The organism is Sphingomonas albertensis (assembly GCF_014358075.1).
GTDB classification, from domain to species: Bacteria; Pseudomonadota; Alphaproteobacteria; order Sphingomonadales; family Sphingomonadaceae; genus Sphingomonas; species Sphingomonas albertensis.
In genome coordinates, this window is the sequence record NZ_JACONT010000008.1 from 1 (window position 1) to 57,671 (window position 57,671).

Genomic DNA, 57,671 nt, shown 5'->3' on the forward strand with positions numbered 1-57,671 from the left:
GCCCTCCAGCGACTTTGCAGCGTCTTCAGTGCATCTCGACGTCGGCGGCCGTGAGCAGGATCGGTGGCTCGCCTCCAAGACGCTTCACGAACTCGAGACGAGCAATCCGGTGTATGTCGGCCTCGAATTCGACGAAGATCTCCATCGCGGTCTCGGCGTCCACGACTTCGTAGTCGTTGTTCAACATCTGGGCGAGAGCCGCGCTCGTCATCAGGAACTCGACCTTGCCAAGGTCCGTCGTACCGACGAAGCCGACGCTTTCCCTATCGGTCACCCAGTAGCTGTTGCCAGGTTCGAAACGGATGACCGGACGTGACATGACGGGTCCCTCAAAGTCGTAGCGGGCGGCACCTCCGAAGCTAGACGCTAAGACCGCCTCGGCAAGGACCGATGCGAACGACCGTGAGTCCTCGCATCGCATCACCTCATTTTAAGCGGCGCGCACATCCGAACGGTCGATGCCTTGGTCGTTCGCTGCGTTGCCGCCTGACAGAGGTACTGCAGGGGCGAGTTGCGATACCTGGCGGCGATAGGCGAGGATCATCGAAATCAAGGTGAACATGGCAGTTCCAACGTGAATGCTGCGATGCAGCGAAGCGCGTTCATCACGCGCTCCGCGTCCGATCGCAAACGCACGTATGGAATATGCGATTGCACCAAACGAAATCGCCGTTGAAGTCAGGACGAGCATCAGAACCGGAGACGTTCGTTCGGGGTCATACCGATCGTTCGCCTCGTCGTGAAGGTCGCCCAGAGGCACACATCGCTGCGAAGGCTTGACCGGTGTTCCTACTGTCCTGTCGCGTGAGCCCTTGCCGAAGATGCCCTGTCTCGCACTGAGGTACGGTTCGCTCGACGAGGGTCGGAGCGGTGGAACCGCTCCCCGCTCTCTCCGCTGGTCAATTGTGCTTGACGCTCAGGCCTTCGAAACCGACCGAACTCCCACCGCCTGTGTCCTGCGTGTAGTTGCCGGCCTTGAAGTAAAGCTTGCTGCTGTCGAAGCTCGCGTCGAGGTACGTGGTCTGGGAACTGCCGTTGACCGTGACCTTGAGGAGGCCACCCTTTTCCAGGGTGATGGAATAGCTGAACCACTGCTTCAGCGGGATGCCCGACACGATCGTCAGACGCGTTCTGGGACTGCCGGATGCCGTCGTGTTCTGCTTCATCACGTCGGCGTGGATCGTGCCGTTCGTATAGTGCAGTTCGACGGGCGGCCGCGGCGTCGTAGCTTCCTGATGGATCTGCCCGATGACGATGTCTCCGCTCGCCGGCAGGTCGTAGATGTTGACCCTCGCAGCCTGGGCGGCACAGCCGTCGTCGACGTTCCAGGTGCGGTTCTCCTTCAGTTCGGATCGCGGATATCTAGAGTTCGGCGTAGTCGCCAGTCCGCTGGTCGGCACCCTCATCACGATCCTGGCTGCCGTCTGGCGTTCGAAGAACTGGCTCGAATAGCTCGACAACTGGCTGCCGGAGATCGTGTCCGGCTTGCCGTCGCCGTTGGCGTCCACCGGAAGCTGGAGCGTGCCATAGGAGGAGGTGCTGGTGGACGTCGGTATCGCTATCGAACATTCCGCGTAGGCTGCGGGTCCGAAAATCGCGGCTCCCGCAAGAACGGCGACGCTCAGCATTCGATGTGTCGATCTTGTCATGTCTTACCCTCCTGTTTGCCGCGGTCCGTCCTCGGCCGGCACATACGCCGTCCACACGCCCGCCGCGTCAGCATCCTCACGAAGGACGGGTCGGACGTTTCGCCCGTTGTGCTCGTCACCTCCGACTCGAAGACGTTCGTTGACGTCGGCGGCATTCAATCACGGGTCGGACGAGAGGTCAATTAGTTGTATGACAACATTGAAGTAGATGTTGCGCCGTCGCCTCTCGCGGCGAATTTGCATCATGAAGACTCGTCCGGCGGACCGCGCCGTAGGCTGTATCTTCTGCCGATCCACCATGGACGGTCTTAGTGGTCAGATCCTCCCGAACACGTCCAGGCGCATGGTCCCGGTACGCCTCCCCCCACGATCGTCCGTGTCAGACGCGGACGTGAGCCAGTCGTGGCGAAAGAAGGTGGATGAGGAGCAGACCGAGAACGTACACGCTGCCGGCGACTGCGAAGATCGCCGCGTAGCTTCCGGTCGTCTGCAGCATGTACCCGACGAACTTCGCCATCATCATTCCTCCGATCGCGCCGGCGGTTCCGCCTATGCCGACCACGGAGCCCACCGCGCCCTTCGGAAACATGTCGGACGGGAGGGTGTAGAGGTTGGCCGACCAGGCCTGATGCGCAGCCGTGGCCAGACCGAGGATCGCGACGGCGCCCCAGAGGCTTGCGACGTACTGGACGAAGAAGATCGGCATGACCGCGATGGCGCAGGCGAGCATCGTGAGCTTGCGCGCCCGGTTCGCGGTCATGCCGCGGCTCATCAGCTTCGACGAGGTCCATCCCCCGGCGACGCTGCCGAAATCGGATATGAGGTAGATCACCACCAGCGGCGGACCGAAGCTGACGAGGTCCAGGCCGTATCGCTTCTGGAGGAAGTCGGGCGTCCAGAAGAGGAAGAGCCACCAGATGGGGTCGGTCAGGAACTTGCCCAGTGCGAACGCCCACGTCTCCCGATAGCGGAGAAGTCGTCCCCAGCCGATCCTCTCGACCGGATGGACCGGGTCGCTCTCGATGTGTGCCAGCTCCGCAGGCGATATGCTCTTCACTTCGCGAGGCCGCCGATAGAGCGCGATCCATGCGACCAGCCAGACGAGGCTGGCCGCGCCGGTGACGATGAACGCCATGCGCCAGCCATACGCGAGCGTGATGGCGGGGACCACGAGCGGCGTGATGACCGCGCCGATGTTCGCGCCGGCGTTGAACACGCCCGTGGCAAACGCCCGCTCTCGCGCGGGAAACCACTCCGAAACCGCTTTAATGCCTGACGGGAAGTTGCCGCTCTCGCCGACTCCGAGAATCGCGCGCGCGATCGAGAACTGCGTCGCCGTGTTCACGAAGCCGCACAGGGTGTGCCCCACGGTCCAGATCACGAAGGCGATGGAATAGCCGATGCGGGCGCCGGCGACGTCGACGATCCTCCCGAAGCTCAGATACCCGATCGCATAGGCGGCCTGGAACCAGAAGATGACGTCCGCATAGGTCGTCTCGGACCAGCCGAGATCGGTGGAGATCGTCGACTTCAGCACGCCGATCATCTGCCGGTCGACGTAGTTGATCGCCGTTGCGGCGAAGAGCAGGCTGCAGATCAGCCAGCGATAGCGGCCCATCCGCGATACGGCGTCCTCTGGTCTGACGAGCTCGCTCATGACCTCGGGCCCTGGACATGATCAGCGACCGCCGGTGTCGCCGCTACGATCCGGCATTCCAGCCGTTCGGAGCCGAACCAGGCCTCGACGGCGTCGCCGACCGCCACCCGATGGACGCCGGTGACCGCTCCCGTGGATATCCACTGCCCTTTCGAAAGCCCGACTCCTCGGGCCGCGGCAAGCTCCGCCAGGAAGCGGACTGCGCCCCACGGGCCATCCAGCATCGTGGCCGTGGTCGCGGAGCCGACCTCCGCACCATTGATCAGAAGCTTCACCGGAACCGCGTCCAGATCGAGGGACCGCCAGCCTTCGAACTCGGGACCGACGAGCAGACCGTGATTGTTGCCGAAGTCCGAAGCGGTGACCGCGGGTCCGAGTTCGTTGATGGAGGTCAGCGGCGAACTCGCGATCTCGATGCCGATCGCGACGGAGTCGACGAGGGATCGCGCCTCCTCCATCGTCCATTCGTGCTTGTCGGGATCGGGAGACGAACCCAGTCGAAGAAGGAACTCGGCTTCGACCGCTGCGAAGCCTTCTTCGATGACCGGCATCGCCGCTACGGAGCCGTGTTCGGCGTCCACGATGGACGACGTGAAGATCGGACCCGCAAGTCTGTTGGCGCCGAACCTGCTGTCGAAGGGGGCGTTTATGCGTCCGAGCTTCCAACCGCCGACCGGTTCGCCGTGCAGCGCGATCGCGCGATCCTGGACGACGTACGCTTCCTCGAGCGAGCCTGGGGCCTCACCCGGATACGCGTCGAAGCCGGAGGCCGACCGTCTCGCTTCCACGAAGCTCCGTGCGATGCGCTCGTGCCGAGCCGCGACCTCTTCCATTTCCACTGTCTTCTCCTTGAACATGGTGCCGCTAGCGCGCCGCAAGGCGCACGAAGGCCGGATCCGTAAGGTACGGCATGCGTGACGCCTGTCTCTCCCGGGGCGGCTCAACGTACATGGACGTCGCTGCCGTTCGTCCAGAGCACGGGTTGCCTGATCGGGAAGTTCCGGACGATCTCGGGGTCCGTCGGGTCGGCCGGCAGCGTGCGCCAGAGCGAGACCCAGTCAGGCCGATCGAGGGCGAGCCCGCCGAACAGCAGACTGGGCTGGCGCACCGGCAGGGCATCGAAATGCTCGACGTCCGCCGGATGAGGCCAGCGGCCCTTGTTCCGAATGAAGGGCGCCATGAAGCCGATCGCATCGGCGACCGAGCCCCCGCCTGGTCCGGCGGCGGTCCACAGCTTTCTCGAGCCCGGCGAGAGGATCTGGCAGGCGGTCGCGAGAACGTCGAGGTTGAAGAGCAAGTAGCTGTAGGGCTTGGTGCGGGACAGTTCGAGCGGCTGCCGCCCCCCGGCGGCTATCTGGTTCGGAACGATCACCGTCCGAAACCGGGTCCTGAATCCGACCAGCGCGTCTTCGTCGGCGAGTAGGTCCGCGAACGCGGCGCATTGGAGAAGCCAGCACGTGCCGTGGTTGTTCTTCTGACCCCGTTCCTCGATGCCGGCCGCCGAAGTCGTCAGCCATCCGAGATAGCTGCGGAACCAGGCGGCGACGTCTGTCCTGAACCTTGCGTCGAAGCCGGGCGCACGCAGGTCGCTGAGCAATTTCGCGCCTCGCGCGACTTCGACGATCTGCAGGGTATCGATGATGCCGATCGCCCGGCCAGTGTCGCGCCCGATGATGGCCTGGGCATGCGCGAGATCGGGAGACATCCGGGTTTCGGGCGCCACGAACCAGGCGTTCAGATGCTCTGCGGCGGCCCGCGCGTACCGGCTATCCCCCGTCAGACGCCACGCCGACGCGAGTGCCGGCATGCGGACGCCGAACGCTATCAGCGCGTCGCGGTGCCCGTCGAACTTCTCCGGGTTGGAGAAGCCGTCCCGCCTCACGTAGGGGCCGCCCGGATGCGCGGGATCCGGCCACCAATAGTCCGCTTCGGAATAGTAGTCGTGCACGCCGCCCGGGCTGCGAGGTGCCGGGATCGAGGTTATCGTGCGGGGAGCCTCTCGCAGATACGCGTCGGCGGCGCGTACCACGCGATCATGCTCGATGGTCTGCAGATCCAGTTGTTCGGCGTACGCCGGCGTAGGGACGATCGACGCCGCGGATGCCGCGATCATGAATGACCGGCGATCGATCACGGCGTGACGACGCCAAGGAATGTCCCCACAGCCTGCCGGAGCTGACCGGTCCAAGGCTCAACGAGCGACTGGGGCATAGGACCGGTATTCCAGTGCAGCCGGATAGCCGTCGACGGTGCGCGGATAGCTTCCCGGTCCCCAAGCCCAGGAGGCTCTCGTGAGAAGGCCGTCCAGTTCCTTGGGTTCGAGGCGCAGCTCCTTGTACGGCCACTTCTCCAGCTGGCCGCGGTAGGATGCGAGGAAGTCCGTCGCCTTCCGGAGACCGCGCCTCTTGGCGTCCTTGTATCCCCAGAGGTCCTTTCCGAGGCACCCGGCCATCTCCGCCACGTCGTATGCGGGCGTCAGGGCGTAGATCGAATAATGGAAGCTTCGAGTCCGGGCGGTCTCGGCCGGCAGGCGGCCATCGACGTCCATCTGTGCGGAGATGCGACGAGCGGGAAACTGGTCGACGACCCTGCGCGCCACGTCGGGGCGGCGGGCGAACAACGCGTACTGGGTTATCTGGCTGTCGAACCAGATCCCGTGGTTGTTCCTGGCCGCCTGCTCCGCCCGTCCGTTGGGACTGGTGAGCATCCAGTCGACGTAGCGACCGAACCATCCCTCGAGCGCCTTCTGCTCGTCCGTCGTGATCGCCTTGGACGGGGCGAGCAGGCCGACGGCATCGACGACGGACTGGAACGCGCTCGTATCGAGGACGCCTTCGGCTCTTCCGTCCTCCCGACCGCGCACCGCCTGGGCGAAGTTGGCGTTCGGGTTCATCGCGGTCGCCGGATCGAGAAACCAGGTCCGGATGAGCAACGCGGCCTTCTTCGCGTATCGGATGTCGTCGCTGTAGTAGTAGGCCAGGGCGAGCACGCGGACGTCACCGCTCAGTAGGCCGATCGCGGTCCTGTCGTAGCTGTTCGTTTCACGCGCCGGATTGATCACGCCGTCGCGACGGACATAGGGTCCATTCGGGTTCGCCGGATCCGGCCACCAATAGGGCGCGATGCTGAGATAGTCGTGCCGGTCTCCCGACGGCGGAAGCGTGGTCTTGTCGGTGACCGCTCCCGGACGCCGAAGCAGCGCTGCGTCGGCCTGCTTCAGGAGTTGCCGGTAGGCCGCGGATACCGTCGGATCGGTGTCGCGGACCGCCTTGATCGCGATCAGCTCGTCGGGCTTCAGGAAGAAGGTCCGACGACCGCTGAACGCGGGCGCGTATCCTTCCACGCCGCTGCAGGTCGGCCGGATTGGTTGGAGCGTCGGCGAAAAGGCCGCCGCCGCGCACGAAAGCGCAGCGGCGGTAAACGCCAGAACCGGGGAGAGGACGGTTCGGACAGATCGCATCACATGCGAACCCTGAAGCCGACGAAGTACTGCGTCCCGCTGTTGGAGACCTCGGCGATGCTGTCTTCGCCGCCCTTGTAGAAGACGTCCTTGGTACCGGTGAGGTTCAACGCTTGAGCCTTCAGCTGGACGTTGTCGGTCAGGTTGTACTGGGCCGACAGGTTCAGGAAATCGGATCCGCGAACCGAACGGTTCGTCCCGCCGTTCGGCTTGTAGTAGTCGGATCGATACCGGTACGAGGCACGGATCGAGAAGCCGTACTTCTCATAGTACACCGAGCCGCTCGCCGTCCATTTCGACAGGCCGATGAGATTGGCCGGATCAAGATACGGCGCGAGCGTGGACGTGTCGGGATATTCGAAGTTCGCAAACGCCCGGTTGGCGGACGCCTGGATGCCGAACCCGTCGAGCGGCGACGGCAGCCATGTGAAGGCGTGGCTGCCCTGCACCTCGACGCCGTACAGATTGCGCGTCTTCGGATCGTTCGCCGGCGCGGTCGGATTGATCGTCAGATCGACCGTCTGCCGGGGACCGCCGTTCGTGATCGTCGTGACCGTGATGGGCGTCGGGATCGACTGGTTCGCACCGATGACGGCTCCCTCGACCCATTTGTAGTACCCTGCCACCGACAGCAGCGTATCCTTGGAGGCGTAGAGTTCCAGCGAGACGTCGGCGTTCCACGCCCGCAGCGGCTTCAGGTTCGGATTGCCGGTGGTCGCATTGAAGATGATGTTGTTGACGCCGGTTCCGGTCGACGGATTAAGGTTGATGCCGGCACCGAAGCTCTCGATTCCGGATCGCGAGATCGCCCGGTATCCCGCCAGTCGCAGCTTCAACTGGTTGGAGAGTTCGAAGGCCAGGTTCGAACTGGGTAGGAAGTAGTTGTACTTCCCCTTGGCCGTGTTCGACGTGAGCGCGCCGGTCGGATCCACCGCGACGGTGTAGTTGTCGGACCCCGTGTCGACGGTGACAAGGTAGGCCTGACGGAACCCCTTCGAGACGATGTCGGTCTTGATCCACCGCAGTCCGACGTTGCCGCTGAACGGGATCGAACCGAGATCGGATTTGAAGCTGGCCATAGCGTACGCTGCGTAGATCCGCTCACGGACGTCGATGTCGCTCGGATCACGGCCATCGGCCGGGTACGGCAGCGCGTCATCGCTGCCGGTGAATGTCCGGAAGAGGCATTCGTTGTCGAAGGTCGCCCACTGGTTCAGGTTGGTCTCGCCGCTGAAATAGGACCGGGTGGTGAACGGGGCCCTGCAGTTCTGGTTCGCTGCGGTGATGAGTTGGGCCGGCGTCTGCCCGTTGACCGGGACCAGCGTCGCGAGATCGCTGTTGCGGGCGTTGTCGTTTGTGCGCTGGTGGTTGGAGATTCGCCCGCCGACCTTGATCTGGTTGAAGAACCCGTCGAAGTCCCGTGAGACGTCGGCGCGACCCGCCCAGATCTTGTCACGCCGGTCGGTGACGAACCGGTTCCGGGCATACACGGACGTCGCGGTCGCGGAGAGGAAGCTGGCGGGATCCGTCACGTCGAAACCGTTTCCGAAGGTCACGTCGGGCACGACGTTGTCGCCGACGTACGTCAGGGTGTAGGGCACCCGTGTCGTCGAGCGCATCCGGGTCTGCCGCTGCGTCTCCGTCCGCTGGGAGTCGGAATAGGATCCGTCGACGGAGAAGGTCCAGCGGTCGGGACGCCAGATCAGGTTGAGACCGCCACCGTAGTACTTCTCGCTCCGTTCCCGACGCTCGAGCTGGTCCTCGATGTTCGAGTTGCCGCTGTAGCTGATCAACGCGCCCTTCGAGTAGCCGTTCGTCCCATCTCCGATGATCAGCGGCTTCACGCCGCGCAGACCTTCGGCGATCGCGAGCACGTTGCGCTTCTCCAGGCTTGCGCGGTTTGAGAACTGTCCATCGATCGCGACCTCGAACGTCGAGGACGGCCGCCACTGCAAGGCACCGATGACGGCGTCGCGGACTTCGGCAGTCTGCTGGGTGCGGAAACTACGCGAGGAGTTGGCGAAGTAGACGGGACCGACCGTCTCGCCGACTGCGACCGGAACCTGCCCCGTCGCAGGCGCCACCGACCTGGGGCCCGTCGCCAACGTGCAGTTCACTCCCGCCCCGGCCGCCACGAGCGCGCCGGCGGTCCCGGTGATGAGGGAAGGGTTGTTCGCCGAGGTGTTGCACGCCTGGAAAGTGGCGTTCGCGTTGTAGTAGTCTTCGGGTGCCGTGGTATCCTGGCGCTGGTAGCCGATGCTGATGCCGATGTCGCCGATGCCGGTCTTGAACTGATCGGTGTACGAGATGTTCGCGCGATAGCCGAGACCGTCGTCCTGGTAGACGTCGTCGGACTTCGGCTGGAAGTCGGCGCGGATCTCGGCCTGGAGACGACGCTTGCCGTAGTCGAGCGGCTTCAAGGAGCGCAGTTCGATGATGCCGCCTACGCCGCCTTCAAGGAAGTCGGCCTGCTGGGTCTTGTAGACCAGGACGCCGTTGACGAGTTCGGACGGGAACTGCTGGAACGCCACCGAACGGTCGCCGCCCGCGGTCGAGACTTCGCGCCCGTTGAAGGTCGCGAAGCTGAGCGTGGGCCCGAGGCCGCGAACGGAGATCTCGTTGGCGTTGCCCTTGAAGCGGTCGGCCGACACGCCAGCCAGCCGTTCGAGCGTGTCGCCCACCGAATTGTCCGGCGTGGAGCCGATCTCGTCGCTGACGAGGCCGTCGACGACGACGCTCGAGTTGCGCTTGAGCTCGATCGAGGTCCTCTGCGTCGCCCGCGCGCCCGTCACGACGATGTCGCCGCCCGACGCGTCCACCTCGGCCGCCGCCCGCGCGATCGGGTCGGTCGTGGGAGCAGCGATGTCGGAGGTCTGCTCCCGCGTCGGGTCGAGCGCGCCGCCCTCGGGCTGAACGGGGTTGCTCTGCACGGAGGGGGACGCCGCGCTGCTACCGACCGGCGAAGACGGCGCCGCTGCCGGGTCCTGCGCAGGCGCGTTCTGGGGAGCTCCGATGGCGGCACTGGAGAGCACCGACCAGGCGGTCGTCATCAGCAGCGCGGAATAGGCGCACCGATGGATACGTGATTGCTTCATTCGAGCTTCCTCCCTGTTCCCGCCGCACCTCATCGAGGTTGCGTGGCCCGGTTGTCACCGGTGTCATGCGACTCACCTAACACACCGAAACTAACTGTCAATAGTTGTATGACAACCTCCAGTTCAGTTCTGCGGAGGCGCTCGGCACCGCCATGGCTACGCCGCACTCGACGAGCGACCGGAAGGCACCTGTCGTGGATCGGTAGGGCTGACTCGCCACGTCCTTGGCCGTGCATTTGCCGTAACCCTTCGTCTGCAGTCGCTTCACTTCGCCCGTGCCGAACGTGACCGCCCCTTCGGATCGGGCGACCGGAACGGACGAGAAGCTCGCGAAGGCCATGTCGATCCTGGCGATCTTCGCGGTCCCCTTCACCGTGAGGAAGTCGGTGCGCGAGATGCTTCCGTGAGCCAGCCGGTACTTCGTGACGATCGTTGCACGAGGATCCTTGGTAGCGTCCTCCCCGCCCATCCTGTCGAGGGCGTCCTGCCGCCACGTCACATCCGTCACGGGCCCGCGCGTAGTGACGCGGACGTCCTTGAACCAGGCCAACGGCATGAGCACGCTGCCGTCGGTCAGGGTGATCCTGGGCAGTAGGAGCGGATAGTCGGCGTCCGCCGATCCCTGCAGCATGCCCGGTGAGAACGGCACCGGGAAGTACGGGTTGTGCATGTGCTGTCCTTCCGCCCCGTTTATGATCGGAAGGCCGATGACCGTGCTCCCGTCGCGGATGGTCACGACCGCCCGGTCGTGCTCACCGCGGGCGAACCAGGTGGTCGTGGACTTCGGAAGGGTCTTCAGCCAGCGCTCGTAGCCGGCGTCCGGGGCGCGTCCGCGGTATCCCAGATCGCTCCAGATGGCGTCTGTGTAGATGTATTGTCGCGCGAGGCTGAGGTTCTCGCCGAATATGCGATGCTTGCCGCGGTATGCATCGGTCCTCCGCCCCTGATCCCAGAGATCGACCGACCCGGTGGCCGGATCGACCCAGAAGTCCATGTACCTGGCTGCGATGCGCGACGAGAACGCGTAGGCCATCCGTTCCTCGGTCGGCGTCAGCACCTTCAGCCGTGCCGCTGCGGTGAGCACCTCGAGGAACGCCGTCTCGCCGTACGTGCCGATGCTGCGGCCGTACTCCCAGCCCTCGCCCCGCATGTTGAAGCGCGGCAGCATGAGGTCGACGGAACGGCGCAGCCATCCCCTCACCTCCGGGGTCGGCGCCATGCCCGTCTCGACAAGACGCTGCGCGATCTCCCCGATCAGCAGGACGCTGTACCGGTCGAAACGCCCCTTGCCTTCCGTCTCGTCCGCGAAGCCGTACTCGCCCGAGTAGCGGCGATAGTGGTCGAGCGTACGCTCCAGCAGTCGATCACTCCCCTTCTCGTCCTCCCATCCCATGAGGAAGCGGAGTCGTGCTATCGAAAACGCCACCCCGTAGTAGTTGTTGGGAAGGTCGATCAGCGAGAGGTCCGGCCGGACGAACCTGTGCCAGTCGAGTCTCGCCTTGAGGAGCGCCAGCGTCGCCGGCGACACGGCCTCTTCCAGTAGTCCGGCCTGCTTCAGGCGGTGGAGCGCGGATACGTAGTAGTAGATGCCCCATGTGTCGTTCGGGTCGCCGACGGTGAGGTCCGCGATCGTCGCGAAGTCCTTGAGACGCTGAGGAAGGCGCGGGTCGCCTTTCGGCAGGTCCAGCACCCTGTACGACATGGCCGCGGCGATCTTGCCCGGCAGGAACTTGTCGCCGCTCTTGAAGACCTCGACGCCGCCCAGCCTCATGTTCCGCTTGTCGCGCAGCAACTGGGTCAGCAGAGCCTCCATCTGCGGCATCAGCCGCCGTTCCACCGTATCGTGCATGGCGGGAGCGGTGGCGTAGGTCGGACCGTGCGGACGCGCGGTCCAGTCCGACGCGGAAGCGCCCGGCTCGGACGCGCCGGCGGTGAGCAGCGGGAGAGCGAGCAGGACGCGGAGATTGCGCAGGGTCATCTAGCGGCTCCATGTCTGGAAAGATCGTATAGGGCTGTTCCTGCGAGAACGTAGGCCCCAGCGCCGTAGAACTGGGTGTCCGACGCCGCGACGCTGTCCGGGCGGTCGCTGACCTGCTGTACCCAGCCGAGCATGCCGTCGGGTTGGACGCTGCGTTCCAGTGCCCCCCACCCGCGGATTGCGGCCGGTCGATAGGTCTGCGCATCGAGGATCCCGACGTCGACGCCCCAGGCGAACGCGTAGGTGAAGAACGCGGTGCCGCTCGTCTCGGGCGGGGTGTCCTTTCCGTCGTCGAGCAGTGACGGCGCCCAGAAGCCGTCGGGCTTCTGCAGTCCAACGATCCGCGCGGCCATGTCACGGAACAGGCCGACGTAGTACGCTCTCTGCGGGTCGGTTTTGGGAAGTTCGTCCAGGATCCGGACGAGACCCGCCATCACCCATCCGTTCCCCCGGCTCCAGAAGAGCTTGCGGCCCTTCGCGTCGCGCCGCTCGAAGAAGCGGCTGTCACGGAAGAACAGCCGGTCCTTGCGGTCGTAGAGATAGTCGGTGGTCGCACGGAACTCCTCATGCGCGAAACGGGCGTACCGTGGATCACGGGTTGCCCGGGAGAACTGCAGCAGCGTCGGCGGCGCCATGAACAGCGCATCGGCCCAGCACCACCGCTGCGTGCAGATCGGATCGCCGTGTCCGCTGGGGTTGGGGCGGAACACGAGATCACCGACCGGCGGGTTGGCGAGGACCGCGTCGAAATAGGCCTTCGCAGGAACGACCGCCTCGCTTCCGGCCCCATGTGCAGCCGCCCAGATCCACGCCTGCGCGATCAGTTGGTCGTCGGCGTGGAAGGCCTTGTCGCCGAGCCGCCAGCGCTGCGCGCGTCCTAGTTCGACGATCGCCCGGGCATATGCGGGATCGCGTGACCGATCGGCCAGTTCCGTCAGCGCGACCCAGAAGGTCGCCTGCTGCCAGTCCCGGGGATCGCGTACGCTGCGCGACGCCGCCGGCATGTGCTCGAACGCATTCCTGTGATCGAGCTGCCACGTCGCCACCCGCTCGGTCGACTTCAGGATGGCGGCAGGAGCGGGCATCTGCGGAGCGGGCGACGCCTGAGCCGTCATGGCCACGGCAGCGGCAAGAATCGCGTTCAGGAGCATGTCTCACCTCCGCTGGGTTGACTGGGTCTCGAGGATTGGATCAAGCGCATTTCGTCGCTGGCGGCCGGGGCGAACGGCACCGCCCCCCTGCTCGACCTTCCGCCGACAGGGTGCGCGAGCCACATGGATGGGTTCGCCCAGCCAAGACCGGTCTCGCTCGCGATGGCCGTCCGTACGACCGGTCCGACCTTCCGTCTCAACGACGTTTCTTCGAACGTGGCCGCAAAGCGCCTTCCGGTCGGCGCGCCCGCTCGCTGGAGGGCCGTCGTCGTCCAGCCTCGGAAATATGCCAGCTCTCGGTCGCAGCCAACGGGCCGCGCCATCGCCACGGCTTCGCGTGTCAGAACGCACGCGGCGTCTGCAAGGAAACTGCCCCTCAAATCCATCTCCTCCGATCAGGCTCTTGCCTTGACACCGGTAGCATTCCTCTTTCCTTTAAGTTGCGATGTCAATAAGGTTGTCACACAACTGTGGTAGTCGGGGGGAGGCAGCGTGTCGAAGAACAGTACCGAGCGTCCGATCGTGTCGGCACCGAGGACGCGGCTGCCACGCGTGGATGGACCATCCGTGTTCCAGCAAGGGACGGAGTGCATCGCGGGTGGGATCGAACGATGATCACGTCCGCGGCGAAGTTTCAGGCCCGTGCGGACCGCTCAGTCGAGGTCGCCGGCGGTGCTGGTCGCGGAGAGCGGATCGTAAGGCGGCCGGGTAGACGGGTCGATGAGGACCGCGACGTGGGGGAATGCCTGGCTCCGACCGTGGACGCGCCACGAGCGACCGTGAAACCGAAGGACGGTGCGCGTTGGCGGATGTAGCTCTGGCTGCGCTCGGCTCCGGTTCTCGTGAGTCGGGTGGATCCGTCCGTGGGAGCAGCCCCACGATCAACGACGTCGCCCGAGTGGCAGGCGTATCGAAGAAGACGGTCAGCCGGGTCATCAACGACTCCCCGCTCCTTCGGGTCGAGACGCGGCAGCGGGTCGAGCTGGCCATCGCCGAGCTGGGATTCGTTCCGAACCTTCAGGCCCGAGGCCTGGCCATGGGACACAACTCCCTCATCGGGCTCATCCATGACAATCCCAACTCGCAGATGGTGCTGGGAGTGCAGCAGGGCATACTCGAGGCGATCAGGGATACCGATTTCGCGCTCGTCGTACGGCCGGTGGATCGCGGATCGCCGGGAATGATGGACGACGTTCGTCGCTTCCTCGAGCGGCAGCGCCTCTTCGGCGTGATGCTCCTGCCGCCCATCTCCGAGAACGACCTGCTGGCGCGACACTGCGCCGAGCTAGGATGCCGGTACGTCCGGATGGGATCGGCGCGGCTCGACGCGGACGCCCACTGCGTCTCGTCGAACGATGCCGAAGCCGTCGCGGCTGCTACGCGCCATCTGATCGTGCGTGGACACAGGCGGATCGGACTTGTCGCCGGTCCGCACGGATTCCGGTCCGCCAAGGAACGTCGCGCAGGGTTCGAAGCGGCACTGAACGAAGCGAACGTGGCTCTCCCTCGCAGCCTGATCGCGCAGGGAGACTATCGTTTCGATTCCGGCGTCATTGCGGGGAGCCGCCTGCTCGACCAGGTTCCGCCCCCGACCGCGATCTTCGCCTGCAACGACGAGATGGCAGCGGGCGTTCTACACGCTGCGCGTCAGCGAGACCTTGCGGTCCCACGTGATCTTTCCATCATCGGCTTCGATGACACTCCCATAGCCGCGCACGTCTGGCCCCCGCTGACCACGGTTCGTTGGCCCATACAGGCTATGGGCCAGGCCGCGGCACGCAAGCTGCTCGACGGATCATCGGATGCGCCTGCACCTCCGTCGGTGTTCCCGTCCAAACTCATCGTGCGCGGCTCCGTCGCGGATCTGGAAGTCGGACCATGACCGCCACCCGTCCCCCTTTGCCTCGCACGCCTGCGCGAAGGCCACAGACCACTCGTTTCCACAGCCGGCGCTGCCCCAGCGACCAGAACCATCGGAGCATTCCAATGTACGACCGTACCTACTACGCCACGCACCCCGACATGATGGAATGCGTCTCCAACGACGAACTGCGCGACCGCTATCTGATCCAGGGCCTGTTCCGCGACGGCGAATGCGTGCTGAACTATACGCATGCCGAGCGTTTCGTGATCGGCGGCGTCGCGGTAGCGAGCGGTAGCGTGAAGCTGCCCGACCAGACCGAGCCGGCGTCTGCGGCAGGCCACCCGTTCCTGGAGCGCCGCGAACTGGCTGTCGTCAACGTCGGCAAGGTATCCGGCACCGTCACGGTCGACGGCGAGACGTTCACGCTGGGCAACAAGGACTGCCTGTACGTGACGATGGGCGCCAAGGACGTGCAGTTCTCCGGCGACGGCGCGCGCTTCTATCTGGCGTCGTGCCCCGCGCACAAGGCGTTCACGACCCGCGTCATCTCGGTCCGAGATGCGACGACGCTGGAGCGTGGCTCGCTCGAGGAGTCGAACGAGCGGACGATCCATCAGATGGTCATTCCGGGCATCTGCGAAAGCGCCCAGCTCGTCATGGGCCTCACCGTGCTGAAGCCGGGTTCGGTATGGAACACGATGCCGCCGCACATCCACGAGCGTCGCAGCGAAATCTACTTCTACTTCGAGCTCGACGATCTCGAGAAGGACCGCGTGTTCCACTACATGGGCGAGGGCGAAGCTACCCGCCACATCGTAATGGGTAACGAGGAGGCGGTGATCAGCCCGCCCTGGTCGATCCACATGGGTTCAGGGACCAAAGCGTACGCGTTCATCTGGGCGATGGCGGGCGAGAACCAGGACTACACGGACATGAACGTTCTCGACATCTGTCAGCTGGCTTGAAGGCGATGGCCAGCCTCTTCGACCTCACAGGCAAGGTCGCGATCGTGACGGGCGCCAACACGGGCATAGGACAGGCGATCGCCTTGGCCCTCGCCTCGGCCGGTGCGGACGTAGCCTGCGTCGGACGCACGCCAGCCGAGGATACCGCGGGTAGGATCAGGGCGATGGGGCGCAGGGCGGAGATCATCTCCGCCGACCTCTCGACGATCGACCCGGTCGAACGCATCGTCGACGAGACGGCGGCGAAACTGGGCGGGGTCGACATCCTGGTGAACAACGCCGGCATCATCCGGCGAGCGGACGCGGTCGACTTCACGGAAGTGGACTGGGATGCGGTGGTCGATACCAATCTGAAATCCGTGTTCTTCCTCAGTCAGGCGGCGGGGCGGCACATGATCGCCCGCGGCAGCGGCAAGATCATCAACATCGCCTCCATGCTCACGTTCCAAGGCGGGGTGCGCGTCCCGAGCTACACGGCCTCGAAGAGCGGGATCGGCGGCCTCACCAAGCTTCTTGCGAACGAGTGGGCGAGCAAGGGGATCAACGTCAACGCGATAGCACCCGGCTACATCGCGACGGCCAACACCGCAGCGCTTCAAGCGGACGAGACTCGAAACAGATCCATCCTCGAACGGATTCCAGCCGGTCGTTGGGGTGATGCGTCCGATCTGGGCGGCGCGGCCGTCTTCCTCTCCAGCCGCGCAGCGGACTACGTCCAGGGACACGTCCTGGCCGTCGACGGCGGATGGCTCGCACGCTGATGGTCATCGGCTCCCGACGTCTCCTCGCCTTCGGCGAGACCATGCTTCGCATGTCGCCTCCGGGCCGCGAACTGCTGATGCAGACCCCCAGGCTCGACGTCTGGGTCGCTGGCGCCGAAGCCAACGTCGCGACTGCGCTTGCACGGCTGGGACACGACGTCGGCTTCGCCAGCCGCGTGCCCGACAACGATCTGGGACGTTCGGCGGTGACGACGCTGCGCGGGCACGGCGTCGACACTGCGGGCATGAAGCTTGGCGGCGATCGGATGGGACTGTACTTCGTCACGTCCGGTGCTGGCATGCGGGCCACCGAGGTGATCTACGACAGATCGGGATCCTCGTTCGCAGAGGCGCCGGTCGACACCTGGAACTGGGACGAACTCCTGTCCGGCATCGATTGGCTTCATCTGTCCGGCATCACGCCGGCGCTGGGGCCGGGCCCGGCGGCGAACGCGCTTGCCGCCGTCAAGGCGGCGAGCGGGCATGGCGTGCGGATCTCCTTCGACGGCAACTACCGCCCGAAGCTCTGGGGAAGCTGGGATTCCGATCCCCAAGCCATCCTGTGCGAACTGGTCGCTCATGCCGATCTGATGTTCGGAAACCACCGCGACATCGCGCTGCTGCTGGGTCGCGAGTTCTCGGGAGATGCGGAACATCGCCGTCGCGAGGCAGCCGAGGCGGCGTTCTCGAAGTTCCCGAGGCTGAACACCATCGCGTCTACCGCTCGGGTCGTCGAGACGGTCGACCATCACCGGTTGTCGGCACGGATCGACATGCGGGACGGCCATGCCCAGACCGAAGAGGTGGTCCTTTCAGGGATCGTCGACCGCATCGGAGGCGGTGACGCCTTCGCGGCTGGCGTCCTTCACGGGATCCTGTGCGGCTCGGACATGCAGGAGGCTGCAAGAACCGGTCTTGCACTTGCTGCGCTGAAGCACTCGCTTCCCGGCGACGCAAGCCTGTTTCGCCAGACGGACCTCGATGCCTATCTCGAAGGGGGTTACGATGTTCGTCGCTAGGAAGGCATGGAGCACGCGCGCATTCATGGGGCTCGCGCTGGTCGCCCTGCCGATCGCCATCGACGCTCAGGACAAGCCGAAAGACGAACGCAAGGGGCTCCCGCCGGCCGCCGACAGAACCTCCCGGGCAGCGGTCGTCTTCGCTCCCTACAGGTTCGGCGACATCCTCTGGGAGAACGACAGGACTGCCCATCGCATCTACGGACGCCCGCTCGAGAAGGCGGAACCGCCTTCGAGTTCGGGGATCGATGCGTGGGGAAAGAACGTCCGGTGGCCGTTCATGGATCGTCAGCTCCGAACCGGCGACCAGCACGCGAACCACGGGGAGGGCATAGACTTCTACGGCGTCCACAGCTTCCGCGGTGCCGGCGGTCTGGGCATCTGGTACGACAACAAGCTCTGGGTCTCGCGCAACTATTCGAGATACCGGATACTGCAGAACGGGCCCGACACGGCGTCCTTCAGCGTCGATTACGACCGTTGGCCGGTGGACGTGGCGAGAAGCGTCTGGGAGACGAGGCGCTTCACGCTGCCGGCCGGCACGAACTTCACGCGGATGGTGTCGACGCTGAAGTCCGACAAGCCGGGCGATCTCATAGTGGGCATTGGGATCTCTAAGCATCCGACCGACGAGACGAAACGCGGCACACTTACCGTGGACCGGGCTGCCGGACGCCTGACCTGGTGGGGGCCTACCGATCCGGCGAAGGGGACGATGGGCGTCGCCCTGCTGGTCGATCCCAAGGCGATCGTCGACGTGACGGCCGATGCGGACAACTATCTCGTACTGCTGCGCGCAAGTCCAGGTAAGCCGTTCGTCTACTACATGGGCGCAGCGTGGGATCGTGGCCTCGACGTTCACTCCCAACAGGACTGGCTGGCGATGGTCCGAGCCGCGAATACGGACTTCCGCCCCTAGATCATAAGTTGTATTACAACTATTGACATACCGTGGGGAAGGAGGATGATCAGCCCGTTACCTCCGGCAACCTGCGGGGGGACGCGACCCGGGTAACCAGGGCGTGATGGGAGGAAGCGATGAAGAAGCATAGCTTGCTGGCTTGCGCCGCCGCGTACGCCATCGCCTGCGCACAACCGGCGCAGGCCCAACAGTCGGGTACTCCAGCGGATGCCCCGGCGGGCGAAGCGGCGTCCCCCTCCCCCGCCGCTCCAAGCGCCGCACTGGAAGACATCGTGGTCACCGCGAACAAGCGGTCGCAGAGCATCCAGGACGTCCCCGCCTCCGTGCTTGCGATAACGTCGGCGGGACTGGAGCGGGCGAACGTACGGGATTTCGACGACCTCGTCCGTACGGCGCCGTCGCTGACCATCACGAAGACGAGTCAGCCCGCGAACAACAGCATCAACATCCGCGGCATCGGGACCTACGCGTACAGCATCTCCACCCAGCCCAGCGTCGTGGTGGTCGTCGACGACATCCCTCAGGCCTTCCAGGCCGCGGCGTTCACCGCGCTCGCCGACGTAGCGCAGATCGAGGTCCTGCGGGGACCCCAGAGCACTTTGTTCGGGAAGGCGGCGTCGGCGGGGGCGATCAACATCACGACGCTCGCTCCGACCGACCGGCTTTCGGCGCGTGTCGAGACGTTCTTCACCGACGATGGCGAACAGCGGTATCAGGGCAGCATCTCCGGTCCGCTGACCTCGACGCTGAGGGCGCGGCTTTCGGGCAGCTACAGCAAGTATCGAGGGACGATCTTCAACACGTTCACCGGCAACTGGCTCAATGGCCAGTCGGACGTTCTGCTTCGCGGCAAGCTGCTTTGGGAACCGGAATCGAACGCGTCGATCATCGCATCGCCGTACTATGTGCGGACGAAGTCGACCTGTTGTGCGCCGGCACAGTATCAACTCAGCCCCGGCGTGACGTTCGCCCGCGGCCGCATTGGCCAGAACGTCATCCTCGCTGGAATCGTGCCTTCGTCGCAGAACCGCCTCACGCGGCTCGACGTTGATTCGAAGGGCGACTCGACCGACTACGGCACGGGCGTGAAGGCGGCCTACGCGTTCGATGGCGGCCCGACGATCGCGTCGATCAGTTCGATCGACAGGTACAAGCTGGTTGATCTCCAGGACACGGATTCAAGCGCCTTCGACTTCCGGACGGTTGCCCCGACCGCCCCTGCGGGCGGATCGGCGAACGGCGGTTTCTTCAAGGTGACGACCTTCACCGAGGAGTTGCGCCTCACGTCGCCCGACAGGGGCCGGCTGCGCTATGTCGCGGGACTGTTCTACAGCGACACACGCTCGCTGCGCGACTACGTGCGGGGATCCAACACCCTTGGCGACTTCAACGGTCTGGCGTCGCTGCCGTCCACCAACAGCATCGCCTATTCGAGCTATCTCGCGAGATCGGCGCAGCAGACCTATGCCGCGTTCGGACAGGCGACCTACGACGTCACGCGAAGGCTGTCGCTGACCGGCGGCCTCCGGGTTCATCGCGAGGACGTCCGTTACAGCTTCATCGATCGGGGAACCGGCGTGCGCTATGGATACCCACGGTGCTCGACGGCGAGCGGGACCGCCGGGCTTGCCGTCTCCACGTGCGATCAGGACACGGTCGTGACCGGAAAGGCGGCGATCCAGTTCCGTCCGACCGAGACCGTGATGGTGTTCGCGGACTATGCGCGCGGCTACAAGGGCTTGGCATACGACCTGACTAGCACCTACACCGTTCGCACGCCGTTGGCGTCAGGCCCGTTGAAGGGCGTGCCGGTCGCCGATGCCGTGGCGGCTAGACAGCCTGTGCCGGCCGAACACGGCGACAGCTTCGAAGTCGGCCTCAAGTCCACGTTCCTCGACAATCGGCTGACGTTCAACCTCACCGGCTTCTACGAGGCGTTCTACGGCTTCCAGGCGCAGAGCCGTGATGACACTACAGGCCAGAACATCTTGAACAGTCTGGGCAAGGTGACGTCGCACGGCGTAGAGATGGAGGCAGCCGCCAGACCGTCCACAGCGCTGACGCTGAACCTCTACGGCGCGTACACCGTCGCCCGAATGGACCGCTTCCTCAATGCCACCTGCTTCCCCCAGCAGACCGTCGCCCAAGGGTGCGTCGGCGGCATACAGGACCTGTCGGGGCGGACGCTACCGAACTCGCCCCGCTGGAACCTCTCGGGCAATGCGCAGTACGATCAGCCTCTGACGAACGACATCACCGGGTTTCTCCAGTCCAGCGTCCACTATCAGTCACGCGTCGTGTTCAGCCTTCTTCAGGATCCGGATTCCGAACAGGGCGGATACACGCTGGTGAACCTGGGAGCCGGTGTCAGAAGCGGTCCGTTCAAGGTGACGCTGTTCGTCAACAACGTATTCGACCGCGACTACGTGCTGACCAAGGGACGGGACGGCGTATGGAACTACGGCGTGGCCGCGTCACCGTCCACGTTGGCCGTCAGCTACAAGCCTGGAAGAGACAGCCAGCGCTACTTCGGCGTTCGAAGCGGGTTCACGTTCTGAAAGCTTGCGACGCGCGCCTGTACCAGGATCGCCGAGCCGACCGATGGGTCCTTGCCGGCAAGGAGCAGGCGGCATCGGAGACGAACCGTAGCCGCACCCGAAGGAGGTGGCTGGCGCCCCCTCCTTCGGGTGGTAAAGCGTACTCATGAAGGTAACGAAAGCCGCCAACCTCGCCGACGATCTGGTTCGGCGGTTCGAGAGCCAGATCGAGGCCGGTGAGTTGCTGCCCGGCGGGCGCTTCCCCACCGAGAAGCAGATCACCGAGGACTTCGCCGTAAGCCGGACGGTCGTCCGCGAGGCCTTCGCGCGCCTGGCCGCCCGCGGCCTGCTCGAATCACGCCGGGGATCAGGGGCCTTCGTCGCCGAGGCTGCACATTACCGCGCCTTCCAGGTGACGCCCGAGGAGGTGGAGGCGATCGAGGACGTCCTGAAGCTTCTGGAGATGCGGATGGGCTTCGAGAGCGAGATGGCCGAACTCGCCGCCAAGCGGCGGTCGGATACCGATCTGGCCGAGATGCGTGACGCGCTTGCCGCGATGGAGCGGAGTTCCGACGTCGACGGATCGGTCCTGGCAGACGCCGCCTTCCATGCCGCGATCGCACATGCGACCGGCAACGACTATTTCGCGCGCTTCACCTCTTTCCTCGGCGTGCGTCTGATCCCTTCGCGCAGATTGTATCTCCAGGCCGACGATCCCGCTGCGCACAAGGCCTACGCGCGGACGATAAACAAGGACCACGAGGCGATCTACTCCGCCATCGAGGCGGCAGATCCTCTGCGCGCGCGCAGGACGGCACGCCTGCACATGCAGAAGAGCTACGAGAGATATCAGGCCCTGTCCAAAAGATCGTGAAGCCGTCGCGCTGCGGCGCGGATGTCGGCACAGCCGGACACTCTGCCGAGAGGCGTGCTTAGAAACGTCTGTCCCAAGACCACTGCATCCGACTGGAGGAGATGACCTTCGCATCGAACGTGCGCCGACTGGTCCGCCCCCGATGGATCTTCGTCAGCTTCCCGGCGTCGTTCGCCAACGCCAGGTCGGGGCGGGAAGTACCAGGCGCACCTCCGTCCCTTCGCGCAGAACGGAACGGATCGACAGCTTGGCTCCGAGCTCCCTTGCCCGCTCCCTCATTCCGGTAAGGCCGAAATGCCCTGGCCTTCCGCCCGCACCGAGAACGTCCGGGGGTATGCCGATGCCGTTGTCGCGTATGGAGACCGTGATGCTGAACAGGGCGAATGTCAGATCGACCGTGACGACCGACGCTTCCGCATGGCGCCTAATGTTGAAGAGAGCCTCCCCTACGATTCCGCTGACCTCGGCGATGCACTCGCGCGCCACCGAACGGACCTTCCCCTTGGCAGTGAAGTTGATCTTGATGCCGGATGGGAAGTCCTGGCGATCGATGAGCGCGAGGACGACCCCTTCGAGATCGTCGCTGGTATCGATCGCCCTGAGCGCATGGACGCGATCGCGACCGTCGACCAGCACGTCGTCCGCGCGATCCATGGCGTCCTCGAGTTCACGTCTCGTACCCTCGTCGCGCACGGACTGCGCCGCGACGTGAAAGCGCAGCATCAGTCCCTGTATGCCCTGCAGAAGCGTGTCGTGGAGTTCTCGGGCGATACGTTCACGCTCGTTGGTCCGTTCCGCCACCCTGATGCGCATGCGCCGCGTCAGTATCCGAACTCGCAGACTCAAGAGGAACCACAGCAGCACGCCGGCAAGGACGGCACACATCGCCTGGAATATCCGCGACTGAAGGAAGGTCGGCGCAATGACTATCGGGAGATCGACGCCCTGCCTGTTCCAGATGCCCTTGTCGTTCGATGCCATCACGCGGAACCGATAGCTGCCCGGACCCAGATTGGTGTAGAACGCCTCCCTCCGCGTTCCGGGATCGACCCAGTCGGCATCGACGCCCTCGAGCCTGTAGCGGAAACGCACGCGGCTCGGCACGGACAGGCTCAACGCCGTATAGCTGATCGAGAGGTTTCTCGTCCCGGCAGGAAGATCCACCGCCATCGGATCTGCATAGCGGTGTCTGTTCGCTGTCAGGCCGCGGATGAGAACGGTCGGCACCCGAGGATTGGACATCAACCTGGACGGATCGACGCGGACGGCGCTCTGTCGAGTGATGAACCAGATCCGCCCGTCCTCGGCTACCGCGGCCTGAGCACCCTCCTCGCCCGTAGGATGGCTGGACAATCCATCCTCCTGTCCGAGCGTGAGGTGCGGCAGGGCCGTATGCGGGTGATCGAAGGCTGCTCGGAGACTCGTCGACGCGACGTGATGGATCCCCTTGTTGTTGAGCATCCACGTTTCACCGCTTCTGGTCTGCACGAGCCCCCGGACGCCGCGCAGCCAAGGGTATTCGTCTATCGACAGGCGGTTGAAGCCGCGTCCGTTCCATCGTGCTATTCCGGTACCGCCCGCGACGAGCAGACCGAAGTCCGTCGGGAAGACTCCGGTCAGTCCACTGACACCGATGGTGTCGCCGTCCAGATACCGGGAGGTCCCACTCGCGGAGACGAGCAGAAGGGCACGATTGCTGAACATCACGACCGGATTGCCCGCGCCGTCCATGATGATGTCCTTGGGACGTTGCGCGTTCATCGGAAGAGCGAAGCGGCGCCACTTCGCGTGATCGAGCAAGAACACTCCGGCACTCGGCCGAGCGACCCATAGCCGCCCCGCTCGGTCGACCCCGCACCCCGTCACGGCCTGCGCTCCGGGCAACGCGAAGACGCCGACCGTGCGGTCGCCACGAAGCCTTTCCATGCGTCCGCCCACCGCCATCCAGATGCCGCCGGACGGGTCGGCGCATAATGCGCTGGGCTGCATCGCCGGCCTGATGGGCATGGGTATGCCGTTGGAACCGGCGCGGTAGAGCGTCTTCCCGCCAGCGACGTATATCGCACCGCTCGCGTCGACCGCCATCTTGTAGCCGCGTGGAGACGTCTGAGCCGGCAACCTGACCTGCTCGACGTCGGCCCTCCGGAACTGATCGAGGCCGTTCTCCGTGGCGGCCCAGACGTTGTCCTCGCGATCCTGAAGGATGGCGACGGCCTGGTTGGAGGTCATGCCGTCGCTGGTGCGGAAGTGCTGGATCGACGCGTCGCTGGAAGGGATGCGTCCCGGCGCGTCGATGCGGAAGAGTCCATCGGTGTAGGTCGAGCCCCATAGGGCTCCGTCGCGAGCGAACAGCAGCGCGACGCGGCTAACCGGGGCCAATGCGGAGTAGAAGACCGGTTTGCGCGGACGGCGGTGTCCGTGGGGGTAGTCGGCTACCATGCGCGTGCCGAACGGTCCTGAGATCCAGATGTCGCCTTGCCGATCCTGAGCGAACCCCGCCCCGTCCAACAATCGTTCACCGGTGTCTTCGAACCGGGTCGCGCCCAAGCGAAGGAAGAATAGGTGCTTCGCGGTGGCGACCCAGACCGTGCCGTCTTTGGCCGTGAACACCGACCATATCGTTTCGGAAGGCAGCCCCCGACGCTGATCGACATGCTCCCAGGCGCCTCGCCGGAAGCGGTACAGCGCACCGGGCTCCCTGCCGCCGATGGCGTAGATGCCGCCCTCCCGATCCTCGGCGAAGCTGGTGATCTCGCCGGGCGCGCTGGGCATGGCGACACGGACCAGACGTCCGTTCCGATAGACCTCGACGCCCCCCTTCCCTGCATATCCGACAAAGAGTTCGCCGCCGTGGGATACGAAGACGGCCGTGACCGGGATCGCGCCCGATGGATGACCGTCTGCCGGAGCTATCCGCTCGAAGGTGACGCCGTCGAACCGGTAGAGTCCCTCGTAGGTGCCGAGCCAGAGATACCCGTCATGCGTCTGCGCCAGAGCGGACACCATCCCGGGAACCCCGTCGGCCGTCGTCCAGCTGCTGTGGGTGATCTGCCTTTGCGCATCCGCCTTCGTCGTCGTCGGGTACGCCCCGAACAGGAAGGCCAGTCCCAAGACCATGGAACCGATCATGCTCGCTACCGCATGCCCCTGCCGCCTTTGATCTGCTCCCTTGCTCATCGACGTCCATCAATGGCCGAAATGTCGACCGCGGCCCATGGAACGGGGATGCATTCGCCCGACGTTCGAACCATATCACCCAGCCCGATAAATCGGAAACTCGGATACGCTCTTCGTTCCGAAGTGGCGGCATCGTGTCGTCGGGCTGCACTTGGCGAACGTGGGTGTCTCGCACCCGGTGGATCTTGGCGGTCCGGAATCTCGCCATCAGACCGACACGCGGCAGCGCCGAGTCCGTTCGGCGGCTTGAACGGCGTGGCAACGACATTGCGTCATTATCCCAGCATCTCCGTCACCACCCCCGCGATCCCGAACTTGCCGGAAGAGGCCCGCTGGATTGGAGCAGCCCAGTCCGTGAACGCTTGGCGCAAACAATTCGTCCAGGCGTTCGCATCGGCCGAGTCCGCCGTAAGCGAGGCCCTGCTCGGTCTTTCCGGCATACCTGGTCCCGGCGATCACATCCGACTCCGTCACCTTATCAGACAGCGCTTCCAAGATCTCGCGGACGCATTGGACGCGAGCGGTCCCGTTGCGGCGGAGGGCGTCATCGCAGCGTTCTGTCTCGCCGCGTTCCGCATTCACGAACCACTCCGGACCGTTGTCGGTCACGGCGTGTTCCGCATCGCTCTCATCGTCGCAACCGCTGGGTTGTGATCGCAAAGGCCGTCACCTCCCGTGCGAAAGGTGCGGAGAGGATATCCTTGATGTTCGGACAGGACGACGCCGAAAGAACGGCCTCCGAGGTCAGAGCGCTTGGCCAGAAGGTCTCATCGCCTCTCGGCAACCTCATGCGATCAGTCGCGAGTTGAGAACGCAGCGCTTCACATGGTCGCGGGATAGACTGCATACGACATCCACGCCTTCTACCTTGCTCCGAAAAACCTTTAGGCATTGAAACCGAGGACTTGCGCCGGCGACGGCCGAAACCCGCCATCCGCATCTTCAACGCGAGGCGGGCCATTTCGAACGGAAGCGGGAGCGCAACATCAGTGATCACGCGCGCCGGATGCCGCTGGTGCAAGACGGCACGTCGCGCGGATCTTGCTTTCTCAGCCTGCCTCGCCGCTCAACCCCGCGATAACCCCGGCCGCGTCGTCTGCTGAGCCCAAGCGACGATGCCCAGACGTTTCGGCAGGGTAGCGAGTATGTTGTCGAGTTCATGTCCCGGACCATCCGAACAGCCCCGCTGGTGCGTCGCGACCGTGCGACGGCCGTCCGCCGTGGTCCAGGTAATCGTATATGACGACGTATCGCTGATCGCCGCGGTGCATGGGACGCGCGCCGTCGTTCCATCCGCGGGGCGGAATGCTGCGAAATCGTTGGCGACCGCCCGATAGACTTCGGGGCTGGAACGGCGGTCGCGATCGCCCACCTCGGCAGTATGGCGCTTGCCTGAGAAATGAACGTCTCCGTTTGGAGAGAGCACCACGTCATACACGGGGCAGAAGCCGAAGCACGGTCCAACAGAAACGGCGATGGTCTCCGGCGATCCGGCGAGGGGCGGGTTCATCACGACTTGTGGGATGGATGCGCACGCACCCAGTGAGATCAGCGCGGGCATCAACAGTACGCCGGATCGACGCATTTCGCTCTCCTTGAAACAATCACTCTCTCGTAGACGGAACCGCCGACCACCAGCCTTCATGTCACACCGGTCCGCTCCAACGGATCGTGATCAGGAAACCGCGCAAAACTACGTTCGTCATCTCATTTTCCTCAACCGATTTGAATCATGAAACAGCGATTGCCGGCCAATGGATCACAGGCATAACCTGCAAATCCGGATCTGCGCGCTTGATGTTGCCATTCCCGAAGAACGGTCTGTGGCCAAGACTTGAAATGTTACCGGGACGCAGTAACAAGCAATTAGGATGCCTATCCGCTGTCGCAGTTGCCCAAACATGTAGTGGGGGTATGCAATTGTGCAGGCTCGTGACGCAGACGCGCACCGCAAGGCTCGTCTGAATTACAGCGCCTTAACGACAGTCATTCATCCGATACTGCCGCCAATACCGATCCCATCGCACCGCGGCGCCGGCCGCGATAGTCGCGCATGACAGTGACCGACCATCGGGCAGCGTGCACCGAGCGACGATGCGGCTGTAGCTTCTACCAGTCGGCTCACATCGCAGCGCCTTCCCCAGTACCAGCCGCTCAACGATCTGCTGGCTGCGCTTGGCAGCGGCGTTGTCGCAGCGATAGTTCACTCGCCGCGGGTCTACCGCTCGACACGGTGACGTGCTCTCAAAGTCCGGCGCCTGAACACCGGCGATCCGAACCTTGATACCGCTCGAGCACCATAGAGGACCGTCACCGTCATGAACGCGCGTCACTATGCATGAGAAGACCGTCGCTGGTACGATGGCGATCATGGCCCCAACAGCCGCATCAGTGCTTCGTCCGGGCGGCATCCGCCACGGCGTTCAGACAATCGGCTAGCAACTCCCATTGCCGGTACAGCTCGGGCTTCTCCGGGAGCGGCTTCTGCATGCCCGACGCAACGATCTCGCATGCGCCCCTCTGTCCATGATCCGCCATAAGCGCGAACGCCTGTTCCCATGCGTCCTGCATCACGCGGACAACCAGTCCGACTCGGCATCGTCCACTGCCGCGAACATGTCGCCCTCGGCCTGCATGGCACTGAGGTGCTTGCGCACGGCTTCCGGATCACCGTTCCGGGGAAAGCGGCGATCGGCGACTGCTCCAATCGCAAGCTGGCCGACGAGGTCGCTGCGATCCTTCTGCGTCATGAGCCACTGGCCGAACGCTGGCCTTGGCTCCTGCTGGTCGTCATCGTGCTCAGTCATCTGGCGTCCTCGAATCGTCGGTCCAACCAATCGCATCAGATCGATGTTCTTGCAATGTTCTTGCGAATCAATCCGGATTGCGCCCAGCTATGGGGACGCCGCTTGCGGCGACTCGACACTGAGGGAGCAATGAAATGCAGCACGATCTGCGGCTACGTGCGGCTGCCCGCGCCATATACAACAACGTCTATCCGTCAGCGGACCCTGCTCCCTTCAGCTTCGACGAGGCCGAGCGGTTTGGCACGGTGGAGTATAGGCAAGCCGTCGGCGCGGCCCAGGATGCCCGATCGGTCCTTGCCGCTCGGCACGAGCAGCTTCTCTTCGCCGCGATCCTCTAGGTCGTGTACTCGACCAACCGAAACCACCCGGTCGTTGTCGCACTGAACCGTTTCGAGGAGGTCCTGCGGCTTCACGACGTCCCGTTCGAACTGGTGCCCTGCGAGGTGCCGTTCTTCCTCGTCCACACGCAGGCCGGGTTTCCGTCGCCGGCCCAAGACGACATGCAGGAACCGATCGACCTTGGAGCATGGCTCGTCGAGCATCCGGCCGCCAGCTACATCATGCGCGTCGATGGTCGGTCTATGTCCGGTGCGGGCATCAGCGACGGTGATATGATCGTCGTGAACCGTGCCAGAAAGCCGAAGGCCGGTTCGATCGTGGTTGCACTGGTCCACGGCGACCGGACGCTCAAGCGGTTGCGCTATGTCGACGGCCGCCATTGGCTCGTGCCCGAGGCCGAAGGGTTCGCGGACATTCTGGTCGACGAGCACGTCGAGATCTGGGGCACGGTCGTCGGCGTCGCGCGCAAGATGGCATGAGCCCGCCGATCGCCCTGATCGACTGCAACAACTACTACGTCTCGTGCGAGCGCGCCTTCGATGCCAGCCTGGTGGGCGTGCCGGTCATCGTGCTGTCGAACAACGACGGTTGCGCCATCGCCCGATCGGCAGAGGCGAAGGCACTCGGCATCAAGATGGGTGACCCGATCCACCACCTGCGAGACAAGGTCCGGCAACACGGCATTCAGGTCCGGTCGTCGAACTATGCGCTCTACGGTGACATGCAGCGTCGGGTGATCGCCGCGTGCGCGTCCTTCGCACGCGACTTCGAGATATACTCGATCGACGAGACATTCCTGGATCTGGCCGGGTTCGAGGGCCGTGATCTTGTCGCCCACGCGAACGCAATGCGGGCGCAGGTTCAGCTATGGACGACGATACCCACGTGCGTCGGCATCGCGGACACCAAGACGCTGGCGAAGCTGGCAAACGCGGCGGCCAAGAAGAACCCGCAGTTCGGCGGTGTGGCCGATCTTCGTGACGACGACGTGCGGCACGAGGTGATGCATGCTTTCGCGGTTGGTGACGTGTGGGGCGTCGGTGGTGCGACCGCACGCAAGCTGATCGATCTAGGCATTCATACCGCCGGCGCGCTACGAGAAATGCCGATGAAGCAAGCCCGCGCCGTCGGGACGGTCGTCCTCGAGCGGCTGGTTGCTGAGCTGCGCGGCGTCCCGTCTAACGCGGTCGAGGCGGTCGAGCCGCGGCGGAAGGGCATGGCCGTCACCCGGTCGTTCGGGACGCCGATCTGCGACTTCGAACAAATGATGGGGGCGCTGTCGCAATACGCGTTGCGGGCTGGCGAGAAGCTGCGATCACACGGGTTGGTTGCGGCCCGCCTGACGGCGTTCTTTCACACGAACAAACACAAGCCTGATCGGCCTCAGTATGGCGGATCGCGTATGGTGACGCTGCATCCGATGACGAACGACAGCCTAGAACTTATCGCGGCTGCCAGGCGCGGTGCCGAAAAGGCATGGCGCGACGGCTACGCCTACACGAAGGCCGGCATCATGCTCGACGATCTGCTTCCCGAGGACGAGCGGCCGCGCACGCTATTCGAGGAGGATACAGCTAAGCGCGACCGACTGATGGGGGCACTCGACGCGATCAATGGCAAGTTCGGCACATGGACGGCGGTGACGGCCACGCAGGGGTTCAAGCGCGAGTGGAAAATGCGGTCGGAGATGCGATCACCGGCATGGACGACCAACATTGCCGAGGTGCCGACAGTCCGCGCAAGATAGTGCCGCCGGTGATGAAGGTCTTGCGTTCGCTGGGGTTCAGAAAGAGGAAGAGGCCATGAGCCATGCCAGCAACATCGTTCTCTGCGACGGACCCGACAGCCCCCACGCGTTCGACGTCGTGCCCCTTCAACCGCGTAACGGCAGCCTGGATGCCATGTGCCCGGTCTGCAAGGGCCGCGGGCAGTGGAATACCGAGATCGACCTCGTCAGTTTCCGGTGCAAGCGAATGGCATGCGACCGGTGCCACGGTGCTGGCTGGGTCGAAACAGGTACCGATTCGATCGGTCTACCTGACATTGAAGTTTCGCCGGAAGGGTATTCCCGTTGGACGATCCGCTTCGAACCCAGCGACACAGACGTGAAAGTCGACTCGGCCCAGCCTGGTCTAACTAAATCCTAAGTCAATCAGCCTGATCGTCGCTAGATCAACCGAGGCGCTGCCGTACGCGTCGGGAACACCGGGCCTCGTACCGTCATCCGGTCGGCCGGATATGGCCGCTGCAAGGACAGAACGTCGTCATAGCTACCGGTCAACCACCGCTCGTGATCGTCCGGCCGCAGGATCGTGATCATCGCCTTCGGGTGGATCGGCGCCACCAGTTCGTTCGCGTCGCACGTCACCATCGCGAAGTAGCGCTGTTCGCCAACCTGCCGCCAAAAACCGGCGATCGCGAAAACGGGCTGGTCGGTCACCCCGAACCACATCTCCCCCTTAATAGGCTTCTTACCGTCCCCAAGGTCGGTCGGCTCGCGCGCCCATTCGCAGAACTCCGTCAGCGGGATCAGGCATCGGTTAGCCGGATCGGACACAAGGGAACGCCATTGCGGGAGATGAAGCGTACGGACATTGGTCTGCGCAACCTTGCGGCCAGCCTGCTTCGCCTGCCCCGCCAGGACGTCCCATTCCATCACGTCCAGCCCGCGACGGTCGGATCCGTTCCGCACGACGTACGCCCGCCCGAACGGGCGCAGCTCCTTCGGGTCGAACCGGTTGTCCATCGGCTTGTCGGCAAGCCATTCCGCACCGAATCGTTCGGTGATGGTCTCCGGCTCGCCGTCGAACCGGGCGCGATTACACATCGGTCAGAGCCCGAGACCGCGACGCTTGATCTCGCCGAGTAGCGCTTCAGCTACCGGGTGGCCCACTACGCCGCCCGACTGCTCATAGGCGCCGATCAGATCTGCGTCCGATGCATCGTTCAACAAGCCCCTGACTTCGGCGCTGAACTCGTCGACTTCCCCGGCCGCTGCATCCGCAGCGTCGTCGCTGGTGATGGCGGGCTCGTCGCCGGGTGCCGGCGCGTGGGCCATCACTGCGTCCTGCTTGAACAGGTCGAAGGCGTCGGCAGCTTCGTTGCGCACCTCCAGGGTGATCTCGAGGCGGGTGAACAGGTCGAGCGACGGTGCGGTGTTTTCCATCGCTCAAGCCTAAGCCCGGTTCGTTGCCAGGCGCAATATGGCGACGACACGCGAAGCTGGCTCAGTTATTTATTCGCCCGACGATCGCGGCGATCGCAATCACGGCAACGATGATCGCCCAGCCCTCCCAGGTGCGCGGTGTCCAGCCGATGCCTACAACCTTGGGCCGAAACCATTCTTGAGGGTGGTTTCGCGCTCAATTTCTATTAAGAAGCCGCTCAGCGCGGGGAATGGGCCGCAAGCCCTGGATCGCGCGCCAGTCCGGCGAGAAATGCTGCCACGTCCGCGACCAGACCCTCATGGCGGCGGGCCCAATTCAGGCGCAGAAGCGCCTCCGGGACGAAGGCGTCGTACTTTGCGCGGCGCAGGCCCTCCACCGACTTCGACAGCCCCCCCGCGTCGAGCAGCGTCAGCAGATGGGGGATAAGGGCGACGAGTTCGAGCCGACTGATTCCCTCTATCTCGACGCCTACGTCGTTCGCCTCGGCATGGTGGCCCGCGGAAACGAACACGACCGTGGCGAGCTCGTTGAAGGCGGAACCGCGCCAAGTGAAAAGCAGCGTTGTACGTCCCACTTCGATAATGCTCGGATCCGTACGCGACATGCCGGACCAAGTGTCCCGTGCCTCCTGCAACAACTTGTTCGAAACCGCGTCGGCCCACGGAGGCAGGTCTTCATCGCGAAGGACGGCCAGCATCTCGGCCGCCATGCGATCGTGGATCGGTTCGCCCGACCCGCTATCGAACTGCGGAAGTCGCCCGGACGGGTGGGAGACGACATCGACGACCTTCGCGGCATCGTCCACCGAGACGATGCGCCAGCGACGGCCCGCGAAACCGACCAGGCCCCCGATCGCGACGGCGTTGGAGAGCGGAATGGTACCAAGGTTGCGTCCCCCGGCAACGAGGCGCCATTCCTCGTCCGTGTCGAAATTCGCGTAGAAGTCACGCGACACGGTTATCCGTTCGCCTTCACGCCCAAGCATGAGCAGACCATCCGGAGACTGTTCGATCAATCCCGCGTCCGGATCTGCCATGCCGCGCAGAAGAATAGCCAACTCACCCGTCGACATCCCCAACGCCCCATTGAAGAACAGTGCCCGGTGCAACCCGGCGGGCGTGACCCCACCACGCTCGACGATCAGCGACAGCGTCTGCTGAACCGCCACGCTTAACGAGCTCGCGTCGAAGCGATCGGGCGGCTCGACGAAACGGTCCAGCAGAAGGCGAACAGCGGCGACCGCTCCTACCGTAGGCAGATGGAGCCGGCTCAGGGGGCCATCGGGAGCAGCCGGCTCACGGAGATAGATGCGCATCACCGCGGCAGCCCCCGCCCGGCGGCCACTTCGACCAAGACGCTGTCGCAGGCCGGCGATCGACCGCGGCGGACCAAGCTGTGCGATAGATGCGACCGATCCGATGTCGATGCCCAGTTCCAGAGTCGTCGTGGCGATGGCGGTGGTCGGCACGTCGCCCGCCTTCAGCCGACCTTCGACCTCCTCCCGCAACTCGCGAGACAGATTGCCATGATGCGGAAGGAACGCGTTGGGCACGCCCGCCGCGTCCGATCGCGCGCGAAGCCGGTCAGCCAGTTCCTCGACGTTGCGCCGGGAACCAGCGAACAGAAGGTTGTTGCCGGCACGCAGGTGCATGAAGCCGTGATCGGCGATACCGCTCAGGGCATCGACGTCGCCCTCGATCCGGATACCGTCCGGGCCGATCGCATCGATGCCGATGACGGCGTCCCGTTGCACATACCCGCGAACCTGGAGCCGGAGCTCGGGCTGCCCTCCCGCCACGTCGATCCGGACCACCGTCGAGGCAGCCTGCGGGTTCAGCCACGCGGCCGCGATCGACGGATCGCCGATCGTCGCCGACAGACCGATCCGTCGCGGGCGCCGTTCCGCCATGGCGTCGATGCGGCGGAGCAGCGAAGCGAGGTGCAGTCCACGGGGGCCGCGAAGGAAGGCGTGAAGCTCGTCGATGACGATACCGTCCAGCGAACCGAGCAACCGACGGGCATCCCCAGGCCGTCTGACCAGCATTGCCTCGATCGACTCCGGCGTGATCAACGCGACTCCCCGCGGATCCTTGAAAGTCCGCGTCTTTGGTCCCTGTGGCGCGTCTCCATGCCAGCGTACGAGAGGGAGACCGAGCGTCTCGCAAAGACCGTCCAGCCGGCGCGCCTGATCGTTGATCAGCGCCTTCAACGGACTGACGTAGAGGATCGCGAGACCCGACGCCTCCCTGTTCACAGCCTGAGTGATAAGAGGCAGGAACGCGGCCTCGGTCTTACCAGCCGCCGTCGCCGCCGAGATCAGGACGTCGTCCCCGCCCCCGAGGATCGCCGCTATCGCCCGGTCCTGGACCTGCCGAAGCTCCGTCCACCCCTCGTCGCGTATCCAGCGTTGAACCTCGGGGTGGAGCAGGTCGTAGGAGGATGGCACCGCTACAGGCGCAGCGTGGCGAGTTCGTCGTCGCCCTCGTCGTCTCCGATCGCGGCGTCCTCATCGTTCGCCACCTCGACCGCGCCGATCAACGGGCGCCAATCTGTCCCCGGGTTCTGTTCGAGCACGGCCAGGAACTGGACGAACGCCTTGATCGTGTTGCGGGGGGTGCGGAAATACGCCTCGCCGATGCGGTTGTTGCAATGCGACATGAAGGCGGTCAGCGCCCCGTCCGGTACAAGTTCGCCGTCTGCCGCGCCCGACGCGAAGACCGAGCGGATGTTGCCCAGGAGAACGAGGAGGTCCTCCGGCGTGAGGCTCTGCAGCCGCAAGACCGGACCGGACAGATCGACAAGGCCGCCTGTGGCGAAGCCGTTCTCGGACAGTCGGGACTGAAGCGCCTGATAGCTGTAGAGACCGCGCCGGCTGTCCATGAGGAACTCGGGCGTGCCGCCCAACACGAATCCCAGTCCGGCGACGTCGCCCTGCAGCACGTCGTTGAGCATGCGGAGCAGCTGCTCGTAGTTCTGGCTCCGCGCCTGCGCACTCTGCAGCTTGTAGAGATTGACCATCTCGTCGAGCACCACGACCAGTCCGGCATAACCCGCGATACGGACGAAGGCGGCCATGAGCTTGAAGCTGTCATAGACGTCGGCATCGTCGATAATCGAGCGGACACCCAGCGCGTTGCGCGCCTCGGTCTTGGTCGGATACTCGGCTCGAAGCCAACGCAGCGCGGCCGCCTTGCGCCCGTCGTCGCCGTCCTCGCCCGCCTGCCAGTACGTCTTCACCACCGTCACGAAGTCGTGGCCACCAAGGTGGTCGTGCATGGACGCCAGCGCCGTGTCGATCACGCGTTCGACCGGGCGTCCTTCGGACCCGGAGACCTGCACGCACGTCCCGATGAAGCGTTCCAGGATGCTCGCGAGCGCGCCGCCTTCGGGCTTCGTCCGGGTAGCCATGTTGCGGATCGCCTCGGCGAAGAGGCCTCGGGCCTGACCGCCGGTCGCATGGAGCCGCCGGTCCGGTGCAAGATCGGCATGGATCGTGACGCATTTGCGTTCGAGTGCGATGAGACGGACGAGATTGAGGAAAAAGGTCTTGCCCGCACCGTATTCGCCGACGACCAGCCGCATGCCCGCACCACCATCGGCGACGCGGTCGATGTCGCGGACGAGAGCAGCGATCTCGGCTGCCCGACCGACCTGGATGTGGGGGAGCCCGAGACGCGGCACGACGCCCGCAGCGAGGGCCTGAAGGATGGTGTCCCTATCGCGGGGACGGAGTGTTGGCTTGGTCAAGATGCATCCATCGGTTGAAGTAGGGGGAGAATGTGAGAGGGGATCACCAGGGACTCGCTGTCATCCAGGACCGGCTCGTCGAACTGGTCGAAGGCCCATTCGTTCAAGGTCTCGATGGCTCCTTCCGCCCCGAGCCGCTCCGCCCGGGCCGCGACATCGAACTGCGCACGCGAAGTGATGGAACCGACGACGATGCTGGCGAGCAGCGCGGCATGGGCTGCATCCAGTCCCGGATACCGGCCGACTGCAACGATCTCGGACTTGGCGGGCTCGGCGACCTCGTCCTCTACGAATATCGAGGCGAGCAGCTTCGATACGTCGGACGTCTCGCTCCGTATCCTGGCCAGTCGCGCGACGTCGATCCCGAGATCCGCGCCCGGCTCGCGCGGCGGAAGCGCAACGCCCGCCTCGGCTCTCGCCGGCATGACGCTGACAGGCGCATCAGGCTCGCCGCCGCGGTGGAGCACGCCGTAGACGTCGTCGGCTGGCAGGCCGAGGACCTTGTACAGGTTCTCGAGGAACCGGACCTCCGCGGGCAGTATCTGACCGTCCGCCAGAATGGTCGCCGCCGCTGCCGCCGCCACCGCTCGCTTGGCGTCCGCCGGCATGTCCGCCAGACGCTTCAGGGCGGCGGACACCTTGGGCGGCTGCTTGGCCACCACTGCGACGTGCGCCGCGAGTCTGCGGCGGGCGTGGTCCCCGAGTTCGGTCAGGCCAGCCACGTGCTCGCCGATCGCCAGAAGCTCCGCCTGGACTATCGATCCATCGGACGATGCGGCCAGGATCGCCACGTCCACGACCGACCGCGCGATCGCATACGCGGGATCGTCCCCCATTTCTTGCGCCGCTCCGCCAATCTCGAACAGGCCGACAGCGGAGTTGCCGGTCATGGAACCGGTCGCCCCATGCCGCCGGTCGGGTTCGAAGCCCACGGCCATCGCGTCCAGACGCTGTGCGAGCTGCTTCTGCGATGCGGAGCCGATGGTCCCGTTCCCGCCGACCGGAGCAAGCCCGACGATCTCCATGACGGCGTCGGCGGTGGTGAGCGTCGGCTCGCCAGGCGTCAGGTTCAGGCGAGTTCGCGCGACGCGGAGGGGTTCTCCGGAGGGACCATCCGCCATGTCCCGCGGCAGAAGCGCGGCCGCGGCGATCGATCCTCGAGCGGTGGCATCGGACCCGATCATGCGGCTGTACGACCCGAGTTCGTCCGAGCAGGCGTTCATCATCTCCCGAAGGCGCACGATCGGCGCCGTCGTTCCCGAAAGATCCGGAACATCGGCGAGCTTGAGGTCGACATGGAAGCCCGTCGCCGACTGGTAGCGGTAGTCGATGCGAGCCTTCGGCACCCTGACCCTCAAGCCGGTCGGATACGATTGCGCGAACCGACGCCGCCACAAATCCAAGAATTCCTCGAAGCATCTCGTCACCGGCATCCGCGGCCAGGTGTCCGGGGTCGCAAGCAGCCAGCAGAGCGCGGCATCGGCATCGAGGGCATCGCCAGCAGCCACGCGCTCACCAAGTTCGATGCGAAGCTTGAGGGGCAGTTCGTAGCCGTTGCGAAGCGAAAGGCTCGGCCTGGTCGGTGGACCTTCCTCCTTGGAGATCACCGATGTCAGATCAATCAGCTTCGCGGCGGCCGGTCCGAAATTGTAGTCGTCTCCGTAGAACTGCATCAGACGACGCAGTTCGGCAAGGATCAGCGGCGCGTCAGCCCTGGCGTCCTCAAAGAGCAGCCGCCGCTCCAAACCATGGAAGTAGAGCTTCGCGAATGCAGGCGACGCGCCGCCGGTACGGCCTGCGGCCAACCATTCCAGATACCCCCTCCGTACGGCTGGCTCGAACGCCGAATAGTCGATGTTCCAGGTCATCACCGCGTCCGACGACGAGTAGGAAGCGGCGACCGGCAGTGCGGGATCGATCAGGGAAGGGTGGCGCGGATAGGCGTACGGATGATGTTGATTACCGACATACAGCAATCGAGCCTCGAAATTGACCGACCCGACCTCCCAGGTCTCGGGTCCCAGGATCCATCTAGGATCGACGTCCGCCCGGGTGCGCCGGGTCGAGACGGGCGGCACCGCGCGTGGCGGTGGCGACGGTGGCGGCGGTGGCGACGGCGGCGGCGGTGGCGGCGGTGGCGACGGCGGCGACGGCGGCGGCGGCGGTGACGGCGGCCGCACCGGTGATGGCGATGGGCGATACGTCGGGCGCGTCTCCTCCAAGCGATCCGCAGGCTGGAGACCGGGGACGCTGGTGCTACGCCGCGTGACGAAGCTGCGCGCCTGCGCTTCGGTCGTGAATGCGTAGCCGCCTGCATGGTAGAGACCATCCGACGACATCGTCACTCCGTCGCTTTGCTTGACTGCGGGCGTCGCGCGTGAAGGCGCGTCGCGGACCGGCGGAACCTCTTGCCGCCGCGACTGATGATCGGCGGGATCCGGTTTCGAGGGTGACGTCCGTCGGACCTGGCGTTGGGCGAAGTCCGCCGCCTGAGCCCGGGTCGCGAACGAGTAGCCCGCCGCTCGGTATCGACCATCGGAGCCGGCTGTCACGTCGGTCTCAGAGCTGCCGCTTGTTGCGCTCGACTTATCAGCTCGGGGCGGAACAGATAGCGGCGGCGCCAACGGCGTCGACGGTGCCGATGGGGGGGCCGGTGGCGATAGCCACACCGGTGCTACGTCATTCATCGACGCGTTCGTCGGCGGATGCTGGATCTTCGGGAATAGCCCTGGAAGCGACGACGCGTCGGATCGCGTTGAGGGCGTGGCCGAATGCGTCGGTCCAGCCTCTTCGCTTGGGTCCGCGGGCCCGTCGGCAAGGCCAAGCGCCCGCATCAGCTTCGAAAAAAACGACATCGTCGCGCTACCCCCTCACCACGCTAGCGACGCACGTTCGGATTGACCAAGGCGAATCGACCGCGATGGATTGCCGAGTTCCGGCGATCGTCAAGCAAGCGGCGCACGAGGCGGCGGACCGACCAGTCAGCGATCGAAGGTCTCGATATCGTTTGCCACTTCGGGCGCCCATCGGTCGAAATGGGCGTTCGCTTCGATCTCCGTCTCGAAGCGCAGCAGACGATGCACCCCGCATTTCACCTCGTAGTACAGCGTCCCGCCGTCATCGGTGACTTCCCAGATGAAACACCCGGGCTCCTCGCGGATCTCCACACGCGTCAATGTTCGACCTCTCCACCTGCGCGATGTCCAGCACGGAATAACTGACCAATCTGCGTCCCCGGACCGAAACTGATGATCATGGCCGCTTCGCCCGCCCCGCTCCCGCCGGCTTGCCCTTTGCGGCGGCATCGGTGGCTGAACGCTTCCGTGGGGCCTTCGAGGATGCGACCGTCAAGTCCTTGGAGACCTTTCGAGCCGCCACGCTCTTCTTCGCTGCTGCAGCGGAGCCTCTGACGGCCGGCGTCTTCGCCACCGTCTTCGAAGAGCTTCGCTTCGGCTTGCCTGTCGCCGCCGCCGTCGTCGCCAACGCCTCGCGATCCCTGCGAACGACCTTGACCACCGCCCTGATGCCCTCGACTATATCCTCGTACGCGTCGCCCCGCCGCGCCCACTGATCGACCGGTTTCCCGTCCTTCGGCAACAGCTTGTATCTCGCCATCCGGGTGTGTCGCCACTGGCATGCCCGAAGCAGGGCCACGACGACATGCACCTGCTTGCGAGCGGCCTTGCGGATCGCGTATCCGTACTCCGTATCGAAGCAGTAGGTCGAATTCAGATAGTCCGGACTACCGAGGGCCACGAACACGTCGGCACGCTTGAGCATGCGGCGAACATCAGGATCGATCTCGGCGCCCGGCAGAATGTCGCCGTCGAACCATACCTCGACGCCCTCCCGCTTCAACTGGATGAGGTGCTTGTCCAGGGTCTTCCGCGCGTCGTCGTCGCGATGAGAGTAGGAGATGAAGACCAGCGGCGACTTTACCTCGAGAGGCTTCGCCGATCGTCGTGGCGCAGGCGGTTTCAAATCCGACCCCTGGAACGAAGGCGCCTGATCAGTTCGACGACTTCTGATCCCAAAGCAGAGACGACAACACCAAGACCGTCACAATCGGGGCAGTCTTCCCGCCCGAAGATGGTCCGGGAGTTACCACGAACCTCTGGTGGTGGCGTCCAGTCACCTCGACCACCGCATTTGCCGCATTCCGTAAACAGCGGCGGCTGTTCGTCATTCACCGCCCGAGCTCCAAACACGATGTCATTTCAAAGACAAAGTGACGCAGTTGATGACGCGTGTCGAGTCGTCCGGCACGTAAGAAGATCGTCCTCAACACCGCGTCAATCGGCGGGCCCGAAGTAGGATCCCTGGACCCCGTCATCCCCGATCCTCAACCGGACGTTGTCGCAGCCGCCCGGCTCACCGTCGGCGTCGAGGCCGACCTTGTGCGCATCGACGGCACAGGCCGGGTCGTCGCGGTCGGTCCGCCACACCGTCCCCCTGGAGGCAAGCTCGTCTACAACGACGGCGTCGGGGAGCGTGACGGAGCCGTACCGCGTCGGCCCGGCGGAGACCACGAAGTCCCGTGCCCCGACCGCGTCTAAGAATGACGACCTCGACGAGGTGCGGCTTCCGTGGTGACCGACCACCATCACATCCGACCGTATCTCACTCGCGCAGCACGAAAGCAGGCGCCCCTCGATCGACCGCACTTCCGGGGCGCGGTCCGGATCCTGCCGCCCCCCCGCCTCGGCATCGCCCATCAGCAGCACGGACCGGGCCCCCAACTGAAGCCGGACCACGACGCTGTTCGCGTTCACGTCCGGCAACGGCGCGCCATCAGCCGCGAGCACGGTCATCGTAGCACTCGCACCGAGTGCTATAGGCGCACCGACTACCATGAGCTGCGGGTTTTCGATGCGGACGGTCACCGCCGGCAGCCTCCTCCCCTTGCATGTCTGCTCGGGAAACAGCGCATCGTGGACGGTCTCGCCCGGCAGCGCGTCGTGATAGACGATCGCAGGTCGGAGCGAGATCGCGGAAACGAACGCTCGGTAGCCACAGATGCCGTTCGTTCGGCCGGAGTCCCATACCGATCTGACGTCATATCGTTCGATGACGTCCGCCAAGAGCTCGACGTGATCGCGGTGAGGATGGCTGAGGATCAATGCGTCGATCCGCTGGAGGGCGGGGTGCGCCGCGCGAAGATACGCGAGAAGACGATTGCTCTCGCCCGTCGCGACGTCATCGTTGCTTCCCCCGTCGTAGAGCAGCGTGAAGTCCGGGCCGGTGACGAGAACGGCGAGCCCGGTGCCGACGTCGATGGCCTCAAGGACGTATGGTGCGGCGTCGAGGGAAGGCGGTACGGCGGACTTCGGAGCGGAGACCACGACCCATCGGCTGCTGACCCAGCCCTGCCGGCCGTCGACAAGTCTCACTCCAATCCAGTTTGGCCGCATGCCGACGATGGCGACCACATCGCCCGGCTCGAGTGCGCCCAAGGGTGTGGACAGCGTCGAGGGTGCCGATCGAACCACCACGTTGCGGACGACTCGCCTGGACGGGCTCGCGACGGCACCGGCTTCCGGAGTGGCGGGACTGTCGATTTGCGCGACGGTCGGCGAAGCCGACGCGACCGCCAAGGTCAGGACCAGGAACGTCCGCCATATCGTCCTCACCAACATCGTCGTATCACGATGCCAGCCTGGCCGTCGCGACGGCGCCGTCGACCAGCTTCAGCATACTTGTCATGGTCGACACGAAGGTCTCGAGCCGCGCCAGATCAGCGAGTGCCCGTTCGACCTCCGGGATGCTCTTCGCAACCTCCCCCGCCGCCGCGGTCACGTCCTTCGACTGTCTTGCGAACAGCACACGCCCCACAGCCGTCACCCGAATGTTCGCTGCCGCGATCTGCTCGGTCAGCACCCGGACCTGTGCCGCGTCCGTCGCATCGTCGATCGCGAGATCGAGGTCCGCCACCAAGGCCACTAGGCGCCGGTGAAGGACCTCGAGTTCGGCATTCGGCAGATCGTCGGTGCGATCGGCTGGCGTGATCTTGTTCATGCGCCACCTCCAAGGGTCTTGATGTCGCGCCGCGTGTCGCCGAGCCTTCGCTCCATGCCCGCGATGATGGCGGCCTGCGTCGGCGCCGAGCCGGCGGCCGCGGCGGCATGGGCATCTGCAAGGGCCAGCAGCGACACGTGTAGCGCTGACAATGCGCGGAGATCGGCCGAACGCTTGTCGACTCCGCCTAGATAGTCGGCGATCAGCGAACGCTGTCGGGCCTCGTCGCCCTTCTCGGCCGCGACGGCGTAGGCGACGCGGGTGCCGTTGAGCGATGCCGTCCAGTTCGACCACACCGTCCCCTGAAGCCCTTCGGTCCTGTCGGACCCGACCGCCTTCGCCATCGCCACGAGCAGGCGCCGTACTTCCGGATCAGCCCTGCGCATGACGGCTTTCGCCGAAGACTGCGCCGACGAGTCCACGAGAATGCCGGCGAGGGCGGCGAAGCCCGCCCCGATGCCGGGGGTAAGATCCGCGCCCGCCTGCCCGGACTGAAGCTCGTGACCCAAAGTCGTGACGCCCAAGCCGGCACGCGCCCCCCTGCCGGCATCGGTAAGCTCGGCCAGCAGCGATCCGTAGCGCTCGAGATCTGACAGGGCGGCGTCCCAGGCGGCGATGGTGTCGGCGTCGAGAACAGGTGGAAACGCACGGTCCGAAAGACCGACGCGACGGGAGGCCACGAACACGTCGATGGCAGCCTGCCTGGAGATCGCGTTGGCACGAGCGAACGCCACGTCGGCCTGGTCGTGGACCTTGCCTGCAGCTTCGGCGAAGCGGGACAGATCCCCCTGGGCCACGGCGTGGACGCAGCCGGACAGACCGAGCGCGAAGGCGAGCAGCAGCGAGAGCCGCGCCGCGGCCAGTCGCGTCACTGAGCCTGTTCTACATAGAAGTGAGCGAACCGGGGATCGCTTCGCAGCGACTCCGGGCGATACGGCGCGACGCTACCGCATTTGAGGACGCCTGGCAGTGCGAAGCGCTCCTGCACCGAGTGATGCACCGGCGCTCCCAGTACATCGATGCGGATCTGTTCCTTCCAGCTCGGCTTCCACCGCGTCCTGAGCCAACGTGGCAGCTTCGCCCCGATCGAGTCGCGCATCGCATCGACCTCGCAATGCTGCATGCCCGCCGGAGAGGGAAACGTGTTCAGTCTCGAAGGGTCGACGATCAGCGGATCGGGAATGGCCGTCGCCTCGTCCACCATCCACCGCAGCGCGATGTCGGAAAGTCGCGATTCCTCCTCGGGGTAGCTGCCGCCGATGTCGGAGTGATTGCCTGCGAACCACATCTGTACGAAACGTAGCGCTTCGCCCTCGGCGCTCGCATCGACCACCCCTTTGAAGCCCCACCTCACGCGCGGAAAGTCCGCACGGGTCTCGTCGATCGCGAGCGCGTGCCGCGCGTAGCGGAGGCCATGGGGCCGCCGCTGATCGTAGTTCTTCATCTTCCACTTGGCGATGTGCCGGTGGACGTCGCCCTTCTTGGGATAGTCGCGGATGATGTGGAGCGTCGACCGCAGGCTCGACGCGCCGAATGCCAACAGAGCAGCGATCGTCATCGTCGCCGTGGCGATCCAGAAGGAGGCGTCGAAGACCAGCCATGCCAACAGGGCGACCGCCATGCTGGCGAGGACGACCCCGAGCAGCAGACCGGCGCCCATCAGGACACGCACGAGACCATGCGCACCAAGCGATGCCACCGTGTCGAAGACACCCACGAAGTGAGGGTGGACGTTCGACCCGTCCGGACCATCGGAGCCATATCGTGCGCGGAAGCGTCGTGCGAGTTCGTTGCGTTCGTCGTCGAAATCGGCCGCGAGACGACCGGCGCCGTGCTCGTAGACCTCCCGGACCGCCTTGTCGGCGATCTCCCGCGTCTCCGGCTTGTGGCGAGGAAGAGGCCCGCCCCCCTCCCCGCGAGTCGGCACTCCGCAGAGTTCGAGAAGGTTCGCGATGCAGCGGGCGGTGTAGGCACCGCGGCTGAAGCCGAACAGGAAGACGCGATCCCCCGGCTCGTAGTTGTTGAGGACGTGTTCGTAGCAATCGGTGATGTTGCGCGTGATGCCGCGACCGGTCACCGAGGCCAGCGTCTTGCGCAGCGACCGAACCAGACGTGTCGGGGCGCCGGCTGCATCATCGTCCGTCCCTAGTCCCGCGTCGTAAAAGGCGATCTGCCGGTCCGGGTCGATGACGCTGTCCGGACCCGTCCTGCACGCCCGATACAGCTTGTAGACGTTGCTGAGCCGCTGGTCGGGACGAACGCCGCCGGCCTGACCGGTGCCGTCGGCGAATATCAAGATGTTCTTGCTCACTGGTCGCTCCCCCTGACCGACGACTCCGAGATCGGCGAGCCCCCTCACCTTCCGCGCGCAACCATCGCATGCAAAGAACACTTGGGCAACACGAGTGCTGCTGCAGCATCTCGCCAGACGGGCAATGCTCCCTGTCATAGTATTCGAAGGTCATCGCCACCTTCCGTGCATTGGCAATGATCTGGGCGGCGACGATCCCGCGACGCGGTTCGCTCGCCACAAACGGCTAGAAACAACGCCGTTATTCAGTTGGCCCGTGCAACTGGCGCGAGGTCTATGCTCGGGCTCCCCGAAGCCACGTCAGCAAGAACGGCTTGTGCGCGGCGGAGTCGCCGTTCGGGGTCTCGACGTCGATCCTGCGATGGTGGAACTGCCAATAGAGCATCACGCTCATGATCGCGGCGTAGAAGCACCATACCGAGGCGAAGGCATAGCCTTTGACAAGATGGACGATCGTCAGCCCGACGATGTTGAGAAGGCCGTACGTCCTGACGACGCGATGGCTCGACAACAGCAGCGCGCCGCACGTCGCCAATATGTACAGGATCGACACTGTCATGTTGCTGGTCATCGCGTTGCGGTACGCGATCGAGAAGTGTTCGACGAAGGCATGTACCGGGAACAGGACAAGGCCTGCGATATTCCAGGCGCATACGACGGCTCCGGCCATTGTCAGTCCCACGATCGCCTGCCGGCGCCATCCCGACGGCTCCATCAGTGCCACCGCCGCCGGCATCAATGTCGGCAGAATGCCAAGCGCGTACAGCATGAACAGGAGGACCGCATGGTCGAGCGCGACCCGGCCGAGTGAGCCGTGGAACGCGAGCCAGACCAGTCCCTCGCAGAACTGATGCCCGGCGAACAGCAGCGGCACGGAGGCGAACAGCAGCGCCCGCGGCTCGCGGACATGGCGCAGCGTCGCGACGCCGATCGCCGCCAGCATCCCGGAGGCGACGAAGCTCGCAGTAGCCGAAAAGCACATTCGCGTTCTTTCATGCCATTGGCGATGTCACGGCGTGGCGTGTTTCCTGCGACATAGCCAGCCGCGCCTGCCGCTGCCCGGCCGGCATCGCGTCTCGACCCTGGATATGTCGCCGACAGTCAAAACCTAGTGCCCACATCTTTTGCGGCGATCACCTGCCGCGATCCCGCTGCATAGCGAACAGCCCCTGCAACCTGTCTCGGGACAGGTCGGCAATGCTCAATCCCGGTTCTCGCGGTCGCGCGGTCGCGCGGTCGATGTCGCGATGTCCGCTGCGGGATCGGTCGAAAGCACCGCGACGGCGCAAATCGCCAACCATCGGCGGCCGCACCATGGAACATCGACAAGGCCAGCGCCACGGCGCCCGGCGCCCAGGATGCTCCTTAACGGAACCGCGTCGGCTGACGCTCACCGGGCCCCGTGGGCTCAGCACCCAGGTTCGTGACGACGGGGTCGGCTTCACGAATGGAGGTGAAAACGAAAAGTACAGTGGAGCGGGCAACGCATCCGCGCGCGCCTGCCCAGACCGCGACGGACCCGCCGTCGCTCAGTCGAACACAAGCCACGACCATCCGGACGTGGATCCCAGCGTCGGTGGCAGACCGATGACGGGAGCGGACACCGTTGCCGGAGGCGTCAGCTCTTCAGGCCGCCTTTTCATCTGCCCGCCCGGCGCTAGCCGCCCCGGTCCCTGACCGAACGCTCCGGCGGATGGCCGCCGCGAACCCCGTTCGCCTGCCGACCGCGCTCGGCCCCGCCCTTTCCATAAAGAAGGAAGAAAACGCATGGACGATCCAGACCTACGCGAGGTCGACCCACGACGTCTTGCCGAAACCAAACGCCGCATCGAAATCGTTCGCGAGTACGCGAAGATACAACGTCCTTCGGGCGCCGATGCGAAGCTGGCCGCAAGCGCGCTCGGGATGAGCACGAGCAACTTCTCCCGGCTCGTGAAATCCTGGCGGGAGCATGGCCGGCTAAAGGCGGGGGTCACGTTCGAACGGCGCAGTCGAGCCGTAACCAGCAGCGCGAAAGGCATCCCGCACACGAGTCGGACCGCTGTCGAACGTGCGGTCGAGACAGCAGGCCCGATGGCCCGCTTCACGGATGTGGTCGCCGCCGCCGCGGGCGCGTGCGAAATGGATGGAACCCTCTGCCCTTCGAACGCCACGATCTGGCTGATCATGAACGACGTGCGCAGCCGGAATGGCGTCGACATCGCCTCCTCCTCGCCGTCGATCCTGGTGGCCCGCTGTACCCTCGACCTGCCTGTCCGGATTGGCAGGAGCGCCAGATTGCCGCACCTGCTGTTCGGCGTCGCGCTACCCGAGATGCGCGTCATCTCCGCCACTCCGGTGTTCTCCCACGCGTCGAAGGCGGACTTCGTCTCGTTCGCTCGAGATCTGCTATCGCGATACGGAGCGGCCGCCGACGGACGCCCCCTGCTCGCCGACGGCGTCACGCTCGGCGAGGAGAGATTGCCCGACGATCTGGCGACGATCGATGTCAGACATCCGGGCTCGAAGGCCTTCAACCTGCTACGCACCGCCATCGGCTCCAAACTCGACACCATTGGTATCGCCACCCCGTCCAGGACCCGTGTACCGGAACGACTGGAATGGATGCGACGGGTCGATCAGAACGAAGCGTTGGACGCCATCCGTCACGCCGTCATGAGGCACAACATCGGCCGACCGAACGCGCCTTTGTTCAAACTTCGAACAAAGGACACGGTAATCACCTCAGGATGATCGGCGCCTTGCGAACCAGATCATTCAATAGCCCGACGAGATTGCCGGGCGGCGGTGCCGGCGTCTGTACGGGACCACCGAAGTGCTCGGCGAGAGTTGCGGTATTGTACCGCGCGACCTCTCCCTCGATGACCATGAGCGCCTCGTCCGCGTCAACGGGTGTGGATTGCTCCGCATCGATCGTCTCGCGCTCCGCCTTCACCACCGAGGAGAGAGCGAGCCTTCCTATGGTGGGTCCGACGATCTTGCGCAGGTAGGCCCCGTGTCTGCGCTTTCGCGTTACCAGGCCGATCTTTATGTTGGATCCGAAATCGACCGCCGCAGCGCTCAATTCGAACCAGTTGTCGATGTCGTCGCCCATCTCAGGGTCCCCCCCGACGACCGCGTCGATCTCAGCGCACGCCGTCGCCCAGGGTAGCCCCCTCGCCCATGGACTCGATAGACGCTGAAGCGCGTCGGAAGCGACCTGCATGAACACGCGCGCGCTATCCGTCAGGTCACCCAGCTGGAACCCCAGGATCAGACCGGAGACGCGGTCGATCAGCGCGAAGATGATCCAGGAGCGACCATCGTGCCGTTTGAGCGTGCAGCCCGCACAGTCGTACACGATGTAGTTTCCCACACCGGCGCGATTTTGTCTGCGGTGCCGTGCCTGCTCGATGTACTGGCGCAGTTTGCTCTCGCCCGGCAACTTGGCGACCAGCGGCTCGGCCGTCTCCCTCAGCCGGACGACCTGAGCTCGTACAGACGACCCATCGAGCTCCGTCACGACCCGGTGGGCTTCCCGCAGCAGCGTGGCGTTGACGTCTTCGGCTATCCGCGCGGCGCTCGACCGGTCGACGGTCGCCAACACTCCCAGCGAAGCGAGGGATTCACGACGGCCCCAGTCCGAGATCAATCGATAGAAGCGGCTGGCGCTCGTTCCTGCGGCAACGGCAGCGTCTGCCACAGACATCGAACCCTTCGCGTCCTTCCAATCGCGCAATGCCTCGAGTCGTCTGGCTGCCTTGGCCCGCTTCAGCGGGCTTAGTGAAGCCCAGTACGCCACCTCCTCCGACGACAGCTTCGGTCCGAGCATCTCCATCAGCACTGGCTGCGCCGAAGCTTCGACGCGCGCCTGCAACATGGGCGCTAGCATGGCCACCTCCCCCTCTGGAGGGCCGAGGGGTTGCGCGGATGCGCCCTTTGTCGATGTATCTCCTGCAGCTCGAGCCATCCCCCTCCGTAGCCGAGCGGACAGCTATATCAAAGCGCCGACAGTCCAGTTTCTGAAACTACTTGCAAAGGTCCTTGCGAAAGATCATATGAGTTTTGCAATTAGTTTCAAAAACGAGAGGTGGTCCGATGGACGCGATGATGAACCCGCCCTACCCCAATGCCGATCCCGACGAGACACCGGTGATCGAGCTGACGATTCCGTCCGCCATCTCATGCGCACCAGCCCGCGCCAGCCGCATCGGCGGAGTGGCTCGCGTCCACCCGTACTGGTCGGCGCTGGCCACGGCTCCAGCCGTAACCGACCCCGCCCCGAACTGGGGACCAGGCGAGGTCACGTCGGTCGACACCCGCTCCGCCGTCACGTTCCACCGGACCACGGGATCGTTCCAGGCTCTGAGCGTCAAGACCGGGCGGATGATCTCGGGTATCGGACCGTACGAGCAGGCGCAGTCGGAGGAACTGGAGGCCGATCCGGAAACGGTGGCTTACGATCTCCAGGGTCTCAAGACGGCGTGGGTCGGAGGGCCCAGCTATCTGAGCGATTTCCACGCGCTCCACGTGACCAAGGGCGTGGTCGCTGGCGAGGTCAAGGCGGACCGCTCGTACTTTCTCGAACAGTCGTATGCGGAGATCATGGCGAACGCCAAACGGACCTTCGCCGCGGTCGACATCACGTTCGAGGAGAAGGACGGAACGTCGATGTTCCTGAACCAGGTCCGCCGCCTGAACGTGCGTCGGGCCTATTGTGACCGCTTCCACGAGGCCTCGCCGGCGCAGACCGATCGCGTGCGGGAACTGGTTTCCGCCGACGGCGGCACGACCCTTGGTCGGATTCATTCGATCCTCGCCAACGACCCCCGCACCGCGCAGCAGTTGGTGCACGGGCTCCTCTGCCGTCGCGTCCTCGGCTACGATCTCAATACTCCCACCCGCAGCGATACGCTCGTCTACGCGCCCGCCAAGCCGGCGCTGTGGGTCGACATCCGCGACATCCAGCGGACCGAAGCCGCCTGAAGTCGGCGGTCCGTAGACCGCCACCCGATCACGACATTCTCAGTCATGGCCGCGGTGGCCATGACCCGGAATCCGCCAGCGAGCGCGCTGGCGGAAACGAAGGAGCCTTGCCATGGCTATGCAGACCAATTCAACGCCGTACACGCCCGCGCCGTGCACGGGCATCGCCCCAATGACCTTGCCCATCGGAGGCCGGTACAAGATCGACGGGCGAACCGTCCGCCTCGAGCGGATCTTCGACGACGAGAACATCGAGATAATTGATCAGCAGACGCTCGGTCGCGTGCAGGTGAAGGATCCGGAAACGGGTGCCCTCTCCGCCCCCACCCTCGGCTGGCTACGCCAGATGTACAAGGAGGGGCGTGCCCACGCCCTCGACGAGGCCGAGACCAGCGCTGAGAAGCAGGGCCGGTACGCGCTGCTCGATCCGGACGTCTGCATTGATCGCGATCCGAAGTGGCGCTGGCGCTCGTCGCTGGCGAACCGCGCCATTGCCGACGGGATCAAATCCACGGACGCCGCCAGCGGAGTGTGGTTGGATCAGAACTACGGGCGCGAAAAGGACGATCTTCACTACCCGAAACCGTCTGCGAGCACGCACCGACGCTGGGTATCGAAAGTCCGCAAGCAGGGATCGAGCGCCGGTGTGCTGGTATCACTCGTGGGCCGCCGCCGCGGCAGTTCGCAGCTCGATGCCGTGCGCGACGCGCTCGTCCACGAGGCCGCGTTGTTCTACTGGACGCGGCCCGAGGCGGAACAGAAGCACGCACAGACCTGGCTCGAGGATCAGGTCGCGATCCTGAACGAGAAGCTGCCAGCCGATGCAGAAAGGATCAAGCCCCCCAGCCGTGAGGCTCTGCGGCTGCGCATTCATCGGCTGCGCTGCTACGACACCGTAAAGGCCAAGTTCGGCCAAAAGGAGGCCGACCGCCTCTTCGTGGGCTCTGACGAGGCTATCACCGCGGTGGATCTGCTCGAGATCGGGCTCATGGACGCCACGACGCTGGAACAGGTCGTGGTGTTCGACGACGACTGGTTGCTGCCGGCCTGCCGCATCCGCATCACCGCGCTCATGGATCTGAAATCCCACGCGATCACGGGCTTTCACGTCTATGCGGGGCCCAATCGCGCGGAGACGTCGCTGGAGACCATCATCTCCTCGATGATGCCGCCCGACGTGCCGCCCGCCATGCTGAAGCGCCATCCCATGCTGGCTTGGATGTTCGGCAAGTACGCGAAGCTCCTCCCCGACAATGAGAAGGCACTCATCGGACCGTCGACCCTTCCGTCCATCAACGAGGTTGGCATCGACGTGATGCCCGCCCCCGTGAACATGCCGACGGCGAAGGCGGCGCTCGAGCGGTTCTGGAGGACGCTGAAGGACGCGCTGCGCCAGGTTCCCGGCACGATCATCGACCCGAAACGCGCAAAGGATCTGGACTTGGACGCGGTCGATGCCGCCTGTCTCACGCTTCCCCAGCTCCGTGCGCTCGTCACCCAGGTCGTGGCCGGCTTCAACTCCAGCCCGTGCCGCGGCCTCGACAACCAGTCGCCGGCAATGGTCTGGCAGCAGAACATCCGCAACCGCGCCACCCGGGGATTCGAGGACATCGCGCGCGTACGCCGGGTCCTCGGGCGGACGGAGACCGCGCTGCTGACCTTCGACGGCGTCGAGCTCAACGGTATCCGCTACCGGAACGTCGCGGCCGTGACCGGCCTGCTGGACAACCTCGCAAACACGCAGGCTGTGCGGGGGCGACGCAAGAACGGGGACATAACCGTCGACGTGAAGGTCCGCATCTCTCCGGCGAACCTGGACTCGATCCAGGTCTGGGATCCGATCGCCGAAGAGTGGGTGGTGCTTCCGTCCACCCAGCCCCGCTACACCCACCAGCTTTCCGAATGGGAGCATCGCGAGTTCACCCGAATGGCAAAGAAGCGCAACGAGCCCTTCGCGTCCGAGAAGGACCGCCTCTTCTCCAAGTCCGAGACCATGCGGATGATCGACGAGTTCGCACCCAAGCTGCCCTTCCAGCAGCGTCGCAACATGGCGGCGCTGTACCTTTCGCAGCAGGTGAAGCGTCTGGCGGGACCGGTCGCGGAGCAGCCCGCCCCGGTTCCACTCGATGACATGGCCCCCGGAGCGGAGCAGGCGACCATGGAGTCGACCCGCAAGGACGATGGGCTGCCCGCCTCCCCTGGCGCCTCCGGCCGCTCGCAATCGTCCAGGACGATCATCGCTCCCGACCGCCTGGATGACGACAACACCCTTCCAGGCGGTCACGACGATGCCGGCGACATCGACTGGGATGACGTGGAGACTCCCCCGCCCACCGATCTCGAGGTCGGTTATGAACCGCCCTTCACGGAGGACGACAAGTGAGTACGCCAGATCAGAACGGGGGGAGCGGCACGCCGCTCCCCCGCACCGGTCATGCGTTGCCGCAGTTCGACGAGGCAACCGACATACGTCTCGCCGACGCTTTGAGATCCTTCAAGACGATCTTTCTCGAATATGAACGCCAACGCGCGATCCAGTCACGGATCAACGTCCTTCTCATCTCGTGCATCGGAATACGCGATGTGCCGCTCGACGGCCGGCGGCTAAGCGAAGTCTCGCAGGCAGGTAAGTCCAAGATGTTGACCGTGTTCCGAGACCGGATCAACCAGTCGCCGATGGCGGACGGAAGCGTGCCGAACCCTCATCGCGTGCTGTATTTCGAACTGAAGGGTTCGCAGACGCTCAAGATGTTGTGCGTGATGATCCTGCAGAAGCTCGGCGACCCCCACTGGAACGAGGGCAATGGCGACGACGTCCAGGAACGCGTACGCGTGTTTCTTCGCCAGCGAGGCGTACAGCTGCTCATCATCGACGAGGTGCAGCATCTCGCGGGCGATTCGCAGAACAAGATGGACATCACGGACGAGCTCAAGCTGTTTCTCGATGCCGGCATCGTTCCGGTCGTCTTTGCAGGAAACGAAAAGTCCAAGAAGTTCTTCGAGAGAAACGAGCAGTTATGCGCACGGCTTGGGCGCCCGCTGGAACTCACTCCGCTCAGCGGCGGGCTCGCCCACGACCGCGTACTCTTCAAGACGTTCTGCCGGGACCTGGACGCCGCGATGGTCGCCAAGTCGATAACGCGGGCTTCGTCGAACCTATCTGAAAAGGTGGCTCTCAAGGGACTTTTGGCTGCTTCCAGAGGCCGCGTCGGTCGAGTCGTGCGCATCGTGGAGGTTGCCATGGAGCACGCCGTCTCGCGCGACGCGGATTACATCGAAATGTACGACCTGTCGCACGCGATCGAGACCTTCGCCATGCCTCAGCGGTACGTCGCCAAGAACCCCTTCACGCCATGAACGGGCAGACCGGAAAGGGGCAGAACTACGTACCCGTTCTTCCCGAGGTTCGTCCGCTTGTGATTCCTGTCACGCCTGCCGGGGACGAAACTCTCATCGGGCTGATCGCCAGGTCGACCGCCGCCAATGTGCTCGGCCGCACATCCATAATACTCAAGGAAGTCGGTGTCGATCTCCATCACCCCGGCACCGTTGGGCAGAAGATCGGCAGTCTCCTCGATCGCCTCGCGGAAAAGATAGGTTGCGACGTCGAGATGCTCAGACACCGTCTGCATCCGTATACCCCTGAAGCCTTGGCCAAGACGAAAAATAAAAACGCCAATTTCCAATGGCCCGTTCAGTGGGGATCAGGCTCCTTGCTACGCCACCACGTACTGCTTGATCGGCGTCGTATAGCCCCCACGACTTTGGCTACCTCAAATCATCATCGGTGGCATTGGCTCTGCACTCTCCTTCCATACTGCCCTTTCAGCCTCGAGCGGCTCGTCGATACATGCCTGGCATGCGGAACTGCCCTGAGATGGCGACAAGCGAGGGGTATCGGAAGGTGCGAAAAATGCCGGGTTGATATCGCCCCCTCGTCCGAGCCTGCGCTGGATGAACATCTTGCTGCGGACTACCGGGCTTTCGCACGTTTGATCTCGCCGACGCCCGGTGAACGCGAGACGGCTCTGACTGCCCTTCATCCCGATCTGAACATGATAAGTCCGACCTCACTGATCAGTTTCATCTGCCGTATCGGGTGGATTCTGGGCAGTCACAGCGATCTGGACTGGTCGTTCTCGCCGGCCTCGCTCGATCAACCAGCGCTCGCCGAAGCCGTATCGGTCGGAACCGGAACGCTGGGGAACTGGCCGGACGGCCTGAGATCCACCGTCGCCGACAGGTTGCGTGGCACGGTTGGCGACGAGAGGCACGTCATCCTCAACCGCATCCGCAAGCTCGGCGACCGTTATGCCCCAACGGACATGGCGAAACTGGTCCGCGATGCGCTGCCCGAGGCATTCAAGATGACGCAGCGCGCGATGTCGTTCGAGATGCCGACCATGCTGTCTTGCGACATCTGCAAGCTGACCGGCATCGATGTCGACGACGTGCGACGCCTTGAGGCGGCCGGCATCTTCACGACGATCGAGACCCGGGTGGGTCAACGGCGGCATGTTCAGTTCTCCAGGGCGGAAGTTCACGAGTTCGCAAGGCACAAGAAGGGGTCTCAGCGTGCCACGAGGATGGCCGAAGCTCTCGGCGTTCCCAGATACGCGATCGAACAGTTGCTTGGACACGGGGAGGTCGTGCGAGAGACGCACCCCGGTCTTCTCATCCACGATGACAATCTCAGGCTCGTTACCAGTACGGTCGATGCCCTTTTCAAAGATCTCAATGGTGTCGCGCGAAAGGGCAGTCCGCCCGAAGACGCGATCCCGCTTTGGAACGCGTCGAGGGCGACGGGCGGCAGGATGAAGAATTGGGGCGAAACTCTGCGCCTGTTGCGTAGCGGAGCGATCCACTTCTGGCTCATACCCGACGATCAGCGTTCGCAAGCTCGACACTCGAAGTACGTCAGACGCATTCTCGTCGTTCCCGGCAAAGTAATACCGGTCCTGAGCTCGGAATTTGACGCCGCGTTGCTCAAGGGCGTGCCGACCGCAGACGTTATGTCGCAAGTAGACGCTGCGGAGCTGCTCAACATCGACGCGGTGCAGATGAAGCGTGTGGCCGAGTCCGGCGATCTGACGTTCTCCGGCCATGGCAAGGCTCTGTGGGCGAAAAAGAACGACGTACTCGAGCTCGCCCTAGCCTACATTTCCAGTCCCGAAGCGGCTTACCTGCTTGGAGGTCCGGTGCGATCATTTGCGAAACGCCTCTACGCGAGAACGGATCTACGCCGAGGCAGCGTCGGCTGGCTGCGCGAGGACATCGCCCGCGAATTCGACAACCTCAAGGTCGGCGACGTGCCCGTGTTCGATAAATGGCGCGGTCCCGGAGGCCGGTTCTCGCTGGCATCGCGCGCCAATTCACGGTCAGGACAACGAAACTCGCTGGAAGTCTAGTTCGCGGTGTGACGACCGTTGTCGTGGCGTGCATCGAAAGAGGAAAACGGAACCGCAAGATGCGGACCGCCCGCGCCAGCTCTTAGCGGCGTGCCCCCTCGTCACGCCCAGCAACCAATTCAAACGGTGGGCTGCGTCGAGGATCGGACGGTACATTCGGAGATGAGTTTATGATGAACATCGCATTTTTTGAGTTTCTTGGCTGCTTAATCAATACCGAACATCGTCAATCTGCCGGTTCCCGCCCCGGTAGATGATATCGGCGTGAAAAGTGCAACGGTCACCCGTCAGTTGGGTGAACGAGATCTCGATGGCACTACGGTCGCATGCCGCCGTTGCCCGGCACGATCAAGTTCAGGCCGTCATTCACATTCGCCGAGTGTATCCACGCTGCGGCTGCTCCGACGTTCATGATCGTGAGGGCGATATCGTCGGGCGTGGTCGTCGAAAGGTACATGCCGACGTGGCCCCGGGTCTGCAAAGGGCTCATCCCGATCGCCGGCAGCGGACTCTCGGAGTGCGATCCAAAGTCGAGCAAGGGATGCAAAGCCGGTGAGATAGGCGACGACCGCTCCGAAACTGGAGACCCTCAAGCCATTGATCGCGATGAGGTTCGCACGGGACGCCACATCCGGGCAGCGCACGCCATCCCCTTCGGGCACATTCTCACGGCCTTCTTCTGCCATGCCCTCGCCGTTGCTCTGCTCTTTTCTCGGGGCGGGGCGCTTGGCGACAGATCCCGCAATCTTGTCGCTGGCGGTATCCTTGCTAGCTCGGTGTACTCCTCATTCTGAATCTGTTCTACTCGCACCGTTATCGCCACCGATGGACGCCAGAAGAGAAAGTACCCAGCGACCGAGCAGCAGACGAAAACAGTACGCCTCAGACAATCTTCAACTCACGCCTCCAAAGCGATCCGCCGCGCGAGCCACCTCGAGCAAGTACGTTAAGATGCCGTACTCTAGGATCCCCGGAATAGCCGAGACCGCGGCAGGACGCCCGGCGACGCCTGCGGGCTCGAAACGGAACGGCGTTGATCTCTCCGAAAACACCAGCTCGTAGCCGACCGATTGATGGCCTGTCGGCAGGATCGTCGATGCGAGACTTACGGACCGCCAATACGCCTCCGCCCCGCGCGTCATGTTGCAGCAGCCCGCGCGACCTTCACGGCGCGTGGTGCCAAACAGCCGCTTGATATGCGAACCGCGGACGGACTTGACCGCTTTAGCATTAGCACTCCCCGACTGACCGGCCGGGGTTGCTGTAAGCGTGTACTCCATGACATGAAGCCATGCTAAGCTTTGCTTGGTTAGCTTGTATGACGGTCTCACGCCTCGTAGCGTCAGGTCACGGCAAGAGTGCGCCAATACTTTTTGCGCCGCATCGTATACACATAAGAGAATTCGCCGCGTTGTAACCTATATCAAGGCAAAGCTTGTCGTTTAGTCCACCGCAAGGTGTGAACGGGATCGTCCCGCCCGGCATTTTGCGAAGATATATAATCCGCCATCCCCTCGCCCTCTGGATATCCAGACTCGACGCACACGTCGTCCTCGATGCGGCGGACCGGTCGAGCATTTTAAAGCTGCCGGTCTCCATGCGGAGCTATGACGGTTCGAGCGATATCTTCAGCCAGGGCGTCAGGCCGGAGATGGTGGCGTTTCTGACGCGCGGCTACACGGTCGGACAGCTGATGGATGACGACGGGAAGGGCCAGATCCTGTCGCTCGGCATCCCGGGCGATGCGCTGGGGCTCGAGCATCTGTATCTGCGAGAGGCCGATTACGATACGCGGGTGCTCGGCACGGCGGAGGTCGCGCTGGTGTCGCGGCGAGACCTAGCGGATCTCGCATCACAACGTCCGGCGATCGCACAGGCGTTTGCGGTAAGCCAGGCGATCGACGCGGCGATCACCCGGGAATGGCTGCGCAATGTCGGCAGCCGCGACGGTCTGCGGCGTATCGCGCATTTCCTCTGCGAATTCGCATGCCGGATCGATGCCCGCGGGCTGAAGACCGACGACTGCTACGAACTCCCCCTGTCGCAGCAGCAGATCGGCCGGGCGACGGGAATGACCGCGGTGCACGTCAACCGGATGCTCAAGACGCTCCACACCGCCGGCCTGATCGAACGCAGCTGGCGCAACGTCCGGTTCCCTCGCTGGGACCGGTTGCGCGAGATCGCCGGCTTTTCCGACGCCTATCTGCACGCGGGGCCCCCGCTCGCGAAAGCGCCTGTGCGCGCCTAACCGCCCAACGGCACCAGTCGTGCGTGGAGATAGGCGCTGTCGAACCGGGCAGCGTCCTTCAACCCCTCGAAATCGAGCATCAGCAGACGGTTCTTGGCGGCATCGACGAGCCCGCTCCGCTTGAGCGCCCTGATCGTGCGGTTGACGTGCACCGAAGTCAGCCCGAGCGCCTCGCCGACATCGGTCTGGGTCAGCGGCATGAAGAAATCGCCATTCCCCTCCCGCGCGACCGCGCCGGCGCGGATGTAGAGCTCGCAGAACAGGTGCGCGATCCGGCTATAGGCCTCGCGCGCGCCGATATTCACCAGCCATTCGCGCAGGATGCCCTCGTCGACCAGCGTGCACCACCACAGCGCCTGCGCGACCCGGGGGTGGTTCTCGATGATCGCCAGCATGTCGTTCGCCGGGATCGAGACGACCTGCCCCTCCGACATCATCGAGATGCTGTGGTCCATCTTCTCGAGAATGAACACGTGCGTGTCGCACAGATCCCCCGGCATCAGGAACGCAACGATCTGTCGCTTTCCGTCGGGCAGGATCTTGTAGCGTTGCGCCCAGCCTTCGAGGATCAGGAAGACATGTGTCGGGTCGTCGCCCTCGCGGATCAGGTGCTGGCCGCGGACGACGGGACGCGTCACCATCGTCAGGCGATCGAGCGCGGCACGGTCCTGGTCGTCGAACTTTGCCCAGCGGCGTAATTTCCGGGTGAGGATATCGCTCATTCGTTACTCATTGCCGCGCGGTATCATGGATTTAGACAAACACGAATGTCGCTCGGAGTCCTCATGATCGCCGCGACCTTGCCTCGGCCCGGTTCCGCCCGATCGATGGAAGCCGCTACTACCCCACGTCGCGCGTCCCATGGCGCCCCTCCACTCAACACTCCTTCTTCAGACAGAAGAACGAGCCAAAGCGTCGAAGATCTACGCCGATTCTTACTCATCGGAGCGTTTTAAGCATTGTTTAGCCACGACGCTGTGCCGCAGAAAATTTCAAATCCGTGGCAATTGTAAGGTTAAGACAATGTTATCATAGATTTGTCTTGAATTACTGTTTTCATTGACATACATAGGTTAAGCCGATCCTAGTGTAAGCCACACACCGCGAGCCCCCGCGGCCGGCGACACTCTAGCCATTCTACGCTTGCCCCTAAGTTCGATGGTGACGGGGATCGTCCTCTGCGGTGTCGAAGGCTTTATCCTCTTTTCGGCGCTTTCCCCATTTCAAACGGCTCCCGCTGCTGCGGATGGGAGAACCGTGTCTTCCTCCGCGGTGACTTTCGAGGTGTTCATGTACAAGTCGACCCTTTGGGCCGCCGCGCTTGCGGCTGTGAGCCCGGCTGCCCTGTTGGTTTCGACTCAAGCGGAGGCGCAGGTCCCGATCGGTGCCGGCGGTCAGCTTCAGCAGATCCCGCCCGCACCGCTCAACGACCAGCCCGCGCCCGATCTCGGCTTCGAGCGCAAGACGCCCGTCGTCGTTCCCGCTACCGGTGGTCCCAGGACGCTCGTCCGATCGCTGCGTGTGACAGGTGCGACGCTGTTTCCCGAGGCCGACC

49 protein-coding genes (1 of these 49 running past the window's edge) are annotated in these 57,671 nt (G+C 64.4%); 20 read left to right on the forward strand and 29 right to left on the reverse strand.

The window, feature by feature from the left end:
* Window positions 1-25: 25 nt before the first annotated feature.
* From H8S47_RS05510 to H8S47_RS05555, 10 genes are all read right to left on the reverse strand, one after another.
* Entirely contained in the window at window positions 26-319 is a 294-nt protein-coding gene (locus tag H8S47_RS05510) for a DUF1488 family protein (RefSeq protein ID WP_187502920.1), read from the reverse strand.
* A gap of 111 nt (window positions 320-430) precedes the next feature.
* The gene (locus H8S47_RS05515) at window positions 431-691 is read right to left on the reverse strand and encodes a hypothetical protein (RefSeq protein WP_187502921.1); all 261 of its coding nucleotides are present in this window, start codon (window positions 689-691) and stop codon (window positions 431-433) included.
* 208 nt (window positions 692-899) lie between these two features.
* Window positions 900-1,628, reverse strand: coding sequence for a polysaccharide lyase family 7 protein (locus H8S47_RS05520; RefSeq protein WP_187502922.1), 729 nt, complete (start codon window positions 1,626-1,628; stop codon window positions 900-902).
* Window positions 1,629-2,028: 400 nt separating this feature from the next.
* Window positions 2,029-3,306 carry an MFS transporter gene (locus H8S47_RS05525; RefSeq protein ID WP_187502923.1) on the reverse strand — a complete coding sequence of 426 codons (1,278 nt, stop codon included), beginning with the start codon at window positions 3,304-3,306 and terminating at the stop codon, window positions 2,029-2,031.
* Window positions 3,303-4,163: a 2-keto-4-pentenoate hydratase gene (locus H8S47_RS05530; RefSeq protein WP_235982626.1), complete on the reverse strand. Its 861-nt coding sequence runs from the start codon at window positions 4,161-4,163 to the stop codon at window positions 3,303-3,305. Before H8S47_RS05530 ends, H8S47_RS05525 begins: the two co-directional genes overlap by 4 nt.
* An 83-nt stretch (window positions 4,164-4,246) precedes the next feature.
* The gene (locus H8S47_RS05535) at window positions 4,247-5,419 is read right to left on the reverse strand and encodes an alginate lyase family protein (RefSeq protein WP_214654954.1); all 1,173 of its coding nucleotides are present in this window, start codon (window positions 5,417-5,419) and stop codon (window positions 4,247-4,249) included.
* 78 nt (window positions 5,420-5,497) lie between these two features.
* Complete coding sequence (locus H8S47_RS05540; RefSeq protein WP_187502925.1) at window positions 5,498-6,766, reverse strand: alginate lyase family protein; 1,269 nt, start codon at window positions 6,764-6,766, stop codon at window positions 5,498-5,500.
* On the reverse strand, window positions 6,766-9,861 hold the full coding sequence (locus H8S47_RS05545) for a TonB-dependent receptor (RefSeq protein WP_187502926.1): 3,096 nt from the start codon (window positions 9,859-9,861) through the stop codon (window positions 6,766-6,768). The genes H8S47_RS05540 and H8S47_RS05545 overlap by 1 nt, the downstream gene beginning before the upstream one ends.
* Window positions 9,862-9,958: 97 nt before the next feature.
* A complete protein-coding gene (locus H8S47_RS05550) occupies window positions 9,959-11,839 on the reverse strand; it encodes a hypothetical protein (RefSeq protein ID WP_187502927.1) in 1,881 nt (626 codons plus the stop codon).
* Entirely contained in the window at window positions 11,836-12,990 is a 1,155-nt protein-coding gene (locus tag H8S47_RS05555) for a glycoside hydrolase family 88/105 protein (protein WP_187502928.1), read from the reverse strand. Before H8S47_RS05555 ends, H8S47_RS05550 begins: the two co-directional genes overlap by 4 nt.
* An 817-nt stretch (window positions 12,991-13,807) precedes the next feature.
* On the opposite strand from H8S47_RS05555, the gene H8S47_RS05560 reads away from it, so the two are divergent.
* The 7 genes from H8S47_RS05560 (at window position 13,808) to H8S47_RS05590 (ending at window position 21,932) form a co-directional block, all read left to right on the forward strand.
* A complete protein-coding gene (locus H8S47_RS05560) occupies window positions 13,808-14,872 on the forward strand; it encodes a LacI family DNA-binding transcriptional regulator (RefSeq protein ID WP_235982630.1) in 1,065 nt (354 codons plus the stop codon).
* Window positions 14,873-14,976: 104 nt separating this feature from the next.
* Window positions 14,977-15,819, forward strand: a complete 843-nt coding sequence (gene kduI / locus H8S47_RS05565) for a 5-dehydro-4-deoxy-D-glucuronate isomerase (protein ID WP_187502930.1) — start codon at window positions 14,977-14,979, stop codon at window positions 15,817-15,819.
* Window positions 15,820-15,824: 5 nt separating this feature from the next.
* Window positions 15,825-16,580, forward strand: coding sequence for a 2-dehydro-3-deoxy-D-gluconate 5-dehydrogenase KduD (gene kduD / locus H8S47_RS05570; RefSeq protein WP_187502931.1), 756 nt, complete (start codon window positions 15,825-15,827; stop codon window positions 16,578-16,580).
* On the forward strand, window positions 16,565-17,599 hold the full coding sequence (locus H8S47_RS05575; protein WP_187502932.1) for a sugar kinase: 1,035 nt from the start codon (window positions 16,565-16,567) through the stop codon (window positions 17,597-17,599). The genes kduD and H8S47_RS05575 overlap by 16 nt, the downstream gene beginning before the upstream one ends.
* Before the next feature lie 25 nt (window positions 17,600-17,624).
* Window positions 17,625-18,518, forward strand: a complete 894-nt coding sequence (locus H8S47_RS05580; protein WP_187502933.1) for a DUF4861 family protein — start codon at window positions 17,625-17,627, stop codon at window positions 18,516-18,518.
* Window positions 18,519-18,637: 119 nt separating this feature from the next.
* Window positions 18,638-21,079 carry a TonB-dependent receptor gene (locus H8S47_RS05585; protein ID WP_187502934.1) on the forward strand — a complete coding sequence of 814 codons (2,442 nt, stop codon included), beginning with the start codon at window positions 18,638-18,640 and terminating at the stop codon, window positions 21,077-21,079.
* A 145-nt stretch (window positions 21,080-21,224) separates the two neighbouring features.
* Window positions 21,225-21,932, forward strand: coding sequence for a FadR/GntR family transcriptional regulator (locus tag H8S47_RS05590; RefSeq protein ID WP_187502935.1), 708 nt, complete (start codon window positions 21,225-21,227; stop codon window positions 21,930-21,932).
* 153 nt (window positions 21,933-22,085) lie between these two features.
* Here H8S47_RS05590 and H8S47_RS05595 read toward each other — a convergent pair whose 3' ends face one another.
* Window positions 22,086-25,061: a sensor histidine kinase gene (locus H8S47_RS05595; RefSeq protein WP_187502936.1), complete on the reverse strand. Its 2,976-nt coding sequence runs from the start codon at window positions 25,059-25,061 to the stop codon at window positions 22,086-22,088.
* Window positions 25,062-25,364: 303 nt separating this feature from the next.
* On the opposite strand from H8S47_RS05595, the gene H8S47_RS05600 reads away from it, so the two are divergent.
* On the forward strand, window positions 25,365-25,763 hold the full coding sequence (locus tag H8S47_RS05600; RefSeq protein WP_187502937.1) for a hypothetical protein: 399 nt from the start codon (window positions 25,365-25,367) through the stop codon (window positions 25,761-25,763).
* A gap of 412 nt (window positions 25,764-26,175) precedes the next feature.
* Here the strand turns inward: H8S47_RS05600 and H8S47_RS05605 are convergent, their stop codons facing one another.
* A complete protein-coding gene (locus H8S47_RS05605) occupies window positions 26,176-26,694 on the reverse strand; it encodes a DUF6438 domain-containing protein (RefSeq protein WP_187502938.1) in 519 nt (172 codons plus the stop codon).
* A gap of 985 nt (window positions 26,695-27,679) precedes the next feature.
* Window positions 27,680-27,916, reverse strand: a complete 237-nt coding sequence (locus tag H8S47_RS05610) for a YozE family protein (RefSeq protein ID WP_187502939.1) — start codon at window positions 27,914-27,916, stop codon at window positions 27,680-27,682.
* A 134-nt stretch (window positions 27,917-28,050) separates the two neighbouring features.
* On the opposite strand from H8S47_RS05610, the gene H8S47_RS05615 reads away from it, so the two are divergent.
* Genes H8S47_RS05615 through H8S47_RS05630 form a run of 4 tightly spaced genes read left to right on the forward strand, consistent with a single transcriptional unit; the run spans window position 28,051 to window position 30,402 of the window.
* Window positions 28,051-28,254, forward strand: coding sequence for a hypothetical protein (locus tag H8S47_RS05615; protein WP_187502940.1), 204 nt, complete (start codon window positions 28,051-28,053; stop codon window positions 28,252-28,254).
* A gap of 3 nt (window positions 28,255-28,257) precedes the next feature.
* Window positions 28,258-28,734, forward strand: a complete 477-nt coding sequence (locus tag H8S47_RS05620; RefSeq protein ID WP_214654955.1) for a LexA family protein — start codon at window positions 28,258-28,260, stop codon at window positions 28,732-28,734.
* Window positions 28,731-30,002, forward strand: coding sequence for a Y-family DNA polymerase (locus tag H8S47_RS05625; protein ID WP_187502941.1), 1,272 nt, complete (start codon window positions 28,731-28,733; stop codon window positions 30,000-30,002). The genes H8S47_RS05620 and H8S47_RS05625 overlap by 4 nt, the downstream gene beginning before the upstream one ends.
* Before the next feature lie 55 nt (window positions 30,003-30,057).
* Window positions 30,058-30,402, forward strand: a complete 345-nt coding sequence (locus H8S47_RS05630; RefSeq protein WP_187502942.1) for a hypothetical protein — start codon at window positions 30,058-30,060, stop codon at window positions 30,400-30,402.
* Window positions 30,403-30,422: 20 nt separating this feature from the next.
* On the opposite strand, the gene H8S47_RS05635 is transcribed toward H8S47_RS05630, so the two are convergent.
* The 5 genes from H8S47_RS05635 to H8S47_RS05655 form a co-directional block, all read right to left on the reverse strand.
* Window positions 30,423-31,082, reverse strand: a complete 660-nt coding sequence (locus H8S47_RS05635) for an SOS response-associated peptidase family protein (RefSeq protein ID WP_187502943.1) — start codon at window positions 31,080-31,082, stop codon at window positions 30,423-30,425.
* A gap of 3 nt (window positions 31,083-31,085) precedes the next feature.
* A complete protein-coding gene (locus H8S47_RS05640; protein WP_187502944.1) occupies window positions 31,086-31,421 on the reverse strand; it encodes a hypothetical protein in 336 nt (111 codons plus the stop codon).
* 218 nt (window positions 31,422-31,639) lie between these two features.
* Window positions 31,640-33,868, reverse strand: a complete 2,229-nt coding sequence (locus tag H8S47_RS05645) for a DEAD/DEAH box helicase (protein ID WP_187502945.1) — start codon at window positions 33,866-33,868, stop codon at window positions 31,640-31,642.
* 2 nt (window positions 33,869-33,870) lie between these two features.
* Entirely contained in the window at window positions 33,871-35,169 is a 1,299-nt protein-coding gene (locus H8S47_RS05650; RefSeq protein ID WP_187502946.1) for an ATP-binding protein, read from the reverse strand.
* A complete protein-coding gene (locus tag H8S47_RS05655; protein WP_187502947.1) occupies window positions 35,166-37,247 on the reverse strand; it encodes a tellurite resistance TerB family protein in 2,082 nt (693 codons plus the stop codon). Before H8S47_RS05655 ends, H8S47_RS05650 begins: the two co-directional genes overlap by 4 nt.
* Before the next feature lie 5 nt (window positions 37,248-37,252).
* On the opposite strand from H8S47_RS05655, the gene H8S47_RS19125 reads away from it, so the two are divergent.
* Window positions 37,253-37,438, forward strand: coding sequence for a hypothetical protein (locus H8S47_RS19125; RefSeq protein WP_187502948.1), 186 nt, complete (start codon window positions 37,253-37,255; stop codon window positions 37,436-37,438).
* A gap of 712 nt (window positions 37,439-38,150) precedes the next feature.
* On the opposite strand, the gene H8S47_RS05665 is transcribed toward H8S47_RS19125, so the two are convergent.
* From H8S47_RS05665 to H8S47_RS05695, 7 genes are all read right to left on the reverse strand, one after another.
* The gene (locus H8S47_RS05665; protein WP_187502949.1) at window positions 38,151-38,336 is read right to left on the reverse strand and encodes a hypothetical protein; all 186 of its coding nucleotides are present in this window, start codon (window positions 38,334-38,336) and stop codon (window positions 38,151-38,153) included.
* An 85-nt stretch (window positions 38,337-38,421) separates the two neighbouring features.
* On the reverse strand, window positions 38,422-39,150 hold the full coding sequence (locus tag H8S47_RS05670) for a toll/interleukin-1 receptor domain-containing protein (RefSeq protein WP_187502950.1): 729 nt from the start codon (window positions 39,148-39,150) through the stop codon (window positions 38,422-38,424).
* A gap of 311 nt (window positions 39,151-39,461) precedes the next feature.
* Complete coding sequence (locus tag H8S47_RS05675; RefSeq protein ID WP_187502951.1) at window positions 39,462-40,799, reverse strand: MBL fold metallo-hydrolase; 1,338 nt, start codon at window positions 40,797-40,799, stop codon at window positions 39,462-39,464.
* Window positions 40,800-40,812: 13 nt separating this feature from the next.
* The gene (locus H8S47_RS05680) at window positions 40,813-41,184 is read right to left on the reverse strand and encodes a hypothetical protein (protein ID WP_187502952.1); all 372 of its coding nucleotides are present in this window, start codon (window positions 41,182-41,184) and stop codon (window positions 40,813-40,815) included.
* A complete protein-coding gene (locus tag H8S47_RS05685; RefSeq protein WP_187502953.1) occupies window positions 41,181-42,056 on the reverse strand; it encodes a hypothetical protein in 876 nt (291 codons plus the stop codon). Before H8S47_RS05685 ends, H8S47_RS05680 begins: the two co-directional genes overlap by 4 nt.
* Window positions 42,053-43,495 (reverse strand): DUF2235 domain-containing protein, encoded by a 1,443-nt coding sequence (locus tag H8S47_RS05690; RefSeq protein WP_187502954.1) that lies wholly within the window; start codon window positions 43,493-43,495, stop codon window positions 42,053-42,055. Before H8S47_RS05690 ends, H8S47_RS05685 begins: the two co-directional genes overlap by 4 nt.
* A 274-nt stretch (window positions 43,496-43,769) precedes the next feature.
* A complete protein-coding gene (locus tag H8S47_RS05695) occupies window positions 43,770-44,477 on the reverse strand; it encodes a DUF6629 family protein (RefSeq protein WP_187502955.1) in 708 nt (235 codons plus the stop codon).
* A 785-nt stretch (window positions 44,478-45,262) separates the two neighbouring features.
* On the opposite strand from H8S47_RS05695, the gene H8S47_RS05700 reads away from it, so the two are divergent.
* Complete coding sequence (locus H8S47_RS05700; RefSeq protein WP_187502956.1) at window positions 45,263-46,228, forward strand: hypothetical protein; 966 nt, start codon at window positions 45,263-45,265, stop codon at window positions 46,226-46,228.
* On the opposite strand, the gene H8S47_RS05705 is transcribed toward H8S47_RS05700, so the two are convergent.
* Window positions 46,215-47,366 carry a hypothetical protein gene (locus H8S47_RS05705; protein WP_187502957.1) on the reverse strand — a complete coding sequence of 384 codons (1,152 nt, stop codon included), beginning with the start codon at window positions 47,364-47,366 and terminating at the stop codon, window positions 46,215-46,217. The two genes, H8S47_RS05700 and H8S47_RS05705, sit on opposite strands and share 14 nt — an antisense overlap.
* 206 nt (window positions 47,367-47,572) lie before the next feature.
* Between H8S47_RS05705 and H8S47_RS05710 the strand changes: the two genes are divergently transcribed.
* The 4 genes from H8S47_RS05710 to H8S47_RS05725 all read left to right on the forward strand — a co-directional run bounded on the left by H8S47_RS05710 (window position 47,573) and on the right by H8S47_RS05725 (window position 53,868).
* Complete coding sequence (locus tag H8S47_RS05710) at window positions 47,573-48,460, forward strand: hypothetical protein (protein WP_187502958.1); 888 nt, start codon at window positions 47,573-47,575, stop codon at window positions 48,458-48,460.
* A 112-nt stretch (window positions 48,461-48,572) separates the two neighbouring features.
* A complete protein-coding gene (locus H8S47_RS05715) occupies window positions 48,573-50,843 on the forward strand; it encodes an integrase (protein ID WP_187502959.1) in 2,271 nt (756 codons plus the stop codon).
* Between the two features lie 56 nt (window positions 50,844-50,899).
* Window positions 50,900-51,817 (forward strand): TniB family NTP-binding protein, encoded by a 918-nt coding sequence (locus H8S47_RS05720; RefSeq protein WP_187502960.1) that lies wholly within the window; start codon window positions 50,900-50,902, stop codon window positions 51,815-51,817.
* Window positions 51,814-53,868, forward strand: coding sequence for a TniQ family protein (locus H8S47_RS05725; protein WP_187502961.1), 2,055 nt, complete (start codon window positions 51,814-51,816; stop codon window positions 53,866-53,868). The genes H8S47_RS05720 and H8S47_RS05725 overlap by 4 nt, the downstream gene beginning before the upstream one ends.
* Window positions 53,869-54,184: 316 nt before the next feature.
* Here H8S47_RS05725 and H8S47_RS05730 read toward each other — a convergent pair whose 3' ends face one another.
* Both H8S47_RS05730 and H8S47_RS05735 read right to left on the reverse strand, forming a co-directional pair.
* Entirely contained in the window at window positions 54,185-54,325 is a 141-nt protein-coding gene (locus H8S47_RS05730; RefSeq protein ID WP_187502962.1) for a hypothetical protein, read from the reverse strand.
* A gap of 436 nt (window positions 54,326-54,761) precedes the next feature.
* Window positions 54,762-55,148 carry a hypothetical protein gene (locus H8S47_RS05735; protein ID WP_187502963.1) on the reverse strand — a complete coding sequence of 129 codons (387 nt, stop codon included), beginning with the start codon at window positions 55,146-55,148 and terminating at the stop codon, window positions 54,762-54,764.
* 317 nt (window positions 55,149-55,465) lie between these two features.
* Here H8S47_RS05735 and H8S47_RS05740 point away from each other — a divergent pair, with 317 nt between their 5' ends.
* Window positions 55,466-56,116 (forward strand): Crp/Fnr family transcriptional regulator, encoded by a 651-nt coding sequence (locus H8S47_RS05740; protein ID WP_187502964.1) that lies wholly within the window; start codon window positions 55,466-55,468, stop codon window positions 56,114-56,116.
* Here the strand turns inward: H8S47_RS05740 and H8S47_RS05745 are convergent.
* A complete protein-coding gene (locus H8S47_RS05745; protein WP_187502965.1) occupies window positions 56,113-56,838 on the reverse strand; it encodes a Crp/Fnr family transcriptional regulator in 726 nt (241 codons plus the stop codon). The genes H8S47_RS05740 and H8S47_RS05745 overlap by 4 nt on opposite strands.
* 535 nt (window positions 56,839-57,373) lie before the next feature.
* Between H8S47_RS05745 and H8S47_RS05750 the strand changes: the two genes are divergently transcribed.
* Window positions 57,374-57,671, forward strand: the 5' portion of a protein-coding gene (locus tag H8S47_RS05750) for a ShlB/FhaC/HecB family hemolysin secretion/activation protein (protein ID WP_328805435.1). 1,415 nt of this gene lie beyond the right edge of the window; 298 of the gene's 1,713 nt are visible here — the first part of the coding sequence; it begins with the start codon at window positions 57,374-57,376; the stop codon falls past the right edge of the window.

Excerpts from the sequence above, each read along its gene's own strand:
- H8S47_RS05625 (WP_187502941.1), top strand. The coding sequence starts at position 28,731 with ATGAGCCCGCCGATCGCCCTGATCGACTGCAACAACTACTACGTCTCG.
- H8S47_RS05640 (WP_187502944.1), bottom strand. The coding sequence starts at position 31,421 with ATGGAAAACACCGCACCGTCGCTCGACCTGTTCACCCGCCTCGAGATC.
- H8S47_RS05545 (WP_187502926.1), bottom strand. The coding sequence starts at position 9,861 with ATGAAGCAATCACGTATCCATCGGTGCGCCTATTCCGCGCTGCTGATG.
- H8S47_RS05530 (WP_235982626.1), bottom strand. The coding sequence starts at position 4,163 with ATGTTCAAGGAGAAGACAGTGGAAATGGAAGAGGTCGCGGCTCGGCAC.
- H8S47_RS05525 (WP_187502923.1), bottom strand. The coding sequence starts at position 3,306 with ATGAGCGAGCTCGTCAGACCAGAGGACGCCGTATCGCGGATGGGCCGC.
- H8S47_RS05630 (WP_187502942.1), top strand. The coding sequence starts at position 30,058 with ATGAGCCATGCCAGCAACATCGTTCTCTGCGACGGACCCGACAGCCCC.
- H8S47_RS05635 (WP_187502943.1), bottom strand. The coding sequence starts at position 31,082 with ATGTGTAATCGCGCCCGGTTCGACGGCGAGCCGGAGACCATCACCGAA.
- H8S47_RS05695 (WP_187502955.1), bottom strand. The coding sequence starts at position 44,477 with ATGTGCTTTTCGGCTACTGCGAGCTTCGTCGCCTCCGGGATGCTGGCG.
- H8S47_RS05615 (WP_187502940.1), top strand. The coding sequence starts at position 28,051 with ATGCAGCACGATCTGCGGCTACGTGCGGCTGCCCGCGCCATATACAAC.
- H8S47_RS05680 (WP_187502952.1), bottom strand. The coding sequence starts at position 41,184 with ATGAACAAGATCACGCCAGCCGATCGCACCGACGATCTGCCGAATGCC.
- kduI (WP_187502930.1), top strand. The coding sequence starts at position 14,977 with ATGTACGACCGTACCTACTACGCCACGCACCCCGACATGATGGAATGC.
- H8S47_RS05540 (WP_187502925.1), bottom strand. The coding sequence starts at position 6,766 with ATGCGATCTGTCCGAACCGTCCTCTCCCCGGTTCTGGCGTTTACCGCC.
- H8S47_RS05515 (WP_187502921.1), bottom strand. The coding sequence starts at position 691 with ATGCTCGTCCTGACTTCAACGGCGATTTCGTTTGGTGCAATCGCATAT.
- H8S47_RS05705 (WP_187502957.1), bottom strand. The coding sequence starts at position 47,366 with ATGCTAGCGCCCATGTTGCAGGCGCGCGTCGAAGCTTCGGCGCAGCCA.
- H8S47_RS05605 (WP_187502938.1), bottom strand. The coding sequence starts at position 26,694 with ATGCGTCGATCCGGCGTACTGTTGATGCCCGCGCTGATCTCACTGGGT.
- H8S47_RS05520 (WP_187502922.1), bottom strand. The coding sequence starts at position 1,628 with ATGCTGAGCGTCGCCGTTCTTGCGGGAGCCGCGATTTTCGGACCCGCA.
- H8S47_RS05595 (WP_187502936.1), bottom strand. The coding sequence starts at position 25,061 with ATGATCGGTTCCATGGTCTTGGGACTGGCCTTCCTGTTCGGGGCGTAC.
- H8S47_RS05715 (WP_187502959.1), top strand. The coding sequence starts at position 48,573 with ATGGCTATGCAGACCAATTCAACGCCGTACACGCCCGCGCCGTGCACG.
- H8S47_RS05535 (WP_214654954.1), bottom strand. The coding sequence starts at position 5,419 with ATGATCGCGGCATCCGCGGCGTCGATCGTCCCTACGCCGGCGTACGCC.
- H8S47_RS05585 (WP_187502934.1), top strand. The coding sequence starts at position 18,638 with ATGAAGAAGCATAGCTTGCTGGCTTGCGCCGCCGCGTACGCCATCGCC.
- H8S47_RS05580 (WP_187502933.1), top strand. The coding sequence starts at position 17,625 with ATGGGGCTCGCGCTGGTCGCCCTGCCGATCGCCATCGACGCTCAGGAC.
- kduD (WP_187502931.1), top strand. The coding sequence starts at position 15,825 with ATGGCCAGCCTCTTCGACCTCACAGGCAAGGTCGCGATCGTGACGGGC.
- H8S47_RS05725 (WP_187502961.1), top strand. The coding sequence starts at position 51,814 with ATGAACGGGCAGACCGGAAAGGGGCAGAACTACGTACCCGTTCTTCCC.
- H8S47_RS05590 (WP_187502935.1), top strand. The coding sequence starts at position 21,225 with ATGAAGGTAACGAAAGCCGCCAACCTCGCCGACGATCTGGTTCGGCGG.
- H8S47_RS05550 (WP_187502927.1), bottom strand. The coding sequence starts at position 11,839 with ATGACCCTGCGCAATCTCCGCGTCCTGCTCGCTCTCCCGCTGCTCACC.
- H8S47_RS05740 (WP_187502964.1), top strand. The coding sequence starts at position 55,466 with ATGCGGAGCTATGACGGTTCGAGCGATATCTTCAGCCAGGGCGTCAGG.
- H8S47_RS05575 (WP_187502932.1), top strand. The coding sequence starts at position 16,565 with ATGGCTCGCACGCTGATGGTCATCGGCTCCCGACGTCTCCTCGCCTTC.
- H8S47_RS05510 (WP_187502920.1), bottom strand. The coding sequence starts at position 319 with ATGTCACGTCCGGTCATCCGTTTCGAACCTGGCAACAGCTACTGGGTG.
- H8S47_RS05710 (WP_187502958.1), top strand. The coding sequence starts at position 47,573 with ATGGACGCGATGATGAACCCGCCCTACCCCAATGCCGATCCCGACGAG.
- H8S47_RS05730 (WP_187502962.1), bottom strand. The coding sequence starts at position 54,325 with ATGTACCTTTCGACGACCACGCCCGACGATATCGCCCTCACGATCATG.
- H8S47_RS05555 (WP_187502928.1), bottom strand. The coding sequence starts at position 12,990 with ATGCTCCTGAACGCGATTCTTGCCGCTGCCGTGGCCATGACGGCTCAG.
- H8S47_RS05735 (WP_187502963.1), bottom strand. The coding sequence starts at position 55,148 with ATGGAGTACACGCTTACAGCAACCCCGGCCGGTCAGTCGGGGAGTGCT.
- H8S47_RS05610 (WP_187502939.1), bottom strand. The coding sequence starts at position 27,916 with ATGACTGAGCACGATGACGACCAGCAGGAGCCAAGGCCAGCGTTCGGC.
- H8S47_RS05700 (WP_187502956.1), top strand. The coding sequence starts at position 45,263 with ATGGACGATCCAGACCTACGCGAGGTCGACCCACGACGTCTTGCCGAA.
- H8S47_RS05745 (WP_187502965.1), bottom strand. The coding sequence starts at position 56,838 with ATGAGCGATATCCTCACCCGGAAATTACGCCGCTGGGCAAAGTTCGAC.